Genomic DNA, 52,921 nt, shown 5'->3' on the forward strand with positions numbered 1-52,921 from the left:
AAAATCCTGAGCGAATCGACACTTCTGCTTGTCAAAGCAAGTAACCGGCTGTGCCGCTTAGTTAAACTAAGAACTTTTGTTGCTTAGGGGCTTATAAAAACATTAAATTATAGTATTACGGAAATTAGGTTATATTAATAAATAATTGACTAAAAAAATGAAACTATCCTTATTATCAACAATTCTTTTCCTTTGCATGTCATCTGCAGCATGTGGGCAAAGTAAAAAAGACAGTTTTGATTTCAACTGGCGATTCATCGAACAAGACGTAAAGAATGCGCAAGACGTACAGTTGGACGATTCCAAATGGAAACGAATAAACTTGCCGCACGACTGGGACATATTCCATGCGCCCGCAAAAGACGCACCATCAGGCAATGACGGAGGATACTTCCCCGGAGGCATCGGATGGTATCGCAAGCAGGTGAAGGAATCAGAACTGAAAACAGACGAAGGCGAGACAATATGGCTTCATTTCGAAGGCGTGTATCAGAATTGCCAGGTGTATGTCAACGGTGAGCATGCAGGCGGTCATGCTTATGGATATACGCCATTCAAAGTCAACATCACTCCTTTTGTCAAAAAAGGCACCAACACCATTGCTGTGCGAGTGGACAACTCGCATCAACCTAACTGCAGATGGTACAGCGGTTCGGGCATATATCGCCATGTGTGGCTCGAAAAATATGATGAAAACAAGATAGACAATCCTGAAAAGCTGTTCGTGCGCACAGACAGCATCTATGGCATGTCAGGAGATGGTACCCATGCTGATTCAGCTACCGTGAGCATAGCATATGAGGGACGACAAACAGAAAGACGAGTGCTCAAAGATGTGGAGCTATGGTCACCGCAGCATCCTAAACTTTACGACATAAAAGTTGGACAGCTAACCATAAGGCATGGAGTGCGAGCTTTCAGTTATGATGCAAAAAGAGGATTCTTGCTCAACGGGCAGCCAACGCTCATCAATGGAGCCTGCGTGCACCATGACGATGGAGTCATCGGAGCCATGGCATACGATGCGGCAGAAATACGTAAGGTCAGGCTGATGAAAGAGGCTGGATTCAACCTCATACGAACATCGCACAACCCTCAGACACGAGCTATGCTCGATGCTTGCGACAGCATCGGCATGATGGTCATCGATGAGGCGTTCGACGGATGGAGGTCTGAAAAGACCAAGTACGACTACCACCTCGTCATCGACTCATGTTACAGGGAGGATCTTACCGCCATGGTGCTGCGCGACCGCAATCACCCATGTGTCATATCATACAGTATCGGAAATGAAGTCATCGAACGAAAGGACATACGTGTCATACACACAGCGCAAACTTTCAAGGATGTTGTGACATCTCTCGATCCAACACGTCCTGTCACAGAGGCACTATGCTCATGGGATAGCGACTGGGAGATATTCGACCCGCATGCGGCAGTGCTCGACATAGTGGGCTACAATTACATGATGCACAAGGCAGAAAGCGACCACCTGCGATGCCCCGAACGTGTGATGTGGCAGACAGAGAGTTATCCGCGCGATGCGTTCGCCAATTGGAAACACACCTTTGAGCGTCCATACATCATTGGCGACATGGTATGGACCGGACTCGACTATCTCGGCGAGTCGGCCATCGGGCAGTTCCACTACGAAGGGGAACAACGGGGCGAGCACTACCAAGCCAAGCACTTTCCTTACCACGGGGCATATTGCGGAGATGTCGACATCACTGGCTGGCGCAAACCTATATCGCACTACCGCGACATGCTGTGGAACGCTAAGGATGGCTCTCCAGACATTTACCTTGCTGTGAAAGAGCCCGACAACTACCGCAACGGACATGTCACAGAAACGCTGTGGTCTGTATGGCCCACATGGGAGTCGTGGAACTGGAGCGGATGGGAAAACAAGACCATCGAAGCCGAAATATACACCAAAGCACCAAAGGTGCGCCTGTATCTCAACGATAGTCTCGTGGCGGAAAGGAATGTCAGCATAGCCTCACAATACAAGGCAGTCATCCCGCTGCAATATCAGCCAGGCACCCTTAAAGCTGTGTCGCTTGATGCAGATGGCAACGAAGTGAAGGAAAGCATACTACGCACAAGCGGAATGCCTGCAGCCATTAGACTCACACCAGATCGCAAACAAATACACGCAAACGGGCAAGACCTTGCCTATGTCACGCTCGAGGTGACTGATGCCAAAGGAAATGTCGTGTCAGACGCAGACATCCAACTGACTGTAAGCGTATATGGTAAAGCCTCGCTCCTTGCTGCTGCCTCTGCAAATTTGAAAGACATTGAGCCTAAGACCTCTGCCAATGTGACAACATACAAAGGACGAGCAATCATTGTCGTAAAGAGCGGAATGAATGCTGGCAAGGCCACAATCAAGGCATCATCCGCAAAATTAGGCATATCAGGAACAACAGCAGTGTCTGTCATTGCACAAAGATGAACAATACCTCAAAAATGACATAGGGACAATTGACACGGGGACAGATCAATGTTGCCAATTTTAAGTAAAATAATAAACAAAAATCTTTCTCCGTGTTGTCCGTGCGCTCCGTGGATTTTTTTAGTTGCCTACGGCAAGATGTTTTGGAGTAGCGAAGACAGAGTGAGAGCTCGCTTTCACTATGCTGAGTCACGACAAAACAAACCATAGGTAAATCTTTGGAGGAAATCTTTAATAAAAATATGGCCTATGGCCAGAAATCTATCATTGGAATTTAGACGGAATTTATGCAGAAATAAAATCTTTAAAAAATCTCTAACCCATAACCCATAAACTAAACACTCCGTGCGCTCCGTGGATTACTTCTTGACGATGATGCGGAAGGTGGTGCCGTGATGGGGTTCGGTGGCTTTGACGAAGAGGCGACCGGCATGGTACTTCTCGATGATGCGCTTGGAGAGGGAGAGGCCGAGTCCCCAACCGCGTTTCTTGGTGGTGAATCCAGGGGAGAATATCTGCTTTGCGATGGATTTGGTCATTCCGCAACCGGTGTCGGTCACGTCGAGGATGATGGATGTGGGACGGTCGGTGAGGACGAGGGATAGGGTGCCTTCCCCCTGCATGGCATCGATGGCATTCTTACATAGGTTCTCTGTCACCCACTCGAAAAGGGAAGGGCAGAGGGGGACCATGACGGGATGGGAGGGGAGACTGACCTGAAATGACACATGCGATGAGGTGCGCTTGCGGATATAGGTGGTGACGTCGGTGAGGAGACGACAGATGTCGGTGGGCAGCAGCTCAGGAACGGCACCAATCTTGGAGAATCGGTCGGCGATGGTGTTGAGACGGGATACGTCTTTCTCTATCTCCCCCACATAAGGGTCGGTGGGGTATTCCTCCTTGAGGATCTCTACCCATGCCATGATGCTGGAGATGGGGGTGCCCAACTGATGGGCGGTCTCCTTGGAGAGTCCCACCCATAGCTTGTTTTGTTCGGTGCGCTTGAAGGAGACGAGGGCGAGGATGGCGATGATGACAATGCCTCCCACAATACCGAGTTGGATGAGTGGCCATACGGTGATGCGGCGTATCATGGTAGAGTCGTCGTAACAGACGAGTTGGAAACCTCCTGGCTTGTTGCCGTCAATCTTGACGTAACGACCTGCTGCCTTCATCTGTTGTGCGCGTCGGGTGAGTTGCGCGATGGTGTCGGCACGGTCGGTGGCTTGGATGCTGATGTTACGGTGGTCGGTGACGTTGCCGTCTTGGTCGATGACGATGACAGGGATATTGTTATTGTCTTCGATGACATGGAGCACCAGGGAGAGATCGGTGTTCTGGTCTGCATTGTTGAGGGTGTGGAGTGCATCCGACCATAGCTCCATGCGCTTGTATTCTTCTGCTGCGAGGTCGTTTGCCAGCCATTTGGATACCAGTAGTGAGGTCACTGCCACCAGTAGTGCGGCAGCGACAAGGGCAGTTTTGAATTGCTGTTGTCGGTTAATCCATGTCATCGTTTAATATAACGCACGTGTATATATAATATTGTGTAGGCGTGGCTCTTTTTTTACCCTTAACCATCGTCGTGCCCTTGGATGTTAACTACGTGATTCCTTGGTTTCGTGTTTACTTGGGGAGATAAGGAATTTTGTGGAAATGCGTAAAAAACTGCGGTGACTTCTGAAGCGCTATTGATACGGTTAAGTTCAAGGTTAAAGTCAAAGTTACAGTGGAAAACAGGTGGAAATGTATGGAAATGATGAAGAAATGACGTTAAAAAGTGAAAAAAAAGAGTGAACTACTCTATAATTCATAAATAATTTGTACCTTTGCAGTCCGTAATAGTGCGATTATGTGTAGTTTAGAGACTTTCAAAATAGATCTGAAGGCAATGAAAACCGATGAAATGCATCGGGAGTACACCCTTGACGATGCATTTTTCAAGGCTCTCAACGCCTCGGAAGTGAAGGGCGGAGCATTGCATGTGTCGGTGTCTATACGCAAGGCAACCGGCTTTTTCGAACTCCAGTTTCATACCGAGGGCACAGTCACCGTACCTTGTGACTTGTGTCTTGATGACATGAGTCAACCCATCGTGACCGACAATATGCTGATTGCGAAACTGGGTGCGGAGACCAATACCGACGATGATGAGGTTGTGATAGTGGACGAGAACGAAGGAATACTCGACACGTCATGGCTCATCTATGAGTTTGTGGCACTTGCCATACCCATCAAGCACGTTCATGCACCTGGAAAATGCAATAGTGCGATGACGCAGAAGCTCGCTGAGCTGAGCGGTGCCGTCCGAAGCGGCAAAGAGGAGGCAAAGGAAGCAGACCCTCGCTGGGCCGCACTGGCGAAACTGAAATTAGAAGAATAACAAAAAAAAGATTAAAGCATTATGGCACATCCTAAAAGAAGACAGTCAAAGACCCGTACTCTCAAACGTCGTACCCATGACAAGGCAGTAGCTCCCACATTGGCAGTATGCCCTAACTGTGGCGCTTATCACATCTACCACACCGTATGCCCCACTTGCGGATACTACCGTGGTAAGATTGCTATCGTAATGGACGAAGGCGCTGAGTAAGAAAGATGGGAAAAATCAACGCAATAATCACTGGTATTGGCGGATATGTGCCCGACTACGTGCTCAACAATGAGGAGTTGTCGCGCATGGTTGACACCAATGACGAGTGGATTATGACACGCGTTGGCATCAAGGAGCGCCGCATCCTTACGGAGGAAGGTCTGGGCACCAGCTACATGGCACGTAAAGCAGCCAAGCAGCTGATGCAGAAGACCGGCGTAGATCCCGATACCATTGACGCCGTGATTGTAACCACATCGACGGCCGATTATAAATTCCCGTCAACAGCCAGCATTGTGCTTGGTAAGCTTGGCCTGAAGAATGCTTTCGCATTCGACTTCTGGGCTGCATGCTGCGGATTTCTTTATACGCTCGACGTGGCAGCGTCTATGATTCAATGTGGACGCTATAAGAAAATTATCGTGATTGGAGCCGACAAGATGTCGTCGGTGGTTGACTACAAGGACCGCGCTACCTGCCCGCTCTTCGGAGACGGTGCTGCCGCTGTGCTGGTAGAAGGCACCGAGGAAGAGAATATCGGTGTGATGGACTCCTACTTCCGTGCTGACGGTAAGGGACTTCCGTTCCTGCACCTGAAAGCCGGCGGTTCTGTTTGTCCTCCAAGCTATTTCACCATCGATCACCGGTTGCACTACCTCTATCAGGAGGGACGCACCGTGTTCCGCTATGCTGTGACCAATATGAGCGATGACTGTGCCCTCGTGGCAGAGCGCAACGGACTGAACAAGGACAACATCCAGTGGGTGGTTCCTCATCAGGCAAATATGCGCATCATCGAAGCTGTTGCCAAACGCCTCGAGCTTCCTATGGATCAGGTGATGGTCAACATAGAACACTACGGCAATACTTCTGCCGCCACTATCCCCTTGGCACTCTGGGAAAACGAAGCCAAACTGAAGAAGGGAGACAACATGATCTTCACTGCCTTCGGTGCAGGATTCGTTCACGGAGCAAGCTACTACAAGTGGGCTTACGACGGCGCGAAATAATACACGTCAAGACCCTGACGGGGGCTATTGAACCTAAGGGCTCAATGGCTCCCGTCGGTTTCTTCATAAACTGAAATGGACCCATCTGCGGTCCGCACCATCCATCCACAAAGAAACTACAACAGATGCACAAGGCAGGATTCGTAAACATAGTAGGCAACCCCAACGTGGGAAAATCGACGCTCATGAACCAACTCGTGGGTGAACGCATCAGCATCGCTACCTTTAAGGCACAGACCACTCGCCACAGAATCATGGGTATTGTCAATACAGACGATATGCAGATCGTGTTTAGCGATACACCAGGAGTGTTGAAACCCAACTACAAACTGCAGGAGTCGATGCTCGCCTTCTCGGAATCGGCATTGCAGGATGCTGACGTGCTGCTCTATGTGACCGATGTGGTGGAGAACCCAGAGAAGAACATGGATTTTCTGGAGAAGGTGCAGAAGATGAAAATCCCTGTGCTGCTACTCATCAACAAGATTGACGAGAGCGACCAGAAGACGCTGGGAGACATCGTGGAGAAATGGCACACGCTGCTGCCTAACGCAGAAATTCTGCCCATCTCCGCGAAAAACAAGTTTGGAGTGGATATGCTCCTGAAACGCATCAAAGAACTGTTGCCCGACTCACCGCCCTACTTCGACAAAGAGCAGTTGACCGATAAACCCGCTCGTTTCTTCGTGTCGGAGATCATCCGCGAGAAAATCCTGCTCTACTACGATAAGGAGATACCCTATGCAGTGGAGGTTCGCGTGGAACGCTTCAAGGAGACAGACCGGAATATCCATATCAATGCTGTGATCTATGTGGAGCGCGACAGCCAGAAGGGCATCATCATCGGCCACCAGGGTGTGGCGCTGAAGAAAGTGAATACCGAGGCTCGCAAGGCATTAGAGAAATTCTTCGGCAAACCCATCTTCCTTGAAACCTTCGTCAAGGTGGATAAAGACTGGCGATCATCGCAACGCGAACTCGACTCGTTTGGTTATAATCCGGAATAAAAAAGAATTCGGAAAAGACAGTCGATACCCCCTCTTACCCTATCAGCAAGAGGCCCTCACAAGGCCCATGTACAACAAAAAACAGAAACAACAAGAGCAAAAACAGATATGGCAAATTTAGTAGCTATCGTTGGACGCCCTAATGTGGGCAAATCCACACTTTTCAACCGTCTGACCAATACCCGCCACGCTATCGTCAGCGATGAGGCAGGTACCACACGCGACCGACAGTATGGCAAATGTGAATGGAACGGACGCGAATTCTCCGTAGTAGATACAGGAGGATGGGTTGTCAACAGCGACGACATCTTTGAGGAAGAAATCCGCAAACAGGTGCTGGTGGCTACCGAAGAGGCTGACCTCGTGCTCTTCCTCGTAGATATCCAAAACGGACTTACCGACCTCGACGTGGATGTGGCAAATATTCTGAGACGTTCGAAACTGCCCGTTGTGCTCGTAGCAAACAAGGCAGACGACGGTAAACACCTCTACGACCAGTATGAGTTTTACAGACTCGGACTGGGCGACCCCAACTGCGTGAGTGCAGCAACGGGTTCGGGAACAGGCGACCTGCTCGACCTCGTGGTGTCGAAACTCTCTACCGATGAGATTGACGACGTGGCAGACGGAACGCCACGCTTCGCCGTGGTGGGCAGACCTAATGCCGGTAAATCGAGCATCATCAACGCCTTTATCGGTGAAGACCGTAATATCGTGACAGATATTGCCGGAACAACGCGCGACTCTATCTATACGAAATACGATAAATTCGGATTCGACTTCTATCTGGTGGATACTGCCGGTATTCGCCGTAAAAATAAGGTGTCGGAAGACCTGGAGTTCTATAGTGTGATGCGTTCCATCCGTGCCATTGAGAACAGTGACGTCTGCATCTTGATGATCGACGCCACACGAGGCATTGAGGCTCAGGATATGAACATCTTCCAATTGATACAGAAGAATAATAAGTCGCTTGTTGTAGTGGTCAACAAATGGGATTTGGTGGAAGATAAGTCGCAGATAGCGGTGAAGACCTTTGAGAATGCCATCCGCCAACGCATGGCACCTTTTACCGACTTCCCCATCGTGTTTGCTTCAGCCCTGACCAAACAGCGCATCTTCAAAGTGTTGGAAACTGCCAAGCAGGTGTATCTGAACCGCACCATCAAGATAGGAACATCGAAACTCAACGAGGTGATGTTGCCACTCATCGAGGCGACTCCGCCACCCTCTATCAAAGGTAAATACATCAAGATTAAATATGTGTCGCAGGTGCCCAATACGCAGATTCCAACCTTCGTGTTCTACGCCAACCTGCCACAGTATGTGAAAGAGCCCTATAAGCGCTTCCTGGAAAATAAATTGCGCGACAACTGGACGCTTACGGGAACACCCATCAACGTCTTTGTGCGTCAGAAATAACACCGCAGAAACAATGAAACACATCATCACGATGATAACCCACCTGAAGGCGAAGCACCTCTCCGTGCTTTGCCTTCTCTGCTTGTGGCCACTTACCGCTTGCCACGAGGAACCTAATCCCGATGACCTTGCCCTGCAGGCTGCCAAAGGTTACTACGACGAACTCCTTGCGGGCAACTACGAGGCTTTTCTCAACGGTAAAGCCACTGCCGACTCTATGCCGCAGAACTACCGCAGCCAAATGGTTCTGGTTTATCGCAACTACATGGAGGAACAAAAAGAAAACCACGTCGGACTCCATCAAGTGACTGCCGTTCGTGCGCAACGCGACACCACCCTCCATTTCACACATGCCTTCCTCCTTCTCCATTTTGCCGATTCCACCAAAGAGGAAATCACCATCCCTATGGTTGAGGTGAAAGGACAATGGAAGATGAAGTAAGACGAAGAATATTATAAAATTGCCGGAAAGTGGATTGTACTTTCCGGCAATAATTATTGAGAGTGGATGGTGAGAGATTATAGGCAGAAACCGATGCCGATACTGGAGGTGTGGGCCTTCGGGCCTTGCCCTCCCTTGAATAATGGTGTGAGTCCTGTGGTGAAGCGAAACATGAAATCACCACATCCCATGTAGGCTTCAAAATTGACTCCTGCTGTGTGGATGCTCAGATCGCGTGCGGAGTTGAAGGTGTCGTGCTTGGTTTTGTAGCGTGCATGCTCTTTGTCGCGAAACTCAAACGAGAAACCAGCACCGATGAAAGCATCGCGACGACCAAGATATTGCTGGTATTCCAACATGACGGGGATGCGCATCGACCAGTAACTCATATAACTCTTGCGGATGCGTTCTTCCGCTTCAACAGGTTTGACGGTTGCCACATCATCCTCCATGAATAGCGCATGTCCGCTGTCGAAAGCGTGGCGTGTGTATCCCACCTGCATGCCTATTGCCAGTCCGATATTGTTCTGACGGTTGAAGGGGATGGCTACGTTGAGGGCGCCAATGCCAATTTCGTAGGAGTTGGAATTTTTTGTGTAGAGCGATTGGTCTGCAGAGAATGAAAAGGCATCGCTTGTCAGATAGCGGTAACCGAAATAGAAGTTGGCATTGTGTGCTTCGAATTTCTTACGTTTGGATCGTTCCCATGATGAGCGGAGGAAGGGAGACGAAACGTAGATCTGACTCACTTCCTGTCCATCGACGTAGGTTGTTTCGCTGATTTTCTTCAGTTCGTTGCCGTTGTTGTTATAAACGCCCACGGTTGTCGCTCCGTCTTTTTCGTTGACCACAATTTGTTTGTCGTTGACTACAAAGGTGGTGTCCTGTGCAGTTTCTGCCATTGTGCAGCCTGCTCCTATGATGGTGAGCAGTGCAGCGAGAAATGTTGTTTTTTCCATATTTTGTGTTTCTTTTATGATTCGTTTTATCGTGTGTAACAGAGTTTCATGATGTCGTCGGGCTTGATATTTCCCTCAATATAGATGAGGGCACCCCGTCCACCGGCAGCGTTGTTGAAGAGAATGTAGCGCTCCATGCCCGACGGAAGTGTGGGCATCATGTAGTATCCGCCTGTGATGTGTCCGTCTTCTACCACTTCACGTATTTTCTTCGCCCTCTTTCGGTCTGTTTTCAGCAGTGCGTCGATGGCCTTCCCCTGTGTCTTATAGGTCAGACTCTTATAGACGTGGAGTTGATAGCCCCGAAGTCGAGCATCGTACATTTCCACCATTTTGCATCCTTTCTCATGACCGTATCGGGTGAAAGCCCTGTCTATTTCGAGTCCGGTCTGTGCGTGGACGGTAAGCATTGATATGGTGGTCCATAATACTGTGAATAATAACCGTTTTATCATATCTCGTATCATTTTTACGTTGTCAGTTGATTTCATCGAGTGCGCCAAAGGCTTCCTCGTCGGTGATAGCTACCAGTTGCAGTGCCTGTTCAGCCTCTTGTTCCACGATGTGCTGATTGGTGGTGCGCTGTCCGTCAATCACGGCAAAGTTGCGATCTTCTTTTTCATCGGGCCAAAACAGTCCAGTAGCCAGTAGTAGCGATGCTGCCACAGCTCCTGCCAACCACCATTTCCTGATGTGGTGGAGGCTGATGGTTTTGTGTTTTACCTGTGTTTCGGCAGGCAGACAACTCTTTTCCGCTTCGCTATCGACGTAGGCAAAGAGGGCCCGCAGCGGTAGCCATTCGTCGGGCAAAGATTGTGCTGTGCGGAAGAAGTGGCGCAGTTGTCGCTCTTCGTCAGCAGTAGTCTCGCCGTTCATGTATCGGTCTATCAATACCTTCACTTTGTTTCTGTCGATCATCATCTTATTGTCATTTTAATAAATTCCTGTCTGATAGTCTTTCGTGCCCTTGACAGACACTGGCGGATGTTTTCTGGTGATGCTCCCGTGATGGAGGCAATCTCTTCGGTCTCGTAGCCCTCGATGTCTTTCAGTCGTAGCACTTGAGCTTGTAGGGCAGGCAACCGATTGATGATTTCGCCTATGAGTCGCAGTTCGTCTTGTCGTTCCACATGTCGGGTGGTTTCTTCTGAGGATGGTTCTGCCGTTGGTCGCCCGTATTCCAATTGCTTGTGGCGTTGCTCGTCGATGGTTTTATGGCGTAGCATGTTCAGTGCCAGTGCCTTCGGGTTAGGGTGCCTGTCGAGTTGCTGGCGCATGCTCCACAGTTTGAGCATGACCTCCTGTACCAAATCTTCGGCTGAGGCGTCATTCCCATTCATGTGTTTAGCAGCTTCCATCAGTGTTGGTCGCAGCACAACGATGCGCTTGTTGAACTCTTCGAGATCCATGTTATTTCTTTCCGTGACTCATCTATATAACGTATGATGGGCGAGTTTTGTGACACGCGGGGTGGATATTTTTTTTATTTTCTCCTGCGGCAGATATAAAAGCACCAAAAATTCAGTTTCCAAAAATATTCGACCACCATTGACCACAGAATGTGGTAAGCGTATCCGCCTCATATATGCCCATCTATAATGAAGGATGTCGCTCTGAAATAAAACTGATTGAAATTTTTGGGTAATAACGTTTTGACAAGGTGTTGTTCAATAGTTAGCAAAAGTATTGTCCAACGTTTGGTAAAGGTATTGCCAACGTTTAACAAAAGTATTACCTAACGTTTGACAAAGGTATTTTCAACGTTTGATAAAAGTATTATCCAACGTTTGATAAAAGTATTATCCAACGTTTGATAAAAGTATTATCCAACGTTTGATAAAGGTATTATCCAACGTTTGATAAAAATATTATCAAGGTTTGAAGAAAAGGTGATAAACTTACAACTCCCATTTATACATCGATATACATGGCTCGCTAAGTTGGTCCGGGTTGATGATAGATTCAATAGGTGTGATCGATGTGGTCGAAGGGTGGTCGAAATTCTTGGGCTTCGACCACCATTTAACGCTCAGAACTACTGCGTGTTATACGGTAGTGGTGTTCGAGTGGTCGAAATTTTTTGAAAACTCAAATTTCTGTATGCATTGCGCGCGAACATATTATATATTATGGAAATCTCTTTAATAGTAATGATAATTCTCGGTTTGCACTACCTTGGCAACCGTGTTGCGAAGATACTCCCGCTCGGAAAAACTCAAATTTATTTGGTTTTTCTCTCACTTAATCGTACCTTTGTAGGCAAATAGAATGAAAAAGTGGATTTACTGAATCATATCACTTATCCAGATGACTTGCGCAAACTGAAAGTTGAACAACTTCCATTACTCTGTAAAGAACTGCGCAACGATATCGTTAAAGAACTATCTGTCAACCCCGGACATCTGGCATCTAGCCTCGGAGTCGTGGAGCTGACGGTAGCACTGCATTATGTCTTTAATACTCCCGAAGACCGCATCGTATGGGATGTAGGCCATCAGGCATACGGCCATAAAATACTGACAGGCAGACGTGAAAAGTTCTGTACCAATAGAAAACTCGGAGGCATCAAACCCTTCCCGTCGCCAGAGGAAAGTCCATACGATACCTTTGCGTGTGGTCACGCGAGTAACTCGATTTCGGCAGCACTCGGTATGGCTGTTGCAGCAAAGAAAACTGGAAATACCAACAGACATGTGGTGGCTGTTATAGGAGACGGAGCACTTAGCGGCGGCCTCGCCTTTGAAGGTCTCAACAACGTCAGTTCGTCGCCCAACGACATGCTTATCATTCTCAACGATAACAATATGTCGATAGACCAGTCGGTGGGAGGCATGAAGCAATATCTGCTCAACCTCAGTACCAACGAAACCTATAATGCACTGCGGTTTAAGATTTCAAGTAAACTGCATCAATGGGGACTACTGCCCGAAGACCGACGCAAAGGACTCATCCGACTGTCGAATGCCATGAAATCTGCCATTAGCCATCAGCAGAATATCTTCGATGGCATGAACATCAGATATTTTGGACCGTTTGACGGACATAATGTCGGAGAACTGGTGCGCATACTGAAACAGATGAAAGACATGAAAGGTCCGAAACTGTTGCACCTCCACACACAGAAAGGACACGGTTATGCACCAGCAGAACAAGACGTAACGACTTGGCACGCACCAGGAAAATTCGATCCTGCCACAGGAGAAAGACTCGTTGACCAGTCACCCGACAAACCACAACGCTATCAAGATGTGTTCGGACATACGTTGCTGGAACTGGCAGAGCAGAATCCGAAGATTGTGGGAGTGACTCCTGCCATGCCCACAGGATGCTCCATGAATATCATGATGCAAGCCATGCCAGACCGCACTTTTGATGTGGGAATAGCCGAAGGACACGCTGTGACCTTCTCAGGGGGAATGGCGAAAGACGGGCTCATCCCCTTCTGCAATATCTACAGCGCCTTTGCACAACGTGCTTTCGATAATATCATACACGATGTGGCACTGCTCAAACTGCATGTAGTGTTCTGTTTTGACCGGGCAGGACTGGTGGGCGAAGACGGACCAACACACCATGGAGCCTTCGACTTGGCAGCACTCAGACCCATTCCACATCTTACTATCGCATCGCCCATGGACGAACATGAACTGCGCCGGCTGATGTACACCGCACAACTGCCCGACAAAGGACCGTTTGTCATCCGCTATCCACGTGGCGGAGGAGTATTGCACAACTGGCGTTGTCCACTTGAGGAAATCGCAGTGGGCACAGGACGTAAACTTAAAGACGGACACCATACTGCAGTGCTCTCCATCGGACCGATTGGTAATCATGTGACAAAAGCCATCGAAGACCTTGATGTGGCACACTACGATATGCGATTCCTCAAACCCATCGACGAGAATATCCTTGCCGAAGTGGCAGAACACTTCGACCGCATCGTCACTGTAGAAGATGGAGTGAAAGACGGAGGACTCGGTTCTGCCGTAGTAGAATGGATGGCAGATCATCACTACCATCCCGAAGTAATCAGACGGGGATTGCCCTCCGACCATTTTGTGGAACATGGAACTGTGGCACAACTCGATCACCTTGTAGGACTGGATGCCGAGGGCATCCGCAAAGCCATTATATCATGAAGATTGTAATAGTCGGAGCAGGTGCCGTAGGTGTGCACCTGGCAAAACTGCTTTCACGCGACCATCAGGATTGCGTGCTTATCGATGCCAATGCCGAACGACTGGCTGACCTCGATAGCAAGTTTGATATCATGACCGTTGTGGGATCTCCCACAAGTATCAAAATACTGCGCGAAGCTAATGTAGATAAAGCCGACCTCTTTGTGGGAGTCACTCCCGACGAGAGCCAGAATATGAATGCTTGTATCATTGCACATTCGCTGGGAGCGAAGAAAACCGTGGCACGCATCGACAACTATGAATATCTCGCTCCAAACCTTAAACCCTTCTTCGAGAAGATGGGCATCAACTCGCTGATCTATCCAGAAGTTCTGGCAGCCATAGATATTACCAACGGACTCAAAATGTCGTGGGTCAGACAACGATGGGATGTGCACAACGGGGCACTCGTCATGCTCGGCATTAAACTGCGAGAGACCTGCGAGATACTCAACCAACCACTGCGCGAACTATGTGGACCAACAGAACCGTACCACGTAGTGGCTGTGAAACGCAACGGAGAGACACTCATTCCCGGTGGTAATGATGAACTCCGCACAGGCGACCTCTGTTATTTCATGACCACCAGTGAATACATACCCTATGTGAGAAAATTCACCGGAAAGGAACACTATGCCGATGTGAAGAACGTGATTATCATGGGAGGCAGCAAAACCGCTGTGCGCGTGGGACTGACACTGCCTGAATACATGAATCTGAAAATCATAGAGAAGAACGAACAACGCTGTGAACGACTCAACGAACTGCTATTGGACACCGATGCCATGGTGATTCACGGTGACGGACGCGACCTCGGACTGCTTCAGGAAGAGGGAATACAGAACACACAGGCGTTTGTCGCACTGACCGACAATGCAGAAACAAATATCCTTGCCTGTCTTACCGCCAAACGGTTGGGCGTGAGGAAAACCATCGCCATGGTGGAAAATCTCGACTATGTGGAGATGGCAGAGAGTCTGGACATCGGTACCATTATCAATAAGAAAACCATTGCTGCCAGCCATATCTATCAGATGATGCTCGACGCTGACGTCAGCAATGTGAGATCGCTGATGATAGTCGATTCTGACGTGGCTGAGTTTGTGGCTGCAGAAGGATCGAAGATTACCAAAAAGCCAGTGAAGGATCTCGGACTTCCGATTGGTGTAACGATCGGTGGACTGGTGCGCAACAATCAAGGAATCCTTGTCAATGGATTCACACAGATAGAGCCGGGCGATTCTGTCATGATGTTCTGTCATGAGCACAACCTGAAAAATCTCGAAAAATACTTCAAACCATCGACAATATGGTAGAGGCGAAGTTACTATACAAGATTCTGGGATCACTGCTCATCATGCTTGGACTGCTGATGGGCGGATGTGCCCTCATGGCGGGATGCTACCAAGAGGATGACATCATGGCATTTCTCATCTCGTCTCTCTTCACTGGATGTTGCGGCTTCATATTCAAATACTTGGGACGTAACGCAACCAACGACATGAGCCGGCGAACTGCTTATCTCGTAGTCACACTATCGTGGCTGCTCTATAGCTTGTTTGGAATGTTGCCCTATATCATCGGAGGATACATCAACAGCGTGACAGATGCCTACTTTGAAACCATGTCGGGATTTACCACCACGGGAGCCACCATTCTCGACGACGTGGAGCGACTGCCCCATGCATTACTCTTCTGGAGATCTCTGTCACAATGGATTGGTGGACTGGGCATCGTATTCTTCACCATTGCCATTCTACCCTCGTTGGTGGGCGGAAGCGTCAAGGTGTTTGCCGCTGAGGCTACTGGCCCTGTGCGCACCAAGATGCACCCACGGTTGAGCACCAATGCTAAATGGATTTGCAGCATCTACCTTGTGCTTACTGTAGCTTGTATCCTTTCGTATTATGCGGCGGGGATGGAATGGTTTGACAGTGTGAACTATTCAATGTCAACTACTGCAACGGGAGGATTTGCACCCCATAACGACAGTGTGGAACACTATCATAGTGCTGCCGTAGAATATGTGTCACTCTTGTTCCAATTTCTATCGGGAATCAACTTTACCTTATTATATATAGTAATCTTTAAACGGCAACTGCGACAACTGGTGCAAAACTCGGAGTTCAGACTCTATCTCTTTGTAGTGTCTTTCTCAGCTATCGTTATCATGGCCATACTGATCTATAATAATGGTTACGGCACAGAACGCGCTTTCCGATGTGCCTTGTTCCAAGTGGTGTCGTTTATTACCACCACAGGACTCTTCAACGACGATGCTGGAGCGTGGCCCCATATCACTTGGGTGATACTCGGAATATGTATGTTTCTCGGAGCTTGTGCCGGAAGTACCAGTGGCGGATTCAAATGTATCCGCGGTTCGATGGTACTCAAAGCCATGCAGAATGAGTTTCGGCAGATACTCCATCCCAGTGCCGTACTGCCTATCAAGGTCAACGGACAGAATGTGCCTTCTTCAAAGGTGGCGACGCTATTGGCTTTTTTTGCACTCTATGTGGTGATGTGTCTTATTTCCGCTACTATTATGATTGCTGCCGGCATTGACAATACCAATGCCATTACGATAGCGCTGAGTTGTATGAGCAATGTCGGACCAACTCTCGGAACAGAGATCGGTCCTGTGATGTCGTGGGCAGGACTGCCTGATGGCATCAAATGGATCTGTTCGTTTCTCATGCTTGTAGGACGTCTGGAAATCATGTCGGTTATGGTGCTCTTCACTCGTGGCTTCTGGACCGACAATTGAATACAGCAGAATAAATACCCTAAAGAACTTATATTAACGAGAGAAAAAATGAAAGCATTCAAATTTCAACCGCTGCTCAAACAGACACTCTGGGGTGGCGACCGCATCATTCCCTTCAAGCATCTCGACGCAAAAATGGATAACGTTGGCGAGAGCTGGGAGATTTCGGGAGTGAAGGATAATGAAACCATAGCCGTGGGTGACGGACGTTCGCTCAATCAATTGGTGAATGATATGAAGGAGAAACTCGTGGGAAAGGCCAACTACGAGCGTTTCGGTACCGAATTCCCATTACTCATCAAGTTTATCGATGCACGACAGGACCTCTCTATCCAAGTGCATCCCACCGATGAAATAGCCCATCGCCAAGGCAAGAGTCGCGGTAAAACCGAAATGTGGTTTGTGATGGATTCTGCACCAGAGGCCAAACTCTATAATGGACTGAAGATGCAAATCACACCAGAACAGTATAAAGAGATGGTGGCTAATGATACTATCTGTGATGCATTGGCGCAATATCCTGTCAAGGAAGGCGACTGCTTCTTCATTCCTGCGGGACGCATCCATGCCATTGGCGCCGGATGTTTCCTGGCTGAAATACAGCAGACCAGCGATGTGACTTACCGTATTTATGATTTTAAGCGAAAGGATAAAGACGGAAACTACCGCCAGCTACACACCCAAGAGGCTTCGGAGAGTATTGATTATACGGTGCTTCCCGACTATCGTACACGCTATGAGGCACGCAAAAACGAGGGGGAACTGCTGGTAGAGTGTCCTTATTTCAATACTGCTGTCTATGATTTGGACGAACCCATGACCATTGATTACAGCGAACTCGACTCGTTTGTCATCTTGATAGGCATGAAGGGTGAGGGTACGCTGACTGTTGATGGCGAGAATATGCCGTTTCGCGAAGGAGAAACTGTATTGGTACCTGCCACCGCCAATGAGGTGCGTAGCGAGGGAACTATCAAATTCTTGGAAACCTACGTGCTCTCTTGAGCAAAGAAAGTGTGCTCCTGAATATCAGGATTGCATTATATCGGGATTCGGGGAGTCGCTATCGTCGGTTGTAGCAGATGACGCATCGAGATAAGCCGACAGATCGGCAAGCAACCGAAGGAATGGTTGTGAGACCTGACACCCTGTATTCTTCTTTAACATCTGACGGATGTCCTGCAACGAGTGTTCGTAGCAGGACATCTCGTTTTTACGTTGGGTATGGTGACAGGAAGTGCGCATGATCTCATCCTGTCGCTCCTGCCGCAGTCGATTGCACACTTTAGTGAGTATGGGCACCACCACATTGTCGAAGAGCGAGTGTCCCTGAATATAGAGATAAGTAGTGTCGGGAGTGATTCCCAATGCCTTGATGTCTTCTTTGGTCTGAAGGTATTGAGCCTTATTGCCTGGGAATTGATTCTGTAAGAGGTGAACGCGCGAAGTAACCTTACGGCGCAGATGGTCGATAGAGGTTTGTGGATGTCCTACGCTGAAGCCTCCAGGGTCAGTAACTCTTGAAAAATCGGTAAGCGAGAAACGGTTGTGGTTGCCGGTGCGATAAGCCCATACCGACCAAACGAAGAGTGGAAAGATGGCTTGGCTGTACTGCTGGAAATAATCTTCGAAATCGAAAATACGATGGTCGTTGAGGGTTACTGCCACACAAACTTCATGGAGCGATGGCGCATAACACTGCATATTCTCTATAGCATAAGCATAGGTGTGGAACACGTATGGGCTTTCCAATATCTTTTTCGACTGAGGAGTGCGGCCTTGCATAAGGTAGTCGTAGTCAGCATCAACGCAAGCTATCATATCTTCGCCCACATGTCCTTCTACAAAATTCATCAGCACCGACTTCTTCCCACGTTCCAGTTTGCGGTGTGAGGGCAACATCACTTCAAAGTAGCGTTGCTCATTTTCATAGCGACTGAGCACTGTCCGCCAGAAATAAATATCATCGTAACTCTCCACGTAAGCCACAATGCGCCTACGTGCTTGTTTCGATGTCAGCCTGTTGGCGGCTTCGAAATACTGGCTGTTGATATGATCTGTCAGTCTGCTGCTCATACCGTAATATCGCTGACCTCTGTCACCTTATCCAACCATCCGCTCATGATGACGGCAGGTGAGTGGGTGGTGAGTATGATCTGAACATTCGGGTTAAGCTCTACGATGAGCTCGATGAGGCGTTTCTGCCATTCGATGTGTAGCGACACTTCTGGTTCGTCCATGAAGAGCACATAGGGCTGATGATCCTCTACAAGTACGGTGAGTAGGATGACAAGCATCTGCTTCTCACCGCTCGACAACTGGTAAGGCAGTAGCGTCTCGCCAATCTGTGTGAAACGAATTTCATTCTCTTTGCGTACCATCTTCTTACCTGTTTCGGCAAAGAGTTCATCAACCATGTCTTGGAAACGCTTTTTAGGTTCTGACAACTGCTGAGCCATGTGGGCATCGCCCCGTTGCAGGGCTTCGATAATACGGTTGCCGATGTTCACCTGATAGTCGAGATATTTGCGTTGAAGCTGGTAGAGTTGCAGATCGAGTAGTGAACCGCCCCCTACGCCAGCCAGTACTGACAAGGCTTGGTGTATGAATCCCTCACTCTCGGAGAATGTCTGCGAGAGGTTGCTGTCGAGTGAACGAATCAAGTCAAAGCGGATATGTGTGGCATCTTCGGGTGCGGTAGTCAGATGTACGCCTTTCAACAGATGGTTGACAATATCGCCGTTTACCCCAACGCTTCTTACCACCTTGTTGAGAATGGTGGATTTGCCCACGCCGTTGATGCCGCTGAGGACATTGACTTTCGGATCGAGGTCCCAGACAATGTGTTTCTTGCCACTCCAAAGAGCATCGATCTCTATCGTTTTGATATAGTCTGCATACTTCTGCATAGTCTTAAGTTTTATGTCTGTCACTATTATGTCTGCCACTAAGTTAATGCTTATAGAAGCGTTATTTCATGCTTTCAAACCTATGTGGTTTGTTGGGTGGCTATCTGTTGCAAAGATAGTGTAATTCGTGAAAATTTCCAAATTCGCACTTGATGTTTGTGGAAAAAAAGTATTGTTTTTAGGTAATTTTATCCATTCAGATTCTAATTTTATCCTTTCTGTTTCATTATTCCGGCAGATTATAGTACTTTTGCCGCATGAAAAAAAGTAAAGCCTTAATAGCCCATCTCGCCATGTTTGGAGCTTGTGCGGGTTGGGGATTAATGTCGCCAGTAGGCAAAGATGCAATGCTCCATGGATTTGATGGTATTACGATGGTTAGCTTTCGTGTGGCAGGAGCATGTCTGCTGTTTTGGATTGCTTCGTTGTTTGCTCCGAAAGAGCAGGTGCCATGGCGTGACCGTCTGATGTTTATCGGTGCAGCTCTTACGGGTTTGCTATTCAATCAATGTTGTTTTACTATCGGACTGAGCATCACTTCACCTATTAATGCGAGCATCGTCACTACGTCGATGCCTATCTTTGCCATGATATTGGCGGCACTTATCCTGCGTGAACCCATTACCGGCAAGAAGGCGTTAGGAGTGTTGATGGGATGCAGCGGTGCTTTGATTCTTATTCTGAGTTCGGCAGCTCATGCTGACGCACGTGTTGGAGATATACGTGGCGATTTGCTTTGCTTGTTTGCGCAGTTCTCGTTTGCCCTTTATTTATCGTTATTCAATCCGCTCATCAAGCGTTATAATGTGTTTACGGTCAACAAGTATATGTTCTCATGGGCTACGCTGATGCTTCTCCCGCTTAGTTCTTACCATGTCTATGGGGTAATCAGCCAGCCTATTCCGTTGCTGACGTGGATAGAAGTGGGTTATGTTGTGGTGTGTGGCACGTTCTTCTGTTATATTCTGACCATGATAGGTCAGCGCACGTTGCGTCCCACGGTGGTGTCGGTCTATAACTATGTGCAACCTATTGTGGCTGTTGCGGCTTCACTCATCATGGGTATTAGTACGATGAAGCTAACTCATGTTTTGGCTGTGGTGCTGGTGTTCAGCGGTGTCTGGCTGGTGGTTAAGTCAAAGTCGCGCAAGGATATAGAAGAGGAACGTCAGGAGAAAAAGAACGTTTGATTCTATCTTGTTTGACCGATAGGAAATCGGTTTGCCGTTTTTCAGCATATTCCCGACCTTAAGATTTGAAAAAATATAAGCGCACACCTATTATTCTTGGGTGTGCGCTTGTATGATAGAAGCTGTTTGTCTTATTTCAAGAAACCAAGTAGGGCAACGAGATAAGCATTCCAGTTGATGGCAATTTCATTGGAAGCGTAACTGCCTTCGTGATCTTGGTATGATTCATCGGGTGATGACGATGGGTAAGCAGGCACATTCTTTGCATCCTGTTGACCACTATTAGCACCTCCTGCGAGAAATCCCGGCAGTGGTTCTTCAATGCCGTCGGCTGCCGAAATACGCTGGTGAGGACGCATGACGCGCTGTGTGCCAAAGCCAGTCAGATAGCAATAGCCCGTGGCATTGCGTCCGAAGATGTGGTCGATAGTGGTGATGGCAGCTTTGCGGTAGGTATTGTCTTTGGTAAGGGCGTATTGGTACATCTGTGCAATGCCTCGTCCTGCACATTTTTCAGAGTTGCTTCCCCAAATAAAATCGGATGCGCTGTTGCCGAAGATAGAGTAGAAGGGTGATGTGGCGAGCGCCTTGATATCTTCGTCACAGAATGTTTTGAGTGATTTCTTCATGCAGCAAGTCTTGAGTTTTCCAGCCTCTTTAGTTTGTAGCAGTTCCTGATTGAGCCATTGGAAGATGCCCAGTCCGGCAACGTTGCCCCATGTGGGCAGGGTGAACTGTTTGGGAGCGAAGGCTCGAGCCTGTTCAAGGTATCCTTGTTCTCCTGTTGTGAGATACATTTCTGTAGCTGCCCAGAAGAATTCATCGTCTGCATCGTTGTCATCGTATGTTCCTGTGTTGACGTCAGGGTCATACTTGCTGTTGTTGTCTTGCTGTGTATAGTAGTTTTTGGGGAATCTCACAGCCCATGCGTATGCACGTTGTGCAGCGTTGGCAGCTATCTTGCAGAATGGTTGATATTGTGGATAATCCTTGTAGATACGTGCTGCGAGTGCCATTGTAGCAGCAAAGTCGAGTGCTGCCTGCGTGCTCTTTTGCACCACATAGCGGTCTTGTTTGCAATCCACAGGCATGACGAATGCTTCGAAATTGGGAGTGGTCAGTTTGTGATAGACACCTCCGTCGTCGGGATCCTGCATGGTCAGCATCCATTCCAGATTGTACATGATTTCGTCCAAGAGGTCGGGCACGTTGTTGTTTGATTCTGGAATTTGCGTATCGATCTGTTCGAAATGTTCTTTGTTTAACTGGTAAGCTTGTAACATCAGGCCGATGGTGAATCCAGAGTTGACGATATATTTATTGTAGTCGCCAGCATCATACCAACCTTTTGGCGAGGAAATGACCGTTCCGGCAGGGCGCTTGGGTGATGCTGCCGATGGGTGTATGAGAACTCGAGTGTCGGGATGAGCTGCTTTTCGGGCAAAGGCTCCAGCGTATTTAGCTTCGATGTCCGTTCCTGTGCGCTGTAGATAGAAGGCCTTGATGGCAGCCTTCAGCGCCTCGTTGTATGGATGTTCGGCGATGTTGATGGTTTGTTTGTTCTTACCTGCAGTCAGGGTGTAGGTGCCTGGTTTTGTTACGGTAGAGAAATCTACAACCTGTCGTACTTTGTCGTTGAAGGGGGACTTGAGTGTTCGTACGGCTTTTCCGCTCCACACTTTGCGTCCGTTGTGGTCTTTCAGAATAAAGTTGCTGCTTTTTCCCGTTGGTTCAACAACGGCAACTTTGGATTCATTGACATAATAGCCCACTTGATTGACCTTGATGGGATTTTGTGCCGTAGCTGTGAGTGCGCTTGCTGCGACGAGTGTCAATAGTGTTTTTTTCATCATTTTAAGTTTTGGTTATGAATAGTATTGGAAATGAATTTTTATGTTTTCCTTATATATAATAAGGTGGATGTGCTTTATGGGGGGGCATGCTGTTGATGCTGTGTGCAACAGTAGGGCAGATGGTTACTGTTTAGCCCGATGCTCGTTGACGAGTGATCGCATCTCTTTGAGCAGATCGCTGGCAAAGATGAAGTCGGTCAGTCGCTTATTGGTAGATTGCATGATGTCTGCCGAAACTCCCTGCCACTCTTTGTGACCTTCGTAGATGAAAAGTATGTTTTCGCCGATGGTTGTCACGGAGTTCATGTCGTGTGTATTGATGATGGTGGTAATGCCAAATTCATGGGTGATGGAGTGGAGTAGGTCGTCGATGACCAATGATGTCTTAGGGTCGAGACCAGAGTTTGGTTCGTCGCAGAAGAGGTAGCGTGGGTTGAGTGCGATAGCTCGTGCGATGGCAACTCGTTTCTGCATACCTCCTGAGATTTCACCGGGATATTTTTTTTCAGCGCCAATCAGATTGACACGGTCGAGACATTCGCGTGCACGTTGTGTGCGTTCGTGAAGTGTCATGGGCGAGAACATATCGAGTGGGAACATCACGTTTTCCAGTACTGTGAGTGAGTCGAATAGTGCAGCACTTTGGAAAATCATGCCCATTTCTCGGCGCATCATCACCTTTTCCTGTTTCGACATCTGTACGAAGTCTCTTCCATCGTATAGCACTTGTCCACTCGTAGGTTCAAGCAGTCCCACCAGATTTTTCATCAATACCGTTTTTCCGCTACCGCTCTGACCGATAATCAGATTGGTTTTTCCATCTTCAAATATGGTGTTGATACCTTTCAGTACCTCTTTATCGTCGAAACTCTTATATAGGTCTTTTACCTCAATCATTGTTGCAAGTGTATTGGAATGTTGGAAATATTGTGGTTAGGCTCATGAGAGCAGTTGGGTGAGGAATACATCGGAACATAGGATGAGTACGCTCGACGACACGACAGCGTCTGTTGAGGCTTTGCCCACATTGACCGAACCGCCTTCTACGTTGTAGCCGAAATAGGAGGGTACTGCCGATATGATGAAGGCGAAGAACAAGCTCTTGATGATGCTCATCCATACGAACCATGGTTGGAAATCGTGTTGCAGTCCGAGTGTGAGGTCGTCGGGTGGGAGTATGTGGGCTATGTATGCTGTACCGTAAGCACCTATGATACCCATTGCTGATGAGAAGATGACCAATAGCGGCATGATGGTCACCATGCCGAGAATCTTGGGCAGGATGAGGTAGCATGCTGAGTTTACACCCATGATGTCGAGTGCGTCAATCTGTTGGGTGACGCGCATCGTGCCAATCTCCGATGCGATGTTTGATCCGACTTTTCCCGCCAGTATCAGACACATGATACTTGATGAGAACTCCAGCAACATAATCTCACGAGTGGTGTAGCCGCTGACCCATCGGGGCATCCATGGACTCTGGATGTTGAGTTTCATCTGGATACAGATGACAGCTCCGATGAAGAAAGAGATCAGCAGTACGATGCCGATGGAGTTGATGCCCAGTTGCGCCATCTCTTTCGTATATTCCTTGAAGAACATACGCATCCGCTCTGGACGCGAAAAAGTGCGCCCCATCAATATGATGAATTGGCCGAAATGTGTCAGCCAGTTGTGTAATAGTTTCATAGGATAATATGCTTAATTGAATGCAAAGGTAGTGTAAACTGAGAGAAAAAACAAGTTTTTCTTTGAAATTCACGCAGTTTACACTACCTTTGCACATGAAAAGATACATGGCAATGGACGAAATTACGAACAATAAGCCGGAACAGTTGGTGTTGCGCACCGAGGGTCTGGTCAAACAATATGGCAAGCGCACCGTGGTGAGCGATGTGAGTTTCGATGTGAAACAAGGTGAAATTGTAGGGCTGTTGGGTCCTAACGGAGCCGGCAAAACCACATCGTTCTATATGACAACCGGATTGGTTGTTCCCAATGGCGGACACATCTATCTCGGCGACGAGGAGGTGACAGACTATCCTGTCTATAAGCGTGCTCGTGCCGGTATCGGCTATTTGGCACAGGAGGCATCTGTGTTTCGCAAGATGTCGGTAGAGGACAATATTCTCTCGGTATTGGAAATGACGGGCAAACCACGTGACTATCAGCTCGAAAAACTTGAAAGCCTGATCAAAGAGTTTCGCCTTGGAAAGGTGAGAAAGAATAAGGGTGACCAGCTTTCTGGTGGTGAGCGACGCCGTACGGAGATTGCCCGTTGCTTGGCTATTGAGCCCAAATTCATCATGCTCGACGAACCGTTTGCCGGCGTTGACCCTATTGCCGTGGAAGATATTCAGCAGATAGTTTGGCAACTGAAATATCGCAACATTGGTATTCTGATAACCGACCATAATGTGCACGAAACTCTTAACATTACCGACCGTGCCTATCTGCTCTTCGAAGGTCGCATTCTCTTTCAAGGTAGTCCTGAAGAATTGGCGGTCAATCCTGTGGTGAAAGAGAAATATCTGGGTACCAACTTCGAACTGAAAAAGAAGAACTTCCAAGAGATGGCAGAAGCCAAACGCCGAAAGGAAATGGAGGAAGACGAAGAGAATAGATGAAACCCTTCATGCCTGAGGTTTGGCAAAATCTTAGAACAACATTCTCCACTTTCTTTCCAACGACCGATGTTTGACAGGTGTTCGGTGGGTATTTGATCAATAAAACTCACGTATTTCCTTCGGGATGCCTTCGGGATGCCTTCGGGATGTCGGTTTGTTGCTTGATGGGGAGATCCCAAGTAAGTCCCAAGTAAGTCCCATTATTTGCGGAAAACTATGGGAGGATGATGGGAAGATAGTGGGAGAAACTTCGCTCGTCAGTTCGATAATCCAAAGAAAAATTCGATTTTCTTTTGTATTCTGCTCACTTATTCGTAACTTTGCACGCTCAAAACTGCATATAATAATTAAATAAGGTATAAGAAGAGATGAATATTTCATTTGAAGCTCCTGACAAAATCAATGGTTTGATGACCATCGTATTGGAGAAAGAAGACTATCAAGCAGAAGTCGAGAAGACTCTGAAAGATTATCGCAAACGCGCTAATGTACCCGGATTCCGCCCTGGTCAGACTCCTATGGGTATGATCAAACGTCAGTATGGTACTGCCGTTAAGGTTGACGTGGTAAACAAAATGTTGGGTGAGGAACTCTACAAGTATGTTCGCGAAAACAAAATACAGATGCTCGGCGAACCCCTCAACAGCGACAAACAGAAGGAACTCAACTTCGAAAGCGATGAGCCATTGGAGTTCATGTTCGATATTGCCGTAGCTCCCGAATTCAAGGCAGCCCTCTCTGGCAAGGATAAAGTTGACTACTACAACATCACCGTTGACGACAAACTGATCGACCAGCAGGTGGAAATGTATCAGCAGCGTTCTGGTAACTACGAGAAGGCAGAGCAGTATGACGCAGAACAGCGCGATTTGCTCAAGGGCGACCTGCGCGAACTCGACGAGAACGGAAACGTTAAGGAAAATGGAATTACCATTGCCGACGTTTCTCTTATGCCTCAGTACATCAAGGTAGAAGACCAGAAGAAGCTTTTCGATGGTGCTAAACTGGGTGATATCATCACTTGGAATCCCCGTCAGGCCTATCCTGAAAACGACGCAGAGGTTTCTTCTCTCCTCAAAATCAAGAAAGAGGAAGTTGCTCAGCACACAGGAGACTTTACCTATCAGGTAACTGAAATCTCACGCTTCACAAAGGCAGAGGTTAATCAGACACTCTTCGATCAGGTTTTCGGCGAGGGTAATGTGAAAGACGAAAAAGAATTCCGTCAGAAGATTAGCGAGCAGATTAGCGAGCAGTTCAAGTCTGATTCAGACTATAAGTTCCTGCTCGACGTACGCAAGCACATGGAGAAGAAGGTTGGTAAGCTCGAATTCCCAGAGGCTCTGCTCAAGCGCGTGATGTTCAATAACAACAAGGACAAGGGCGAGGAGTTTGTAGAAAAAAACTTCGAGGCCAGCATCAACGAACTCGAATGGCACCTTATCAAAGAGCAGCTCGTTGCCGCTCAGAACATCAAGGTTGACGATGCAGACATCAAGAATGTAGCCAAGGAGGCCGCTCGCGCACAGTTCGCACAATACGGAATGGCAAATATTCCAGAGGAATATCTCGACAACTACGCTACAGAGATGCTGAAAAAGCGTGAAAACGTAGATGGACTCGTAGATCGTGCCGTTGACCTGAAGCTCATCGACGCTCTGAAGAATGTTGTGAAACTCAACGAGAAAGAGATTTCAATGGAAGACTTTCAGAAGATGCTGCAAGAGAAATAAGCATTTTTAAGAAAAAAACCTCATGAATATTGCGAGGTTACCAACTTTTTTCGTAATTTTGTATTTATAATATACGCAAAAAGGGTTGGTAACCTCGCTTTTTTGTTTCAAAACCAAAGAATGATGAACAACGATTTTAGAAAATATGCTACTAAGCATTTAGGTATTAACGGTCTCGTACTCGACGAAGTGGTGAGCGCACAGGCACAGTATCTGAACCCCTATATCTTGGAAGAACGTCAACTGAACGTTACCCAGATGGACGTATTCTCACGACTGATGATGGATCGCATCATCTTCCTCGGTACACAGATTGACGACTATACTGCCAATACACTACAGGCACAGCTGCTCTATCTCGACTCAGTAGATAGCGGCAAGGATATCAGTATTTACCTCAACTCACCAGGCGGAAGCGTAACAGCAGGCCTCGGCATCTACGACACCATGCAGTTTATTACTTCCGACGTAGCCACCATCTGCACAGGTATGGCAGCATCAATGGCAGCCGTGTTGCTCGTGGCTGGAGCAGAAGGCAAACGCTCGGCGCTTCCCCATAGCCGTGTGATGATTCATCAGCCACTGGGTGGAGTACAGGGACAGGCATCGGATATTGAAATCGAGGCCAGAGAAATCATGAAATTCAAGAAAGAACTCTATACTATCATCTCCAACCATTCACACACACCATTTGATAAGGTGTGGAACGATTCTGACCGTAACTACTGGATGACAGCAGAAGAGGCCAAAGAGTATGGTATGATAGATGAAATACTGGTCAGAAAGGCATGAAGAAACAATGTAATTTCTGCGGACGCACCGAACGTGAAGTCCCCCTGTTGATAACAGGTCTCCATGGATGTATCTGTAGCGACTGCGTGACTCAGGCCTATCAGGTGTTGCAGGCTAACGGATTCGATAAGGACGCGAAAAAGAAACAAGCCGTTCCGGAACTCAAGAAAGTTCCTAAACCCAAAGAGATAAAAAAGTATCTCGATGAATATATTATAGGTCAGGATGAGGCCAAGCGCTTCCTCTCCGTAGCAGTATATAACCACTACAAACGACTGCAACAGCCTGTAGATGAGAACGGAGTCGAAATCGAGAAAAGCAACATCATCATGGTGGGATCTACCGGAACCGGTAAGACCTTGCTGGCACGCACCATCGCCAAACTGCTTGACGTGCCCTTTACCATCGTCGATGCTACCGTATTTACCGAAGCCGGCTATGTGGGCGAGGATGTAGAGAGTATCCTCTCACGCCTGCTGCAAGTGGCTGACTATAACGTGGAGGCTGCCGAGCGTGGTATTGTCTTTATCGACGAGATAGATAAAATTGCCAGAAAGAGCGACAACCCCAGCATCACACGCGACGTGAGTGGCGAAGGTGTGCAACAGGGACTGCTCAAACTGTTGGAGGGAACAATGGTTAACGTGCCACCACAGGGCGGACGCAAACATCCTGACCAGGAATACATCCATGTGGATACTCGCAATATCCTCTTTATATGTGGAGGAGCCTTCGACGGCATTGAACGCAAGATTGCGCAACGACTCAATACCCATGTCGTGGGTTACAACTCGGTACAGAATGTACGCAAGATAGACAAGGGCGACCTGATGAAGTATATTCTGCCCCAAGACTTGAAATCGTTCGGACTGATTCCGGAAATCATCGGACGTCTGCCGGTGCTGACTTATCTCAATCCGCTCGATCGCGACGCGCTGGAGAAAATATTGGTGGAACCCAAAAACTCCATCATCAAGCAGTATGAGAAACTGTTTGATATGGACGGCATCAAACTGACATTTGCCCCAGAAGCCCTCAAACTCATCGTCGATAAGGCGATGGAGTACAAACTCGGTGCACGTGGACTACGCTCTATCGTGGAGTCTATTATGATGGACGCCATGTTTGAAGTGCCTTCCAAACGCGCCAAATCCTTTGAAGTGACTGCAGAGTACGCACAACAGCAACTCGATAAATCGCATTTACAGTAATTAAGCCTATTGCAATGAAAGTTAATCTTACCCAAGCACTCAAACAGTTTTTTGGCTTCAGCCAATTTAAAGGTGACCAAGAGCGCATCATCCAAAATCTACTGGATGGCAACGATACCTTTGTGCTGATGCCTACAGGAGGTGGCAAATCCCTTTGCTACCAATTGCCTTCCCTGCTGATGGAAGGAACAGCGATTGTCATCTCACCATTGATAGCTCTGATGAAAAATCAAGTGGATGCCATCAGTATGATGAGTGAAGAGGGTACCGCACATTATCTCAACTCATCGCTCAACAAAGCAGCGATAGACCAGGTGAAGGCCGACATTCGTTCCGGAAAGACTAAACTGCTCTATGTGGCACCGGAATCGTTGACCAAAGAGGATAATGTCAACTTTCTCAAAAAGACAAAGATTTCTTTCTATGCAATAGACGAAGCCCACTGTATCTCCGAATGGGGTCACGACTTCCGACCCGAATACCGTCGCATACGACCCATCATCAACCAGATTGGTGAGGCACCCATCATCGCACTTACCGCTACGGCAACAGACAAAGTGCGTACTGATATCAAGAAGAATCTCGGCATGAGCGATGCTACAGAATTCAAAAGCTCGTTCAACCGCCCGAACCTCTATTATGAGGTAAGAAACAAAACCAAGGATGTGGATAAGGACATCATTAAGTTCATTAAACAACATCCAGGTAAAAGCGGCATCATCTATTGTCTCTCGCGCAAGAAAGTAGAAGAATTGGCGGAAATCCTACGCGCCAACGATATCAAGGCACAGGCTTATCATGCCGGACTTGAATCGGCTTTGCGCTCGCAGACGCAGGATGACTTCTTGATGGAAAAAACAGATGTTATCGTGGCTACGATAGCCTTCGGAATGGGTATCGATAAGCCAGATGTCCGCTTTGTCATCCATTACGACATCCCTAAGTCGTTGGAAGGATACTATCAGGAAACAGGACGCGCAGGTCGAGATGGAGGAGAAGGCGTCTGCATCGCTTTCTATTCGAAAAAAGACTTGCAGAAGCTGGATAAGTTTATGGAAGGCAAACCCGTGGCAGAACAGGATATTGGCAGACAACTGTTGCAGGAAACAGCAGCCTATGCCGAGACTTCTGTGTGCCGACGCAAGATGCTACTCCATTATTTCGGTGAAATATATCCCAAGGACAACTGTCAGAACTGTGACAACTGTCTGCATCCGAAAACCAAGATAGAGGCACAGGAACAGCTGGTAATCCTGCTCAATACGGTGATTACCATCAAGGAAAACTTCCGTTCTGACTATGTCATCGACTTTATTACCGGAAAGGAAACAGAGGAGATATTGGCGCATAAGCATCAAAACAACGAACTGTTTGGTGCGGGCGAGGATATGGATGAGAAATTGTGGAATCCCGTTATCAGGCAGGCTCTGATAGCAGGATTCATAAAGAAAGATGTGGAAAACTATGGCTTGCTGAAAATAACAGCTGCCGGAAAGAAATTCTTAAAGAAACCAGAATCATTTATGATTGTAGAGGATAAAGACTTTGACGAAGACTACGAGAACGCTTCGGAACACGATGGAACTATGACTGCGCTCGATCCTACGCTCAGCATCATGCTGAAGGACTTGCGCAAAAAGGTTGCCAAGAAAATGGAGCGTCCACCTTATGTGATATTCCAGGATGTAAGCATCGAACAGATGGCTACCGATTATCCTATCACGTTGGAAGAACTCAAAAACATACAAGGTGTAGGAGAAGGAAAGGTGAAACAGCCTTATGCAAAGGAGTTCGTAGATCTGATCGCCAAATACTGTAAAGAGAACGACATCACACGACAGGCTGACCTGCGCGTGCGTACCGTTGCTAAGAAGTCGATGCTGAAAGTGAAAATCATTCAGGCCATCGACAGACAAGTGGCGCTTGACGATATTGCCAATGCACAAGGCTTGGACTTTAGCGAACTGCTCGACGAGGTGGAGGCTATCGTATATAGTGGTACACGACTGAATATCGACTATTTCCTCGATGAGGTGATGGACGAAGACCATATTGACGATATTTATGACTATTTTGCTGAAAGCGATACAGACTCGCTCGATGCGGCTATTGACGAACTGGGTTCTGAGTGCTCGGAAGATGAAATCAGACTGGTGCGCATCAAGTTTATTAGCGAAATGGCCAACTAATACTGCCAATGGTTATGAAAAGGACAACGACATATCTTATGGCTCTGGCTGCACTATTGCTGATGGCGCAGCCTGCTGATGCGCAGTTCTTAAAGAAAATGTTTAAGAAAAAAGCGCGTACAGAGCGGAAAGCTAAAGTGGGAAAAGATGGTATTGACGACGATGCCCAACAGGCACTTGCCGATGTGACAACCTTTGCCGATAATTCCAACAACCGCAACGCTTTCCTCGGAATACCATTGGGAATCAAGGCTGAACGCTTTGAAAAACAACTGTTGGAACAAGGATTTACGGAACGTAAAGCCGAGGGAAACCAAACGGCAAAGACTTATGTCTATGAAGGAGACGTGTATGGTGCAAAAGCTCGCGTAACACTTTATACTTCAGAAGACACCGAACGGGTATTTGCCGTTGATGTGGAGGGAGTTGCTGTCTATCCTACCAAAAAGGATGTGCAAGGACGCTTCCTGCATCTCAAACAACAACTTGCCAAAGTATATGGACAAGGATATGTGGATCGGGGAGACGAGGCCTATACCATCATCAGCAGACTGGGAACCACCACACTCCATTATGAGAGTTCGGGAGTGGGACAGTCATATACTATCGGTATTACCATAGACGACGCAAAGGCTTATGCGATGGCCTATCAGGAAATGGAAGACCGTGAATACGAAGCCAAGCCACGCGTCTTGACAAACGGATTGGCAGAACCGCTGAAACATACCGATCTGGTGGGATTGGTATTCTTCCTGACCAAAAACCGCACCTTAGTGTCGGCCAAGACTCTCTTGGCATCCTATGATTATTCGATTGGTAAGATGAACCAGATGAAGTCGCCACAGGCCACCCTGACCATTGGCGATTATCACTCAAATGTGGTTTTCACGCGTTCTAAGAAAAACTATACGGCATTTGTCATTACTGCCAACGATGACCTCGATGCGGTACGTTGCGACTTGCAGACTTACGGTTATACCACAACCGATAAGGTCAACTATCAGCAAGGACGTGTGAAGATTGCCGTTGCCACAAACAAAAACGGCCAGGTTGTTGTACGAGTGCGCTGATACTTACTCATTTCAACGATTGATACTATACTGCGTTAAATCGTATTAATAATCGGTGAAACGCTTGTAGGTATCGGAAAAAATGAGTAATTTTGCACGCAATAAAATTTTAAGGAGTTATTTATGTCATCATTTATTGCAGACAAAATTGTGATGGACGGCCTTACATTTGACGACGTCCTCCTGATTCCCGCTTATTCGGAAGTGTTGCCTAAGACGGTAGAGTTGAAAACCAAGTTCTCGCGTAACATCCAGCTGAATGTTCCTTTCGTGACAGCAGCTATGGATACCGTGACCGAAAGTCAGATGGCGATTGCCATTGCACGTGAAGGCGGTATCGGTGTTATCCACAAAAACATGCCGATAGATAACCAAGCTCGCGAGGTGGCTATCGTCAAGCGTGCTGAGAACGGTATGATCTATGATCCTGTTACCATCCGTCGTGGATCTACGGTGCAGGATGCCTTGGCCTTGATGGCTGAATATCATATCGGTGGTATTCCTGTTGTAGATGAAAACAATTATCTCGTAGGTATCGTGACCAATCGTGACCTGCGCTTTGAGCGTCGCTTGGATCGTACTATCGACGAGGTGATGTCGAAAGAGAATCTGGTGACAACCCACCAGCAGACCGACTTGATTGCTGCTGCACAAATCTTGCAGGAAAATAAGATTGAGAAACTCCCCGTTGTTGATAAAGACAACCACTTGGTAGGCCTCATTACTTATAAGGATATTACCAAGGCAAAGGATAAACCCATGGCTTGCAAAGATGATAAAGGTCGTCTGCGTGTAGCTGCAGGTGTAGGTGTTACCGTTGATACCCTCGACCGTATGCAGGCACTTGTCAATGCTGGTGTTGACGCCATTGTGATTGATACTGCCCATGGACATTCTAAGAGCGTTATCGAAAAACTGCGCGAGGCTAAGGCTTCGTTCCCCAATATTGACATCGTAGTAGGTAATATCGCTACCGGAGCTGCCGCCAAAATGTTGGTGGAGAATGGCGCAGATGCTGTTAAGGTCGGTATCGGTCCGGGTTCCATCTGTACCACACGTGTTGTCGCAGGTGTCGGCGTACCCCAGTTGAGCGCAGTATATGATGTTTACCAGGCCTTGCAGGGCACAGGTGTACCTTTGATTGCTGACGGTGGTCTCCGCTATTCTGGCGATATCGTTAAGGCATTGGCAGCCGGTGGTTCTTGCGTGATGATTGGTTCGCTGGTAGCAGGTACAGAAGAAAGCCCCGGCGACACTATTATCTATAATGGCCGTAAGTTTAAGAGCTATCGTGGTATGGGTTCACTCGAAGCCATGGAACACGGATCTAAGGACCGTTACTTCCAGGCAGATACCAAAGATACCAAGAAACTTGTACCAGAGGGAATTGCCGGACGCGTTCCTTATAAGGGAACTGTACAGGAAGTTATCTATCAGATGGTAGGTGGACTGCGTTCTGGTATGGGCTATTGCGGTGCTCCAACTATCGAGAAATTGCATGACGCTAAGTTCACTCGCATCACCAATGCTGGTGTGAACGAGAGCCATCCACACGATATCACCATTACAAGTGAGGCTCCAAACTATTCACGCCCCAACGATTAAGATGATACAAAGACTGTTGCTTGCACTCATGTTGCTGCCAAGCACCATGATGGTGCGGGCACAGAATGACCCTACGCTTCTGATGGTGGGTGAAACTGCCGTGAAACGTTCGGAGTTTGTACAAGCATATAGTAAAATATGTGGCGCCCGTGTTGGTGCGCCGTGTAAGGTCGATGACTTTCTGGAGTCTTATATCAACTATAAGTTGAGAGTAAAGGCTGCCAGGGAGTCGCGCCTTGACACAACGTCGATGTTTAAAAGCATGCTTGCCGCTTGTGCGACTAACAGTCTGCCTGCATCGACAACCGCAAATGCCTCTGGTAGTTTGACCGGAGAAGACCTTAGGCGGATAGTCCAAAGCTGCGGCAATGGGATGAATAACGAAGTGGTCTGCTTGTCGCATATTTATCTGAAGGTGCGCCAGCGTGGACAACGTTATGAATTACAACAAGCCATCAAACGGGCAGACTCCATCTATAATGCTTTGCGACAAGGTGCTGATTTCGCTGTGTTGGCTCGACAAGTATCACAGGATAAAGCCTCTGCTGCAAATGGCGGACTGATGGGATGGTATGGTCGCAACCAGTTGCTTAAGGAGATGGAAGACAATGCCTTCACACTTCAACCAGGAACCTATAGCCGCCCATTCCTTACTGCCGATGGTTATCATATCCTGTTGCTTAACGACAGACGAACTGCCGATAAGTTTGCAGAACTGCAACAATGGCAGGCAGCAGAACAGAAAAGGCTGTCTATGGTGCGTGGCATCTCGTCATCGCCGATTCAAGCGAGTCTGCCATCAGCAGAACGGGAATCGAATATGGGCAATAGCCCCATTTCACCAATGACGACCGCATCGCTACCCACAGTTTCTGACGACATCTATGAAGGATTACTGCTCTGCGTGTTGTCAGAGAAATCGCTTGCCCGGCAGGCAGCTACCGACAAGACTGCCATGGCTCGGTATTTCAAGAAAAACAAGAAGAAGTATCGCAGGAAAGGTTTCAAGCCTAAAAGCTATGTTGAAGTAGAAGAACAGGTGGTAGCCGATTTGTGTACTGAAATGGAGAAACACTGGATATCAGATTTGAAGGAAAAATATCCGGTTACAATAAATAAAGATGTATTAAAAACAATAAACAAACATCACAGAATATGAGCATTCGCAGTATATTATTTGCTATGCTGGCATTGGCAAGTACAGCCATGCAGGCAAAAACTGACAAAGACAGTATCAATGCGCAAAGCACAGTAGATGAAGTCATCTGGGTTGTGGGCGATGAGGCTATCCTGAAGTCAGATGTCGAAGCCATGCGCATGCAGGCCCTGCAGCAGGGAGTGCATTGGACAGGCAATCCTGACTGTGCCATTCCCGAACAGATAGCTGTACAGAAACTGTTCTTGCATCAGGCTGCCATTGACAGTATCGAGGTGACCGATGCACAGATTAGTGCAGGTGTTGACCGCCAGATAGACTATATGATTTCTGTTGTCGGATCTCGTGAGAAGTTGGAAGAGTATCACAAAAAGACGATGACACAGATTCGCAACGAACTGCGTGACTCTTATCGTGAAAACCAAATGGTAGAGGAAATGAAGCAGCAACTGGTCAAGGATATTGCCGTGACCCCTGCAGAAGTGCGCCGCTACTTCAAGGATCTGCCAACAGACAGTATTCCTTTTGTTCCCACCGAGGTGGAAGTGCAGATTATCACACAAACTCCTCGTGTGTCACAGGAAGAGATCAACCGTGTGAAAGGTGAACTCCGCGACTATACTGACCGTATCAACCGTGGCGATGCTTCGTTCCAAACGCTGGCACGTCTCTATTCTGAAGATCCAGAAAGTGCACGTCGTGGTGGTGAACTGGGATTCATGTCGCGTATGGAACTCGATCCAGCCTTTGCTGCTGTGGCTTTCAACCTGACTGATCCGAAGAAAGTCTCGAAGATTGTGGAGTCTGAATTTGGATTCCATATTATCCAGTTGATAGAGAAACGTGGTGAGAAAGCCAATGTTCGTCATATTCTCCGTCGCCCTGTTGTTAGTAACGAGGCTATTGAGAAGTCGTTGAGCCAACTCGATTCTCTGCGTACCAATATTGCTGATGCGAAGTTTACCTTTGATCAGGCTGCCTCTGTGCTCTCTGACGATAAAGATACCCGTAGCAACAAAGGTGTGATGTTCCACGATGACATGGGCACACGTACTTCACGTTTCCAACTGCAAGATCTTCCTGCTGAAGTGGCTCGTGCCATCGATGGATTGAAGATCGGGGAAGTTACCAAACCATTCCAGATGATGAAAAACGGTCGTACAGTATGTGCCATCGTCAAACTGAAGAATCGCAGCGAAGGTCATAAAGCCACCATTACCGAAGATTTTCAGGTGATGAAGAATGTTGTGCTGGAGAAATTGCGCCAAGAGAAGATTCATCAGTGGGTGGTGGAAAAGATCAAAAACACCTACGTCCGTATCAATGACCGTTATCTGGATTGTGATTTTGAATATCAGGGTTGGATACGATGAAACTCCGTGCTGTTGCCATCTTTATGCTTTGCCTGTTGGGTATTGGCCTGATAGGTGCTATGCAGCCTGTGCGTAAACGTACAGCAAAAAATCATAAAACGGCTCACGACAAGCGTGTTTATCTGGTACATGCCGACGAACTGCGTTATAACCAGTATCAGAATGGTGATGCCCAGGTCCTTACGGGACATGTTCATTTCCGTCATGTTGGCGCCAATCTTTATTGCGACAGTGCCAATTTCTTCCAGCAGACCAACTCTTTCGAAGCTTTCGGTCATGTGCGCATGGTGCAGGGCGACACGCTGAGCCTTACCAGCGACTATGCTTACTATGATGGTAACGAGCAGATTGCACAAGCGCGATATAATGTGGTGCTGAAACATCGCAAGACAACACTCTATACCGATAGTTTGGATTATGACCGCATGTATAGTTTCGGCAACTTCTTCGAAGGTGGAAAACTCGTGGATAATGGTTCTACGCTGACCAGCGATTGGGGTGAGTACCATACCGACTCGAAGATGGCGATGTTTTATTATGATGTACGCCTGCGCAACAAGAAGTTCTATCTGACAACCGATTCTCTCTTCTACGATACCCGTCTCTCACGTGCACATATCGTGGGACCGTCGAATATAACATCGGGCAGTAGTCATATCTATAGTGAGGACGGCTACTACAATACCAAGACCGAGATGTCAGAACTGTTTGGTCGTTCGGTCATGAAAGATAAAGGCCGCTCGTTGGTGGGCGATAGCGTTTATTATGACAGTAAGAACGGACTCAGCCATGCCTATAGTAATGTAGTCTATGTTGATTCCGTCAATAAAAACAAGATGACTGGCGACTATTGTGAATACAATGAAGAGACGGGCTATGCCATGACCACCAATCGTGCTGTTGCCATCGATTATTCGCAGCGCGATTCTCTTTATATGCATGCCGATACCTTCAAGGTGTTTACGTTCAATATCAATACCGACTCGGTCTATCGTAAAATCCATGCCTACAATAAGGTGCGCGCCTATCGTGTCGATGTGCAGGCGGTATGTGACTCGTTGGTGTATAATTCCCAAGATTCATGTATGACGATGTATCGTGACCCTATCGTATGGAACAACGGCCAACAACTCTTTGGTGAGGAGATACGTGCCTATATGAAAGACTCTACCATCGACCATGTACATGTGGTGGGACAGGCATTCTCTGTAGAACAACTTGCCGATTCGGTACACTTCAACCAAGTGTCGTCGAAAGAGATGATGGCACTCTTCAACAAGGGTGAAGTGTATGAAACCAATGCTACGGGTAATGTGCTGATCGTTTATTATCCGATGGATGATTCCGACAGCACCCTAATAGGACTCAACTATACCGAGACACCCAAACTGCGTATGTTCCTTGAAAAACGCAAGATGAAGAAGATATGGATGGAGAAACCAACAGGAGTGCTCTATCCCATGACGCAGATACCACCTTCGAAATATTTCTTGCCAGGCTATGCTTGGTTTGATTATATCCGTCCACTCAACCGCGACGACATCTTCAACTGGCGCGGAAAGAAAGAAGGACAGGAGTTGAAAGAGCAAGTGCGTCGCACAGCACCTGCTTCGGTAAAGAAGGCGGAAGGAGGACCGAAATGAGTGATGTAATACAGTTGCTGCCAGATTCTGTGGCCAACCAGATTGCAGCCGGAGAGGTTATTCAGCGTCCGGCATCGGTCATCAAGGAACTTGTAGAAAATGCGGTAGATGCCGGTGCACACACCATTAGTGTACTGGTGGTTGATGCCGGTCGCACGTCGATACAGGTTGTCGATGATGGTAAAGGCATGTCTGAAACCGATGCACGTCTCGCTTTTGAGCGTCATGCCACTTCGAAGATTCGCAAGGCCGACGACCTCTTTGCGCTAACCACCATGGGATTTCGTGGCGAGGCACTCCCTTCGATTGCTGCCGTGTCTCAGGTAGAACTGCGTACTCGTACTGCAGCCGACGAACTGGGTACTTGTCTTACCATCTACGGTTCAAAAGTAGAAGGACAGGAGTCGGTCAGCTGCCCAGTGGGAAGCAATTTCAAGGTTGACAATCTTTTCTATAATGTGCCTGCCCGCCGCAAGTTTTTGAAGACCAACGCTACCGAACTTAGCAATATCCTCACCGCTTTTGAGCGTATAGTATTGGTATATCCTGAAATCAACTTCACACTCCATAGTAACGGACAAGAGCTGATGAACCTTCGTGCAGGCTCTGTACGCCAGCGTATCAGCGATGTCTTTGGCAAACGCTATAGTCAGGATGTGTTGCCCTTGGAGGTAGAAACTGCCATCTGCAAAGTTTCGGGCTATGTGGGGAAACCTGAGTCTGCGCGCAAAAAAGGTGCCCACAACTACTTTTTTGTCAATGGCCGCTTCATGAAGCATCCTTATTTCCATAAGGCAGTCATGCAGGCTTACGAACGCTTAGTGCCTATAGGCATGCAGGTACCCTATTTTATCTATTTCGAAGTTAACCCCGCCGACATAGATGTAAATATCCATCCGACAAAGACAGAAATCAAGTTTGATAACGAACAAGCCATTTGGCAGATTCTTACCGCTGCGGTAAAGGATGCTATCGGCAAGTTCTGCGAACTCACACAGATAGACTTTGACACCGAAGGACGCCCTGATATCCCGGTATTCAATCCCGATGAACAGGTGGCTCCACCCACTCTGAACTTTAATCCTGACTATAATCCATTCCGTCAGCAAACAGCCAAACCGACAAGAATGGAAGGATGGGAACAACTCTATGGCAATCTGCCTACACAGAAACCTGTTGCTCCAGAACTTTTCCCAACATCGCAGGATGATGCCGAAGAACTGATCACTTCCAACAAGATTACACACGGGACACAGGAACTTGAAGGACAGGGCAGTCGTGCTGTCATCGAAGACAAGTCGCCGATGCACTATCAGTACAAAGGCAGATTTATCATGACTGCTGTCAAATCGGGACTGATGATAATCGACCAGTATCGTGCTGACGTGCGAATTCGTTATGAGCAATATATGGAACAGTTGCGCACCCATCAGGCATCAAACCAGCGCGTGCTCTTTCCTGAAGTGGCACGTTTCTCACCCTCCGATGCTGTCATGCTCCAAAAGATACTGCCCGAACTGGAAGCTATAGGTTTTGAACTCTCCGATCTGGGACAGTATTCCTATGCCATCAATGCCATTCCCGCCGGTCTTGAAGGTCTCGACAGCGTGCAATTGCTATGCGACATGGTAAGTGATGCTATAGAAAAAGGTGCTACTCAGACCGATGCCATCCATGCCGCCCTCGCGCTGAGCATGGCGCGCCATGCTGCCATACCGCAAGGACAGGTGTTGAGCAATGAGGAAATGGAGGCAGTTGTCAATCAATTGTTCGCCTGTTCCAATGTCAATTATACCCCTGATGGCAAAGCCATACTGTGCATTCTCCCCCAGCGCGATATAGAGCAACTTTTGGGCTAATATATAATAATGTAAGGCGGAAATGGGGGAAAGACTAAAAAAATATCAATTTTTGCAACAAAAAACTCAAAATACTAATAAAAAAGTTTGTGGATTCAAAATAAATGTTTAATTTTGCACAACAATTCATAGAAGTATATAACGTATATTTAATTAAATAGGTATGAAAAAGTTATTAATGGTACTGGCTTTTGCCGGTGTTTCTGCTGCCTCAATGGCACAGAATGCTGATCCTACTGAAAAGTTCAGCGTTTCTACTAATTCATTCTGGAGCAACTGGTTCGTACAGGCTAACGTTGCTGGTACTGCATTTTGGGGTAACCAGGAAGTAGGTAACAATTTCTCAAAGAGCCCTCTCAAGGGTTTCCGCAACAACCTTGGCTTCTCTGTAGCTGTTGGTAAGTGGTTCACTCCTGGTCTCGGTCTCCGCACTAAGTTCAACGGTGCTTGGGGTCGTACAGTCGTTTCTGAGAACAAGAAAACCAATGCTAACAAATACTGGACTCTCAGCGAGCAGGTAATGTTCAACCTCAGCAACATGCTGCTGGGTTACAACGAGAGCCGTGTTTGGGACTTCATTCCTTACGCAAGCGTAGGTGTTAACCGTAACATGAGCGCTAACTGCTATGCTCCTGTAGCAGGTATCGGTATCCTGAACGAATTCAAGATCAACAACAAGTGGGCTGTTAACCTCGACGTTAACTACATGCTTGGTACTTCAGACTACGATGGTTTCGAGGGTTCGCTCCCCGGTGCTAAACCTTACGACGCTCGTTCATTCAAGGGTCTCGTAGCTAACCACGACCGTACTCTGAACGTTGAAGTTGGTTTGACCTACAACCTTGGTAAGGCAACCTTCAACAAGACTCCAGACGTAGAGGCTATCAAGGCTCTCTCACAGGGTCAGATCGATGCTCTGAACGCTCAGCTTGCTGACGCTCAGTCAGAGAACAACCGTCTGAAGGATATGCTCGCAGAGCAGAAGCAGCAGCAGTCTGTAGCTCCTGTATCAGCAGTTACTAAGGTGGTTTCTGCTCCTGTATCAGTATTCTTCAACATTGGTAAGGCTAAGGTTGCTTCTAAGAAGGACCTCCAGAATGTTAAGGCTGTTGCTGAAGCAGCAAAGGCTAACAACGCTAAGATTGTTGTAACTGGTTACGCTGATAGCAAGACTGGTAGCGCTGCATTCAACAAGAACCTTTCAGAGAAGCGTGCTCAGACCGTTGCTGACGCTCTCGTTAACATGGGCGTAAGCCGCGACAACATCGAAGTTGTTAGTGCTGGTGGTGTAAATACTCTCTCACCTGTATCTTACAACCGTCGTGCTACTGTTGAAATCAAATAATTTCAACGAACGATAGACTTCAATCCCGGAGGTTTTCATCCTCCGGGTTTTTTAAGGGCGCTTAGCTCAGCTGGTTTAGAGCATCTGCCTTACAAGCAGAGGGTCGGGGGTTCGAATCCCTCAGCGCCCACCATCGGGTTCCAATCTTTGGGAATCCGATTTCTTTTTTCTTCTGCCTGTTGCTTCCTATCGACCATGATGATTATATCGTTTCTGTTTGTCTTTGCCAGTGGCGCAGCGAGTTGTCTGCGTGCATATCGGCAAACACAAAGTCATCGCCTAACAATATTATAATGTACGCGCGTGCGCACATGAAAACAAAAAATTTATTGAAAACTATAATTATGTTGTGCTTGCGCGTTCAATCCATCTTGATTTGGTGGAGTATATCGGGTGTTTTTATTCTGTTGTTGTTGCATCATCACTATTAACTATAGAATTGTAATTCTTTGCCCATCGCCAGATAGTGACGCGCGAGAGATGGGTCATGTCTAATATCTGATGCTTTGAGAGGCCGATACGCATGAGGTAGTACACCTGCATGTGTTGTTCTGTGATGTTACCAAGTTTTCGTATGAGTGACACGTTAAACTCAGGATAGAGTTCATCTACAGCTTGGTAGAGTCGTTTCCAGTCCGCGCTTGTCATATTCTTCTTGCCCTCGCTCGATTGTCTGATAGCGTAGATGACATCCTCGGCATTACTCTCCATTTCTGATTGGTGTAGCAGTTTGATGAATGTTGTGTTCTGATCTATTTTCTCCGACAACTGTCGTTCTTTAGCTTTCAGAGCCTCGCTGTACTCAGCCAATTCCTCGTTCATACGCTTCAGTTCAAGTTTGATGTTGCTGAGTTCGTTGGATGATTTTTTGAGTGACTTTTTCGATTCCTCAAGTTCTTCTTCTTTCATTTCGATGTCTTTGCGAAGTTGCTGCTCACCAGTGGCAACACGTTGCAGTTCTGTCGAAAGAGAAATCATCTGTTGCAGATGTCTATTGTGTCTTCTTACATACATGATATAGGCTACACATGCAAGCAATATAGTAGTCAGGACAACAATGGCAAGCGTATTCTTATATTGTTCTTTCTCATCTTTGAGCGTTTGCTCTTTTTTCTGGTCAAGATGATACTGAAATTCATTGTTGACTGTTGCAGAAAGTTCCTGACGCTTTCCAAAATCCATGGAATCACTAAACTGCATATAAGCTCTCGCGTAGTGTTCTGCGTTATTTATATCCCCTCTGTCGCTGTATATTTGATATAAAAGTTTCGAGGCATCATACATGTTGTATATGTCAGTTCCTTTGTCAAGTAAGAGTTTGCAATAAAAGATAACAGAATCTGTCTTATTGCACAACTCGTAGTATTTGGCAAATGCCATACAAGGAAAATCTGAGAACTCATTTAATGGGGTGTATTTTATTAAGGAGAAACATTTTTTCGCTTTTGAGTGTTGCATTAAAACTGAATAGTCACACAACAGATAGAGCAGGTCACTCTGATGTTTTGAGATATCTCCAGAATGAGTTATCACTTCAAAAGCACCATCAAAAGCATCACAAGCTTCTTTAGTTTTATTTAATGCAATATATGCTGTGCCTAAATGCAGATATGGAGTTATAGTATTTGTTCTTGTTTGTTGGGCGATTTTTAGTTCCTCTTGTGCCATTTTTGCTGCATCATTATAATTTTGCACTTTATAATAGAGGTCATTTAGATTGGAGTAGGCATTGCGCAACATGATAGAATCACAATTGTTTCCGTTTTTTGCATATTCGGTGGATTTGAGAAAATATCCCAATGCGCGTGGAGTGTCCCGTAAATCACGATATACGCTGCCGGCATAGTAGGTCACCTCCTGCTTTTCAAGCATAGATCCCTTGTCCTCAAAATAGCCAATTAGATGTTTGATCATAATATCTGAATTGGGTATGTTGTCTGCTTTGTCGTTCAGTCTGATTTGTAATAAATCATATTTGTTCTTGACATAGTTATTCTCTTTTCTGATTCCAATCTTTAGAGAATCTAACATTGCAAGTGCTTTTATAGGGTTCTTGTCGCCTATAATTTTAATTCTCTCCATTTCTTCCAAAGAGTCTTCTTTGGAGCAAGAGGGCAACGCAAAAATGCTTATTATGTACAGAACATAAACAATGGATCTTACTATACTCATCTTGAATCTTGATTTATGGGTGTAAAGGTAGAAAAAATAGAGCAAAACACCAATTTTTTGCAACAATTGTTTCTCGATGTTTCTCTTTTATTGATTTGATATGTTTCGTGTCTTTCTTTTAAAACCGTTCTTTCGTGTTGAATTCTACGTAGTTGTAGATACTTGGCATTGTTTCTTCGTATTTTAACATTTGTTGGAAACACAAAGAAACATGGAACATTTTTATACATGAATAAAGGTTTGTATCTTTGTACCCAGAAAATACAAACAACAAAACTAACTTTATGAATTTAAAAATCAAATTATTGGCAATCATGTTTGTTTTCGCATTGCAAAGTATTGCGATGTGGTCAGCAACAACCTCTTTGTGTCCAGTGACTCTCCAATGTCAACAAAAACCATTGTTGGGAAATAGTCATCGTCCTACTAAAGCACCAGCTAATTATAGTATTCCACTAACTGTGTACTATGATGAGGACAGTAAACAATTGCTTGTAACATCGTTTGTAGAAGGAGAGTATCCTTATTTTATATATAACGATAGCAAAGATTTAATATCACAAGACATCTTGTATGCTAATGGCAATAACAACTATTGTATAACGTTAGACTCTTGTGACAAAGGCTCATATAATTTTGTTGTAGTGTATAATGGATGTGTTTTTATGGGTACATTTGTGATATGTGAATAAGCGACATTTGAAAATTTTAGTTTAATTCCGGAATAATAAAGACAGACCATAACTGTATAAAAGGAGCGAAAGCCGATAAGCTTTTAGAGTAGGCAAAAAAATAATTATGCAATGAAAAGGTTCATATTTCCAATGTCCCTAATAATGGGACTTTTATCTGTGCTTTTTATTTCATCTTGTACAACAGATGAATATGAAAGCGAAGTATTAAAAACTGATAATAAGTATGTTCGGAATCCAATTGGTGGCGAATGGGACGAATCATATCATCCGAATACTAGTACTCGTTCGGTAAATGAAAGCTATGAATTTGTGCCTGTTGGTGTAAAAAATATTTATACAGGCCTGATATTAAAGGGCGACGAGCTTAACAATGGTAAGATGATGCCTATATTAGAGAAAACTGATCCTTTAGGACTTGTCTTCACTGTTCCGAGTTTCTATATTGGTAAGCTTCAGCAAGCAAACTATATAAATTATATGAAAGAGTTTAAAAAGGCGTTAAACGATGAAGATTTTTCTGGTCTGCAAATTGAGGAGTTTGAGTATGATTTGAAACAGTTCTCGAAATATAGTGAGATGAAATTGGCTTTTGGAGCAAATGTAGATATCTGCTCAATCTTAAAGATTGAGGGTAGCTACGAATCCAATCATATTCAGCATAAGACGGGGCTTTTTGCGCGTGTGTGCCAAAAAAACTTTGATGGAGTAATTGACTATCCTGATGATGGCAATATTTTTAGCGACAATACAAAACTGTCAAGATACCCGAATGCTGTGTATGTTAACAGTGTAACCTATGGTAGAATGGCAATAATTTCTATTGAGAGCGACTCATCGTATAATGCAGTCAAATCAGCCTTCAAGATGGCTTTGAATATAAAGAAGGTGAATGGCGAAATCTCTATGGATGCAAAAGCTAAAAAGTTGCTTGAAGAGGCAGATGTCCGTATTTGGATTAGAGGTGGTAATGGAGAAGATGTTGTGAAAACCATTAAGGGCTTTGATGAATTTACTAATTTTATTGTCAATGGTGGAACGTTTACCAAAGACGTACCGGGACGGCCTATCTTCTGCACAGTTAATAGAGTTGATGATAATTCTGCATATGCTTTACAATTTAATACAGATAATAGATGATTATGAGTTTTTCGAAATATTTATTTTTTTCTTTTCTATTTATATTTCCGTTCACCAGTTGTACTGATGAAACAGAAAACTATTTAGGACTGGTACCGATAAAATATCATCATCCTGATGATTATGTGGTTTCAATCAGTACAAGTCGAAATCCATTTAATTTGTTGGATGAAGACTCCACACTTTTTAATTATAGTAATGGACTTAAAAGTGTTACTCGCTCTGTTGATGATTATTTTACGGTAGAGAAAGATGTCTCTACTAATGAGACAGTAGTGTTGCCAGAGTATAATCCTCATGTGTGGCTTGGAAATGTATTGTATAGAAGTTCTGTCGCAGATTGTACATATAGACCTATTTCTGGAGTTAAGAAGCCTGTGACAGTTTCGTTGACCCTGATGGGAGCAGAGTCTAGCATGATAGGTAATCCCTCCTATTCTGCGTACACGTCATACATTAAGCAGCAAATTCCGAAGTTATCTTTCAAGCAGAATGATGAGTTCTTATTTTCGATAGAGCAGTTTACATCGTACAATGAGCTTAAGTCTGCTTTCGGAAGTAATGTAAATACCAGCTTTTTGTTTTGGGGGTCGTCCTCGTCTAGCAGTGGCATAGAGCATCATATTAACAAAGCAACAGGTATTTATTTGAAGTTTTGGCAGAGCAGTTTTACGGCTGTTATGGATACACCAAGCATTCCGTATGCAAATGTGCCTGCGCAACTCATGGACTCTGCGGTGTATATTAACTCTATTACCTATGGTCGTTTTGGACTTTTAACGCTAGAAACTAATGAAGAGGCAAGTTATGCAAAGAGGATGATTCAAAACTCCTTCCATACACTTCTCACCAAAGGTAGTTCTTATATGACGCAGGAGGAACAAAACTTTTTAAATGGGTGCGACTTTAAAGTTTATCTAATTGGTGGTAATGGAACTACAGCCGTTCAGAGTTTTAATGGGTTCACAGGATTCGTAGATCACATCACCAAAGGTCAGTTTTCTAAAGAACAGCCAGGTGTACCTATCTTCTGCTCGTTTGCAAATGTTGCAGACAATTCTTTGGCAAAAATAAAGTTCAAGTATAATATACGCCGTGAGCCACTTTATGTGGATATCATAGACAAATATACAAAGTCCGCTTATAGGCACGGGCATGAGTATTCGATGAAATTCTATGCAAATCAAGCAAAGGTGCCTACAATCGCGCATCCTAAAGTTAAATTCAAGTTTAAGTTTGACGTTAAGTACGATAATGCTCCGAAAAATTTTAGAGATACGACTTATGTTCTTGAGTATTCTAATGCTGGTTATGAAACTTTCATGCCGTTGTTCTCGTACAACTCCTATCAAGCTGCGACCCATACTCATCCTGCAGGTAGGGGGGAGAGTGAGACGGACGTTATCTGGGAAAAATATACAGACGTGAAGTTGCTTGACAGTCCCGATTACAAATTATTGAATATTATCTCAATCCCTAAATAGATAACAAACAAATAAATAGTATTTAAGAATGATGAAAATGATGAGAAATTCAACTTGGTTGTTCGCTTTGGTTATCTGCTTTTTGCTTTCTTGCAATAAGGATGACGATAAAAAAGTGGATACCGTGAGTGTTAATGTAGAAAACAAAGAGGTGTTGATTGATGTCGTAGATATCTACAACCGGCATCTGGTGGGAGATAGATTCGCAGACTTTAATGTTGTCGGCAACGGCAATGTAGTTGATACATATTTAGTGGAAAGAGATGGGAATACCTATCTGGTATTTAAACCTACAATTTCTATTGACTTTGGAGAAAAGGATATAATAAATAGTCTTTCAAAGGTCTATATGGGTAGTGAGGAAATTGCTGTGGTTGAGAGTACATTCAAACTCGATACTGTGAAAATAACGAGTGAGGGCAAAGCGTTTTATTACACCAATACTGAGAATAATGTTTCTTCTCGGCCTGCAGGCACTCCCATAAGGTTGCTGGTGGGATCTGGCTTCTCGTATCGGGAAGAGGGACGAGGTAAGTTTTGTGTGGTGTTTGATTTTCCAAAATCAAAAATCCAATCAACGGAAACAATAGATTATAATGTGTCAATCAGCGGATTTATGGGACAAAGCATAACTCCCATCCAAAAGGGATTGGCTGTGACGGATGGTGCTGGTGATACGCAACAGGTGACTCTTGCCATTGAGGGTGTCGTCCATAACTATTATGATGCGAAAGGAACGCTACAGGAACCGTATGATATCGTTTATGAGATAAGTAGTTTGCAGCTGTTTGGAAATGATGAGAAGCATATTGTTAAGGTTACCACTTCGGGCGACTGTAATAGTAATAAGATTCGTGCGTGTTGTCTCGACGGACAACAACTCAATCTGAGTACTGTTGTGGAAAAGGATTTCTTCGGCAGAGAATACGTCAAACTAACCATAGAGTAGGATGATTGATGCTTTTCACAAAAACGAAGCAGAGGGCTGACGTCACTTATTAGTGGGTCAGCCTAACCGCCATAAGTCAGGAACGTGATATAAAGCTATGTTGCGTGTTTTGAAATAGTCGTATCATGCCATGATATGACCATATTATGCCTTGATACAATCGTATCATGCCTTGATATGAAGTTTTATTTTCCAGATAACTGATTTGGGCTTAATCCCAAACAAGAATGACATCCATATTGTTTATCGGAACACCCGATAAAGTCGAGGACGGACGATGTGGTGGACTTCAGGTAGATGGGCATCGAGCATATCTTTGTGGACGAGTCGCATCAGTTCAAGAACCTGACGTTCAATACAAGGCATGACCGTGTGGCGGGTCTGGGAAATTCGGAAAATTCCCGTTTAAGAAGAATTTGTTCGTGGTTATTGTGGACAAATATGTATTTTACCCCCAACAGTTGGGAAAAAGTTCCAATTTACGGCAGGTTCGTTCCCGGAGTTTATCGACCAGTATTACGGCCGTGTGATTTTTGCCCTAATCCGGCTCAGGCTTGCCTGCGTTACGCCTAAATAGGTGGCGATACTTCCCAGCGGCAATCGCTGTAACAAATCTGGTTCTTTCTCCAATAGCTCCTTATACCGTTCCGAAGCGACAGCGGACAACATAGAAATCAGCCGTTCCTCAGTGGCAAGCAGCTCCATCTCCGCATAACGCCGTCCCCAATTGGCGATGTGCAAGTCTTCCGAAAACAACTCTTTCAATTTTTTCCTTTTCAATACATATAAGACGGAATCTTCCATCAATTCCATTGTTTCATATCCCGGCTCGTCATTTACATAGCCTTTCATAGAAACAAGGGTCGCTCCCTCTTTGCCGACCCAAAAAGTAATTTCTTTCCCATCCACCGAAGTATAGGCACGGACAATGCCTTGTTTAATGAAAAAGATGTCTTTCTCCACCTTGCCGCATTCCAATACTCGGAATCCTTTGGGATATGAGACTTCCGTCAGACATTGTTGCAACCTGCCCAAAGATGCGTCTGGCATGGCATATCTTTGGTTGATGATTTCCTTTATATCCATAATTCATTGCTGTTGTTAGTGTGCAAAATTATAAAATAGCATACGGAAACGAGAATAAACAGATGTTTTTTGTCAAATGAAAAGTATGTTTTTGCCAAATGCAAAAAGCTATTAGGGATTGTTTCTTTATTTTTGCGCCAGAATTTAATAAAACATAGGTATGAATTGGATAATCTTATTATTGGCAGGATTGTTTGAGGTGAGCCTCACATTCTGTTTAGGGAAAGCGAGAGCGGCATCAGGAGTTGAATTTTATTTGTGGGGAAGCGGTTTCCTTGCCTCTACCGTACTGAGCATGACTTTGCTTGCCAAAGCGGTACAGACTTTGCCTTTGGGAACTGCGTACGCCATTTGGACGGGAATCGGAGCGGTTGGTACGGTTTTGATTGGGATATTCGTTTTCAAGGAACCCGCCACTCCCATCCGGCTTTTCTTCCTCTTCGCGCTCATTGCATCCTTGATAGGATTGAAAGTCGTGTCATACTGAAAGGAAGCGACAAATGAAGTATGAATTAAGAGAGAACCAAGGCATTCCGGTACCTCTGCTGGCTCTGATGGCAGTTGCTACCGGACTTTCCGTTGCCAACTGCTACTACAACCAACCTTTGTTGGGTAGCATGGCAAAAGATTTCGCGGTAAACGACTTTTCTGCTAGCATGGTAGCGACATTGACGCAGATAGGCTATGTTACCGGACTGGTGTTTGTCATCCCGCTTGGTGATTTGGTCTCACGAAAGAAGCTGATATTGACCAATTATATCATATCTTCGTGCGCCTTACTTGCCATAACCCTTGCCCCGAACATCTATTGGGTGTGGGGCGCATCATTGCTTGCCGGCGCATCTTCGGTTATGCCGCAATTTTTCATTCCGTTAGTATCTTACTATTCACCCCCTGCGCACAAGGTGCGCAACGTAGGGATTATACAATCTTGTCTGCTCATAGGCATTCTTGGTTCACGGGTATTCAGTGGCGTTCTGGCTGACGTATGTGGATGGCGTTCCGTCTATTTTGTAGCTTGCTTGTTTATGCTCGGATGCTTCCTGATGATTCACAAGATGCTACCCGCGCAGTCTACCTGTTCGCAAGAAAGTTATGCAGGGTTGATGAAATCTTTGTTGCGCCTGCTCTCCCAATACCCGTACTTGCGTATCGCATCGCTAAGGGCGGCATTGGCTTATGGCTCGTTCTTCGCTTTGTGGAGTTGCCTTGCTTTTCGGATGAAACAGGAACCTTTTTTTGCTAGCGACGACATTATCGGAGCACTCGGTTTGTGTGGACTGGCAGGTGCATCCACGGTGGTTTTCATCAGCGGCTACGTCCAAAAGTACGGTGCGAGGTTCTTCTCTGTTGCCGGAGGATGCGTAGTGTTGGCTGCATGGATACTGGCGTTTTTGGGGAATGATAGCTATTTGTGGATAATAATTGCTATCTTGCTGATTGATGCTGGTATGCAATGCATCCATTTGTCGAATCAGACCAGCGTAGTCGCCCTTGACGCATCTGCCATCAATCGTATCAATACCGTTTATATGACCATTTACTTTTTGGGTGGTTCTACCGGTACATTCGTTTCCGGTCTGTCTTGGCAGCATTACGGATGGACAGGTGTGGTGGGGGTAGGAATTGCCTTTACCGTGGCTTCCTTGCTCATAAACTGTTTTAAGCCCCAACGACATAAGGGTGGATACTAAACATTCTTTCAGTCTGAATACTTTATGCTTTTCATCCATAAAAGTTGTCCGAACAAGCAAAGTAATCCTGAAAACAAAGAAATTCTTTTAACTCACTTGATTTTAAAAGGAGTATTTTTTGTAGGGAATAAAAAAATAAAATGATAACAATATGGAGACAAAAGATGATTTGTCTTTATCTTCCATGATGCAAAGGTAAGCATTTCATATGAATCATACTCATTTACCCCTATGAAAAATCTATTGAGTCGATATATCGGGTGAGCCAGGCTTTGCTGTATTGTAGTAGGGTAGGCTTAGATAGGGAGTGTCGTTAAATATTAAGATTTTTTACAACTATCTATTTCTCAATGTGATAGAAATTTTGTATCTTTGTAGATGATAAGAAAAATCCCCCAATCACCCTCGAAAAGTGACAAATTGGGGGAATCACAAAAGTGATACGATGGCAAAGGTACAACATTTTTCTGGAATAAGCAAGCGAATTCCGTTTGAAGGGTTCGATTTTTATGATTTATTTCGAGTTACGTTTGAAAACAGCGAACTTGGACGTATGAAACGGCTTCTCCCTCTTCATGAGATGGCAGTGAACTTTGGTTTGGTGAGCAACCATCCTGTACGTAAGCGTGGCCGTAAGTCCTTCTTCTCCCCGGAGGGTAAAGTTGCCCTGATGTTCCTGAAGATGTACACCCAGCTGAGTGCCCCGAAACTGCTGGAGCAGTTGAACGGCAACGTCCACTATCAGATATTCTGCGACGTGTACGTCAATCCTCTGTGCCCTCTGACGAACTACAAGCTGATAGATGACATCACCTCCGAACTTTCCGACAAGCTGAAGATCCAGCAACAGCAGAACGTACTCGCGGATGCATGGAAACCGTACATGAAAGAGCTTGATACATTCCACACAGATGCGACATGCTATGAGAGCGAGATGCGGTATCCGACGGACCAGAAGCTGCTGTGGGAATGCGTTGGGAAGTCATATCGTATGATGTGTGATATCTGTCTGCGTCTTGGCATCCACCGCCCGAGGACGAAGTACCTTGACGTGGAGAAGGCGAACATGGAGTATGTGAAGCAGCGCAAACACAAGAAGTCACAACAGCGCAGGATTATCCGCCGGCTGTTAAACCTGCTGGGGAAGATCCTGAGGGAAATACGAAGGATGATGCGCGAACATAATGAGCAGGAGGTGCTGACCGTGCGTGAGCAGTCAACCCTCAGCATTATCACAAAGGTGTACCGCCAGCAGAAGAACCACTTCGACAACAATGACCCCAGGGAAAGCATTCCTGACAGGAACGTGAGCACATCAAAGCCATACGTGAGGCCCATCGTCCGTGGCAAGGAGGTGAAGAACGTGGAGTTTGGAGCCAAGTGCAACAACATACAGGTCGATGGTATCTCTTTCATCGAGAAACTCTCCTTCAACGCCTTCAATGAGGGCACAAGACTCGGACATTGCATCAAGATGCACAAGCGGCTGTTTGGTGTGGATGCGAAGAAGATAGGCGGCGACACCGGCTATGCAGGCACAGCCAACAGGGACCTCTGCAAGGAACTGGGCATACAGACATCATTCGTCAAGCGTGGCCGTCCATCAGCAGAGAAGAAGAGGGAGGAAGACTTTATCCGCCAGGAACTGGCAAGAGTCAGGGCCACTCAGATGGAAGGCTCGTTCGGAACACAGAAAGAGCATTACGCCATGCGCAGGATCAAGGCCAGGAAGAAGAAAACAGAGATCCTGTACATCTTCTTCGGCATCCACACAGCGAACGCAGTCCACCTGGCGGGGCGTCTGGCAGGGCTGCAAGAGACCAAGGCGGCATAAGAGACTCTGAAACGGAATTAAGATGGAGTCCTCCGAAGAGAACTCCTAATCTTGTTATCGGCAAAGTCTGCAAATTCACCCTTAATTCCGCAACACTTTGATTTAACTTTATTTATAAGTTCCTGAGCAACAAAAAGTTGCCCAGGATTTTGCCATGTCAGAATTTTCACTTATCTTAGTGTTGCAAAAAGAAAACAAGCAAAACTCTAATATGACATGGCAAAAATACAAATTAAATCTGAGAAACTCACACCTTTTGGAGGAATTTTTTCAATCATGGAGAAATTTGACTCCATGCTTTCACCCGTTATCGACTCAACACTGGGTCAGAGATGCAGCAGTATCTTCGGATATCAGTTCAGCGAGATAGTCCGTTCGCTGATGAGCGTTTATTTCTGTGGCGGCTCATGCGTGGAAGATGTAACGTCACAACTGATGCGCCATCTCTCGTATCATCCTACCCTTCGTACATA

Annotated in this window: 44 protein-coding genes, 1 tRNA gene and 1 pseudogene; 33 read left to right on the forward strand and 13 right to left on the reverse strand. The window is 46.1% G+C overall.

The window, feature by feature from the left end:
- The first annotated feature begins 196 nt into the window (after positions 1 to 196).
- Positions 197 to 2,461 carry a glycoside hydrolase family 2 TIM barrel-domain containing protein gene (locus CIK90_RS01885; RefSeq protein WP_254046246.1) on the forward strand — a complete coding sequence of 755 codons (2,265 nt, stop codon included), beginning with the start codon at positions 197 to 199 and terminating at the stop codon, positions 2,459 to 2,461.
- Positions 2,462 to 2,820: 359 nt separating this feature from the next.
- Here CIK90_RS01885 and CIK90_RS01890 read toward each other — a convergent pair whose 3' ends face one another.
- Entirely contained in the window at positions 2,821 to 3,978 is a 1,158-nt protein-coding gene (locus CIK90_RS01890; RefSeq protein WP_094464205.1) for a PAS domain-containing sensor histidine kinase, read from the reverse strand.
- A gap of 377 nt (positions 3,979 to 4,355) precedes the next feature.
- Between CIK90_RS01890 and CIK90_RS01895 the strand changes: the two genes are divergently transcribed.
- From CIK90_RS01895 to CIK90_RS01920, 6 genes are all read left to right on the forward strand, one after another.
- Positions 4,356 to 4,847, forward strand: a complete 492-nt coding sequence (locus CIK90_RS01895) for a DUF177 domain-containing protein (RefSeq protein WP_336410091.1) — start codon at positions 4,356 to 4,358, stop codon at positions 4,845 to 4,847.
- 21 nt (positions 4,848 to 4,868) lie between these two features.
- The gene (gene rpmF / locus CIK90_RS01900; protein WP_094389495.1) at positions 4,869 to 5,057 is read left to right on the forward strand and encodes a 50S ribosomal protein L32; all 189 of its coding nucleotides are present in this window, start codon (positions 4,869 to 4,871) and stop codon (positions 5,055 to 5,057) included.
- Between the two features lie 5 nt (positions 5,058 to 5,062).
- Entirely contained in the window at positions 5,063 to 6,067 is a 1,005-nt protein-coding gene (locus tag CIK90_RS01905; protein WP_094389496.1) for a beta-ketoacyl-ACP synthase III, read from the forward strand.
- 125 nt (positions 6,068 to 6,192) lie between these two features.
- Positions 6,193 to 7,074, forward strand: coding sequence for a GTPase Era (era, locus tag CIK90_RS01910; RefSeq protein WP_094439582.1), 882 nt, complete (start codon positions 6,193 to 6,195; stop codon positions 7,072 to 7,074).
- Between the two features lie 108 nt (positions 7,075 to 7,182).
- Positions 7,183 to 8,496, forward strand: coding sequence for a ribosome biogenesis GTPase Der (der, locus tag CIK90_RS01915; RefSeq protein ID WP_094464206.1), 1,314 nt, complete (start codon positions 7,183 to 7,185; stop codon positions 8,494 to 8,496).
- A 13-nt stretch (positions 8,497 to 8,509) separates the two neighbouring features.
- Positions 8,510 to 8,938 carry a hypothetical protein gene (locus tag CIK90_RS01920; protein WP_094464207.1) on the forward strand — a complete coding sequence of 143 codons (429 nt, stop codon included), beginning with the start codon at positions 8,510 to 8,512 and terminating at the stop codon, positions 8,936 to 8,938.
- A gap of 77 nt (positions 8,939 to 9,015) precedes the next feature.
- Here the strand turns inward: CIK90_RS01920 and CIK90_RS01925 are convergent, their stop codons facing one another.
- Genes CIK90_RS01925 through CIK90_RS01940 form a run of 4 tightly spaced genes read right to left on the reverse strand, consistent with a single transcriptional unit; the run spans position 9,016 to position 11,306 of the window.
- Positions 9,016 to 9,897, reverse strand: a complete 882-nt coding sequence (locus CIK90_RS01925; protein WP_094464208.1) for a hypothetical protein — start codon at positions 9,895 to 9,897, stop codon at positions 9,016 to 9,018.
- A 26-nt stretch (positions 9,898 to 9,923) separates the two neighbouring features.
- Positions 9,924 to 10,352 carry a hypothetical protein gene (locus tag CIK90_RS01930; RefSeq protein WP_254046247.1) on the reverse strand — a complete coding sequence of 143 codons (429 nt, stop codon included), beginning with the start codon at positions 10,350 to 10,352 and terminating at the stop codon, positions 9,924 to 9,926.
- A 22-nt stretch (positions 10,353 to 10,374) separates the two neighbouring features.
- On the reverse strand, positions 10,375 to 10,818 hold the full coding sequence (locus CIK90_RS01935; protein WP_094389500.1) for a hypothetical protein: 444 nt from the start codon (positions 10,816 to 10,818) through the stop codon (positions 10,375 to 10,377).
- A complete protein-coding gene (locus CIK90_RS01940; protein WP_094446322.1) occupies positions 10,815 to 11,306 on the reverse strand; it encodes an RNA polymerase sigma factor in 492 nt (163 codons plus the stop codon). Before CIK90_RS01940 ends, CIK90_RS01935 begins: the two co-directional genes overlap by 4 nt.
- A gap of 867 nt (positions 11,307 to 12,173) precedes the next feature.
- Here CIK90_RS01940 and dxs point away from each other — a divergent pair.
- Genes dxs through CIK90_RS01960 form a run of 4 tightly spaced genes read left to right on the forward strand, consistent with a single transcriptional unit; the run spans position 12,174 to position 17,847 of the window.
- Positions 12,174 to 14,036, forward strand: a complete 1,863-nt coding sequence (gene dxs / locus CIK90_RS01945; protein WP_094389502.1) for a 1-deoxy-D-xylulose-5-phosphate synthase — start codon at positions 12,174 to 12,176, stop codon at positions 14,034 to 14,036.
- Positions 14,033 to 15,391, forward strand: coding sequence for a Trk system potassium transporter TrkA (gene trkA / locus CIK90_RS01950; protein WP_094435430.1), 1,359 nt, complete (start codon positions 14,033 to 14,035; stop codon positions 15,389 to 15,391). Before dxs ends, trkA begins: the two co-directional genes overlap by 4 nt.
- Positions 15,385 to 16,842: a TrkH family potassium uptake protein gene (locus CIK90_RS01955; protein WP_094435432.1), complete on the forward strand. Its 1,458-nt coding sequence runs from the start codon at positions 15,385 to 15,387 to the stop codon at positions 16,840 to 16,842. Before trkA ends, CIK90_RS01955 begins: the two co-directional genes overlap by 7 nt.
- A 48-nt stretch (positions 16,843 to 16,890) precedes the next feature.
- On the forward strand, positions 16,891 to 17,847 hold the full coding sequence (locus tag CIK90_RS01960) for a type I phosphomannose isomerase catalytic subunit (protein ID WP_094435434.1): 957 nt from the start codon (positions 16,891 to 16,893) through the stop codon (positions 17,845 to 17,847).
- Positions 17,848 to 17,871: 24 nt separating this feature from the next.
- On the opposite strand, the gene CIK90_RS01965 is transcribed toward CIK90_RS01960, so the two are convergent.
- Complete coding sequence (locus CIK90_RS01965; protein ID WP_094464209.1) at positions 17,872 to 18,918, reverse strand: DUF4435 domain-containing protein; 1,047 nt, start codon at positions 18,916 to 18,918, stop codon at positions 17,872 to 17,874.
- On the reverse strand, positions 18,915 to 19,751 hold the full coding sequence (locus tag CIK90_RS01970; protein ID WP_094389523.1) for an AAA family ATPase: 837 nt from the start codon (positions 19,749 to 19,751) through the stop codon (positions 18,915 to 18,917). The genes CIK90_RS01965 and CIK90_RS01970 overlap by 4 nt, the downstream gene beginning before the upstream one ends.
- A gap of 257 nt (positions 19,752 to 20,008) precedes the next feature.
- Between CIK90_RS01970 and CIK90_RS01975 the strand changes: the two genes are divergently transcribed.
- Complete coding sequence (locus CIK90_RS01975) at positions 20,009 to 20,941, forward strand: DMT family transporter (protein WP_094435438.1); 933 nt, start codon at positions 20,009 to 20,011, stop codon at positions 20,939 to 20,941.
- Between the two features lie 131 nt (positions 20,942 to 21,072).
- Here the strand turns inward: CIK90_RS01975 and CIK90_RS01980 are convergent, their stop codons facing one another.
- The 3 genes from CIK90_RS01980 to CIK90_RS01990 form a co-directional block, all read right to left on the reverse strand.
- On the reverse strand, positions 21,073 to 22,794 hold the full coding sequence (locus CIK90_RS01980) for a glycoside hydrolase family 9 protein (RefSeq protein WP_254046248.1): 1,722 nt from the start codon (positions 22,792 to 22,794) through the stop codon (positions 21,073 to 21,075).
- A gap of 123 nt (positions 22,795 to 22,917) precedes the next feature.
- Entirely contained in the window at positions 22,918 to 23,691 is a 774-nt protein-coding gene (locus CIK90_RS01985) for an ABC transporter ATP-binding protein (RefSeq protein WP_094389508.1), read from the reverse strand.
- Positions 23,692 to 23,733: 42 nt separating this feature from the next.
- Positions 23,734 to 24,483, reverse strand: a complete 750-nt coding sequence (locus tag CIK90_RS01990; protein WP_094389509.1) for an ABC transporter permease — start codon at positions 24,481 to 24,483, stop codon at positions 23,734 to 23,736.
- A 113-nt stretch (positions 24,484 to 24,596) separates the two neighbouring features.
- On the opposite strand from CIK90_RS01990, the gene lptB reads away from it, so the two are divergent.
- From lptB to CIK90_RS02055, 13 genes are all read left to right on the forward strand, one after another.
- Positions 24,597 to 25,421 carry an LPS export ABC transporter ATP-binding protein gene (gene lptB, locus CIK90_RS01995; RefSeq protein ID WP_094389525.1) on the forward strand — a complete coding sequence of 275 codons (825 nt, stop codon included), beginning with the start codon at positions 24,597 to 24,599 and terminating at the stop codon, positions 25,419 to 25,421.
- A 368-nt stretch (positions 25,422 to 25,789) separates the two neighbouring features.
- Positions 25,790 to 27,154 (forward strand): trigger factor, encoded by a 1,365-nt coding sequence (gene tig / locus CIK90_RS02000; protein WP_094389510.1) that lies wholly within the window; start codon positions 25,790 to 25,792, stop codon positions 27,152 to 27,154.
- Between the two features lie 123 nt (positions 27,155 to 27,277).
- Positions 27,278 to 27,946: an ATP-dependent Clp endopeptidase proteolytic subunit ClpP gene (gene clpP / locus CIK90_RS02005; RefSeq protein ID WP_094389526.1), complete on the forward strand. Its 669-nt coding sequence runs from the start codon at positions 27,278 to 27,280 to the stop codon at positions 27,944 to 27,946.
- On the forward strand, positions 27,943 to 29,157 hold the full coding sequence (gene clpX, locus CIK90_RS02010; RefSeq protein ID WP_094389511.1) for an ATP-dependent Clp protease ATP-binding subunit ClpX: 1,215 nt from the start codon (positions 27,943 to 27,945) through the stop codon (positions 29,155 to 29,157). Before clpP ends, clpX begins: the two co-directional genes overlap by 4 nt.
- Before the next feature lie 8 nt (positions 29,158 to 29,165).
- A complete protein-coding gene (gene recQ, locus CIK90_RS02015) occupies positions 29,166 to 31,346 on the forward strand; it encodes a DNA helicase RecQ (protein ID WP_094439566.1) in 2,181 nt (726 codons plus the stop codon).
- Between the two features lie 14 nt (positions 31,347 to 31,360).
- Positions 31,361 to 32,416: a hypothetical protein gene (locus CIK90_RS02020; protein WP_144007195.1), complete on the forward strand. Its 1,056-nt coding sequence runs from the start codon at positions 31,361 to 31,363 to the stop codon at positions 32,414 to 32,416.
- Positions 32,417 to 32,539: 123 nt separating this feature from the next.
- Entirely contained in the window at positions 32,540 to 34,021 is a 1,482-nt protein-coding gene (guaB, locus tag CIK90_RS02025) for an IMP dehydrogenase (protein WP_094464211.1), read from the forward strand.
- Position 34,022: 1 nt separating this feature from the next.
- A complete protein-coding gene (locus CIK90_RS02030) occupies positions 34,023 to 35,180 on the forward strand; it encodes a peptidylprolyl isomerase (protein ID WP_094464212.1) in 1,158 nt (385 codons plus the stop codon).
- Complete coding sequence (locus CIK90_RS02035) at positions 35,177 to 36,550, forward strand: peptidylprolyl isomerase (RefSeq protein WP_094464213.1); 1,374 nt, start codon at positions 35,177 to 35,179, stop codon at positions 36,548 to 36,550. Before CIK90_RS02030 ends, CIK90_RS02035 begins: the two co-directional genes overlap by 4 nt.
- Positions 36,547 to 38,193 carry an OstA-like protein gene (locus CIK90_RS02040; protein WP_094464214.1) on the forward strand — a complete coding sequence of 549 codons (1,647 nt, stop codon included), beginning with the start codon at positions 36,547 to 36,549 and terminating at the stop codon, positions 38,191 to 38,193. Before CIK90_RS02035 ends, CIK90_RS02040 begins: the two co-directional genes overlap by 4 nt.
- Positions 38,190 to 40,052, forward strand: a complete 1,863-nt coding sequence (gene mutL / locus CIK90_RS02045; protein ID WP_094439556.1) for a DNA mismatch repair endonuclease MutL — start codon at positions 38,190 to 38,192, stop codon at positions 40,050 to 40,052. The genes CIK90_RS02040 and mutL overlap by 4 nt, the downstream gene beginning before the upstream one ends.
- Before the next feature lie 163 nt (positions 40,053 to 40,215).
- Positions 40,216 to 41,397 carry an OmpA family protein gene (locus CIK90_RS02050; protein ID WP_094464215.1) on the forward strand — a complete coding sequence of 394 codons (1,182 nt, stop codon included), beginning with the start codon at positions 40,216 to 40,218 and terminating at the stop codon, positions 41,395 to 41,397.
- A gap of 55 nt (positions 41,398 to 41,452) precedes the next feature.
- Positions 41,453 to 41,530: transfer RNA gene (locus CIK90_RS02055), tRNA-Val, on the forward strand.
- A 266-nt stretch (positions 41,531 to 41,796) separates the two neighbouring features.
- Here CIK90_RS02055 and CIK90_RS02060 read toward each other — a convergent pair.
- Positions 41,797 to 43,479 (reverse strand): tetratricopeptide repeat protein, encoded by a 1,683-nt coding sequence (locus CIK90_RS02060; protein WP_094464216.1) that lies wholly within the window; start codon positions 43,477 to 43,479, stop codon positions 41,797 to 41,799.
- Positions 43,480 to 43,853: 374 nt separating this feature from the next.
- On the opposite strand from CIK90_RS02060, the gene CIK90_RS02065 reads away from it, so the two are divergent.
- From CIK90_RS02065 to CIK90_RS02080, 4 genes are all read left to right on the forward strand, one after another.
- Entirely contained in the window at positions 43,854 to 44,261 is a 408-nt protein-coding gene (locus CIK90_RS02065) for a hypothetical protein (RefSeq protein WP_094464217.1), read from the forward strand.
- Between the two features lie 111 nt (positions 44,262 to 44,372).
- The gene (locus CIK90_RS02070) at positions 44,373 to 45,401 is read left to right on the forward strand and encodes a thiol-activated cytolysin family protein (protein WP_094464218.1); all 1,029 of its coding nucleotides are present in this window, start codon (positions 44,373 to 44,375) and stop codon (positions 45,399 to 45,401) included.
- A 2-nt stretch (positions 45,402 to 45,403) separates the two neighbouring features.
- Positions 45,404 to 46,885, forward strand: a complete 1,482-nt coding sequence (locus tag CIK90_RS02075; protein ID WP_158216013.1) for a thiol-activated cytolysin family protein — start codon at positions 45,404 to 45,406, stop codon at positions 46,883 to 46,885.
- Between the two features lie 37 nt (positions 46,886 to 46,922).
- On the forward strand, positions 46,923 to 47,834 hold the full coding sequence (locus CIK90_RS02080; RefSeq protein ID WP_144007196.1) for a hypothetical protein: 912 nt from the start codon (positions 46,923 to 46,925) through the stop codon (positions 47,832 to 47,834).
- A gap of 243 nt (positions 47,835 to 48,077) precedes the next feature.
- Here CIK90_RS02080 and CIK90_RS14515 read toward each other — a convergent pair whose 3' ends face one another.
- A complete protein-coding gene (locus tag CIK90_RS14515; RefSeq protein WP_256387344.1) occupies positions 48,078 to 48,200 on the reverse strand; it encodes a hypothetical protein in 123 nt (40 codons plus the stop codon).
- Positions 48,201 to 48,350: 150 nt separating this feature from the next.
- A complete protein-coding gene (locus CIK90_RS02090) occupies positions 48,351 to 48,920 on the reverse strand; it encodes a Crp/Fnr family transcriptional regulator (protein WP_094464221.1) in 570 nt (189 codons plus the stop codon).
- Positions 48,921 to 49,080: 160 nt separating this feature from the next.
- On the opposite strand from CIK90_RS02090, the gene CIK90_RS02095 reads away from it, so the two are divergent.
- From CIK90_RS02095 to CIK90_RS02110, 4 genes and pseudogenes are all read left to right on the forward strand, one after another.
- On the forward strand, positions 49,081 to 49,407 hold the full coding sequence (locus CIK90_RS02095) for a multidrug efflux SMR transporter (protein WP_094464222.1): 327 nt from the start codon (positions 49,081 to 49,083) through the stop codon (positions 49,405 to 49,407).
- Positions 49,408 to 49,420: 13 nt separating this feature from the next.
- Positions 49,421 to 50,614 carry an MFS transporter gene (locus tag CIK90_RS02100; RefSeq protein WP_094464223.1) on the forward strand — a complete coding sequence of 398 codons (1,194 nt, stop codon included), beginning with the start codon at positions 49,421 to 49,423 and terminating at the stop codon, positions 50,612 to 50,614.
- A gap of 445 nt (positions 50,615 to 51,059) precedes the next feature.
- Positions 51,060 to 52,448, forward strand: a complete 1,389-nt coding sequence (locus CIK90_RS02105) for a transposase (RefSeq protein ID WP_173849294.1) — start codon at positions 51,060 to 51,062, stop codon at positions 52,446 to 52,448.
- A 216-nt stretch (positions 52,449 to 52,664) separates the two neighbouring features.
- A pseudogene (locus CIK90_RS02110) lies at positions 52,665 to 52,921 on the forward strand (IS1380 family transposase); the annotation flags it as partial.

The sequence above is a fragment of the Prevotella sp. P5-126 genome (assembly GCF_002251185.1).
Lineage (GTDB): Bacteria > Bacteroidota > Bacteroidia > Bacteroidales > Bacteroidaceae > Prevotella.

Coding starts and splice junctions, on each gene's coding strand:
- CIK90_RS02065 (WP_094464217.1), top strand. CDS start 43,854: ATGAATTTAAAAATCAAATTATTGGCAATCATGTTTGTTTTCGCATTG.
- CIK90_RS02095 (WP_094464222.1), top strand. CDS start 49,081: ATGAATTGGATAATCTTATTATTGGCAGGATTGTTTGAGGTGAGCCTC.
- CIK90_RS01975 (WP_094435438.1), top strand. CDS start 20,009: ATGAAAAAAAGTAAAGCCTTAATAGCCCATCTCGCCATGTTTGGAGCT.
- CIK90_RS01930 (WP_254046247.1), bottom strand. CDS start 10,352: ATGATAAAACGGTTATTATTCACAGTATTATGGACCACCATATCAATG.
- CIK90_RS02080 (WP_144007196.1), top strand. CDS start 46,923: ATGATGAGAAATTCAACTTGGTTGTTCGCTTTGGTTATCTGCTTTTTG.
- CIK90_RS02020 (WP_144007195.1), top strand. CDS start 31,361: ATGAAAAGGACAACGACATATCTTATGGCTCTGGCTGCACTATTGCTG.
- CIK90_RS01980 (WP_254046248.1), bottom strand. CDS start 22,794: ATGATGAAAAAAACACTATTGACACTCGTCGCAGCAAGCGCACTCACA.
- CIK90_RS01890 (WP_094464205.1), bottom strand. CDS start 3,978: ATGACATGGATTAACCGACAACAGCAATTCAAAACTGCCCTTGTCGCT.
- CIK90_RS02075 (WP_158216013.1), top strand. CDS start 45,404: ATGAGTTTTTCGAAATATTTATTTTTTTCTTTTCTATTTATATTTCCG.
- clpX (WP_094389511.1), top strand. CDS start 27,943: ATGAAGAAACAATGTAATTTCTGCGGACGCACCGAACGTGAAGTCCCC.
- trkA (WP_094435430.1), top strand. CDS start 14,033: ATGAAGATTGTAATAGTCGGAGCAGGTGCCGTAGGTGTGCACCTGGCA.
- CIK90_RS01940 (WP_094446322.1), bottom strand. CDS start 11,306: ATGGATCTCGAAGAGTTCAACAAGCGCATCGTTGTGCTGCGACCAACA.
- CIK90_RS01960 (WP_094435434.1), top strand. CDS start 16,891: ATGAAAGCATTCAAATTTCAACCGCTGCTCAAACAGACACTCTGGGGT.
- CIK90_RS01970 (WP_094389523.1), bottom strand. CDS start 19,751: ATGCAGAAGTATGCAGACTATATCAAAACGATAGAGATCGATGCTCTT.
- mutL (WP_094439556.1), top strand. CDS start 38,190: ATGAGTGATGTAATACAGTTGCTGCCAGATTCTGTGGCCAACCAGATT.
- clpP (WP_094389526.1), top strand. CDS start 27,278: ATGAACAACGATTTTAGAAAATATGCTACTAAGCATTTAGGTATTAAC.
- CIK90_RS01885 (WP_254046246.1), top strand. CDS start 197: ATGTCATCTGCAGCATGTGGGCAAAGTAAAAAAGACAGTTTTGATTTC.
- CIK90_RS02070 (WP_094464218.1), top strand. CDS start 44,373: ATGAAAAGGTTCATATTTCCAATGTCCCTAATAATGGGACTTTTATCT.
- CIK90_RS01985 (WP_094389508.1), bottom strand. CDS start 23,691: ATGATTGAGGTAAAAGACCTATATAAGAGTTTCGACGATAAAGAGGTA.
- CIK90_RS01965 (WP_094464209.1), bottom strand. CDS start 18,918: ATGAGCAGCAGACTGACAGATCATATCAACAGCCAGTATTTCGAAGCC.
- guaB (WP_094464211.1), top strand. CDS start 32,540: ATGTCATCATTTATTGCAGACAAAATTGTGATGGACGGCCTTACATTT.
- CIK90_RS01920 (WP_094464207.1), top strand. CDS start 8,510: ATGAAACACATCATCACGATGATAACCCACCTGAAGGCGAAGCACCTC.
- lptB (WP_094389525.1), top strand. CDS start 24,597: ATGGACGAAATTACGAACAATAAGCCGGAACAGTTGGTGTTGCGCACC.
- CIK90_RS01955 (WP_094435432.1), top strand. CDS start 15,385: ATGGTAGAGGCGAAGTTACTATACAAGATTCTGGGATCACTGCTCATC.
- CIK90_RS02105 (WP_173849294.1), top strand. CDS start 51,060: ATGGCAAAGGTACAACATTTTTCTGGAATAAGCAAGCGAATTCCGTTT.
- CIK90_RS02050 (WP_094464215.1), top strand. CDS start 40,216: ATGAAAAAGTTATTAATGGTACTGGCTTTTGCCGGTGTTTCTGCTGCC.
- CIK90_RS01990 (WP_094389509.1), bottom strand. CDS start 24,483: ATGAAACTATTACACAACTGGCTGACACATTTCGGCCAATTCATCATA.
- der (WP_094464206.1), top strand. CDS start 7,183: ATGGCAAATTTAGTAGCTATCGTTGGACGCCCTAATGTGGGCAAATCC.
- CIK90_RS01905 (WP_094389496.1), top strand. CDS start 5,063: ATGGGAAAAATCAACGCAATAATCACTGGTATTGGCGGATATGTGCCC.
- rpmF (WP_094389495.1), top strand. CDS start 4,869: ATGGCACATCCTAAAAGAAGACAGTCAAAGACCCGTACTCTCAAACGT.
- CIK90_RS01935 (WP_094389500.1), bottom strand. CDS start 10,818: ATGATGATCGACAGAAACAAAGTGAAGGTATTGATAGACCGATACATG.
- CIK90_RS02090 (WP_094464221.1), bottom strand. CDS start 48,920: ATGGATATAAAGGAAATCATCAACCAAAGATATGCCATGCCAGACGCA.
- CIK90_RS01925 (WP_094464208.1), bottom strand. CDS start 9,897: ATGGAAAAAACAACATTTCTCGCTGCACTGCTCACCATCATAGGAGCA.
- CIK90_RS02060 (WP_094464216.1), bottom strand. CDS start 43,479: ATGGAGAGAATTAAAATTATAGGCGACAAGAACCCTATAAAAGCACTT.
- CIK90_RS01895 (WP_336410091.1), top strand. CDS start 4,356: ATGAAAACCGATGAAATGCATCGGGAGTACACCCTTGACGATGCATTT.
- CIK90_RS02030 (WP_094464212.1), top strand. CDS start 34,023: ATGATACAAAGACTGTTGCTTGCACTCATGTTGCTGCCAAGCACCATG.
- tig (WP_094389510.1), top strand. CDS start 25,790: ATGAATATTTCATTTGAAGCTCCTGACAAAATCAATGGTTTGATGACC.
- CIK90_RS02035 (WP_094464213.1), top strand. CDS start 35,177: ATGAGCATTCGCAGTATATTATTTGCTATGCTGGCATTGGCAAGTACA.
- CIK90_RS02040 (WP_094464214.1), top strand. CDS start 36,547: ATGAAACTCCGTGCTGTTGCCATCTTTATGCTTTGCCTGTTGGGTATT.
- CIK90_RS14515 (WP_256387344.1), bottom strand. CDS start 48,200: ATGCCTTGTATTGAACGTCAGGTTCTTGAACTGATGCGACTCGTCCAC.
- era (WP_094439582.1), top strand. CDS start 6,193: ATGCACAAGGCAGGATTCGTAAACATAGTAGGCAACCCCAACGTGGGA.
- CIK90_RS02100 (WP_094464223.1), top strand. CDS start 49,421: ATGAAGTATGAATTAAGAGAGAACCAAGGCATTCCGGTACCTCTGCTG.